At 67.4% G+C, this 56,600-nt stretch carries 53 protein-coding genes; 30 read left to right on the top strand and 23 right to left on the bottom strand.

Going from position 1 to position 56,600, the window contains the following annotated elements; translation table 11 throughout:
* Positions 1–20: 20 nt before the first annotated feature.
* A complete protein-coding gene (locus A6745_RS28890; protein ID WP_156513567.1) occupies positions 21–404 on the top strand; it encodes a hypothetical protein in 384 nt (127 codons plus the stop codon).
* Between the two features lie 41 nt (positions 405–445).
* Complete coding sequence (locus A6745_RS26940) at positions 446–1,042, top strand: hypothetical protein (RefSeq protein WP_156513566.1); 597 nt, start codon at positions 446–448, stop codon at positions 1,040–1,042.
* Between the two features lie 77 nt (positions 1,043–1,119).
* Here A6745_RS26940 and glnQ read toward each other — a convergent pair whose 3' ends face one another.
* The 3 genes from glnQ to glnH all read right to left on the bottom strand — a co-directional run bounded on the left by glnQ (position 1,120) and on the right by glnH (position 3,784).
* Positions 1,120–1,848 carry a glutamine ABC transporter ATP-binding protein GlnQ gene (gene glnQ / locus A6745_RS26935; protein ID WP_156513565.1) on the bottom strand — a complete coding sequence of 243 codons (729 nt, stop codon included), beginning with the start codon at positions 1,846–1,848 and terminating at the stop codon, positions 1,120–1,122.
* Between the two features lie 117 nt (positions 1,849–1,965).
* Positions 1,966–2,556: an ABC transporter permease subunit gene (locus tag A6745_RS26930; protein WP_082853349.1), complete on the bottom strand. Its 591-nt coding sequence runs from the start codon at positions 2,554–2,556 to the stop codon at positions 1,966–1,968.
* 475 nt (positions 2,557–3,031) lie between these two features.
* Positions 3,032–3,784 (bottom strand): glutamine ABC transporter substrate-binding protein GlnH, encoded by a 753-nt coding sequence (glnH, locus tag A6745_RS26925; RefSeq protein WP_066134460.1) that lies wholly within the window; start codon positions 3,782–3,784, stop codon positions 3,032–3,034.
* Between the two features lie 327 nt (positions 3,785–4,111).
* Between glnH and A6745_RS26920 the strand changes: the two genes are divergently transcribed.
* Positions 4,112–5,134, top strand: coding sequence for a C45 family autoproteolytic acyltransferase/hydolase (locus A6745_RS26920; RefSeq protein WP_066134457.1), 1,023 nt, complete (start codon positions 4,112–4,114; stop codon positions 5,132–5,134).
* Between the two features lie 12 nt (positions 5,135–5,146).
* Here the strand turns inward: A6745_RS26920 and A6745_RS26915 are convergent, their stop codons facing one another.
* Both A6745_RS26915 and A6745_RS26910 read right to left on the bottom strand, forming a co-directional pair.
* A complete protein-coding gene (locus tag A6745_RS26915) occupies positions 5,147–8,770 on the bottom strand; it encodes a hydantoinase B/oxoprolinase family protein (RefSeq protein WP_066134454.1) in 3,624 nt (1,207 codons plus the stop codon).
* Positions 8,771–8,876: 106 nt separating this feature from the next.
* Positions 8,877–9,389, bottom strand: coding sequence for a winged helix DNA-binding protein (locus A6745_RS26910; protein WP_066134451.1), 513 nt, complete (start codon positions 9,387–9,389; stop codon positions 8,877–8,879).
* Between the two features lie 129 nt (positions 9,390–9,518).
* Here A6745_RS26910 and A6745_RS26905 point away from each other — a divergent pair, with 129 nt between their 5' ends.
* The 5 genes from A6745_RS26905 to A6745_RS26885 all read left to right on the top strand — a co-directional run bounded on the left by A6745_RS26905 (position 9,519) and on the right by A6745_RS26885 (position 14,228).
* Positions 9,519–10,451, top strand: a complete 933-nt coding sequence (locus tag A6745_RS26905; protein WP_066134449.1) for a LysR family transcriptional regulator — start codon at positions 9,519–9,521, stop codon at positions 10,449–10,451.
* Between the two features lie 220 nt (positions 10,452–10,671).
* Positions 10,672–11,325 (top strand): hypothetical protein, encoded by a 654-nt coding sequence (locus A6745_RS26900; RefSeq protein WP_331000063.1) that lies wholly within the window; start codon positions 10,672–10,674, stop codon positions 11,323–11,325.
* Between the two features lie 130 nt (positions 11,326–11,455).
* Positions 11,456–12,430: a TRAP transporter substrate-binding protein gene (locus A6745_RS26895; RefSeq protein WP_066134442.1), complete on the top strand. Its 975-nt coding sequence runs from the start codon at positions 11,456–11,458 to the stop codon at positions 12,428–12,430.
* A gap of 6 nt (positions 12,431–12,436) precedes the next feature.
* A complete protein-coding gene (locus A6745_RS26890; protein ID WP_066134439.1) occupies positions 12,437–12,937 on the top strand; it encodes a TRAP transporter small permease in 501 nt (166 codons plus the stop codon).
* Positions 12,930–14,228, top strand: a complete 1,299-nt coding sequence (locus tag A6745_RS26885) for a TRAP transporter large permease (RefSeq protein WP_066134437.1) — start codon at positions 12,930–12,932, stop codon at positions 14,226–14,228. The genes A6745_RS26890 and A6745_RS26885 overlap by 8 nt, the downstream gene beginning before the upstream one ends.
* Positions 14,229–14,295: 67 nt before the next feature.
* On the opposite strand, the gene A6745_RS26880 is transcribed toward A6745_RS26885, so the two are convergent.
* The 10 genes from A6745_RS26880 to A6745_RS26835 all read right to left on the bottom strand — a co-directional run bounded on the left by A6745_RS26880 (position 14,296) and on the right by A6745_RS26835 (position 24,459).
* Complete coding sequence (locus tag A6745_RS26880) at positions 14,296–15,084, bottom strand: putative hydro-lyase (protein ID WP_066134433.1); 789 nt, start codon at positions 15,082–15,084, stop codon at positions 14,296–14,298.
* A 79-nt stretch (positions 15,085–15,163) separates the two neighbouring features.
* Positions 15,164–16,516, bottom strand: coding sequence for an amidase (locus A6745_RS26875; RefSeq protein ID WP_066134430.1), 1,353 nt, complete (start codon positions 16,514–16,516; stop codon positions 15,164–15,166).
* Between the two features lie 77 nt (positions 16,517–16,593).
* The gene (locus tag A6745_RS26870; RefSeq protein WP_066134427.1) at positions 16,594–17,280 is read right to left on the bottom strand and encodes a DUF2848 domain-containing protein; all 687 of its coding nucleotides are present in this window, start codon (positions 17,278–17,280) and stop codon (positions 16,594–16,596) included.
* A gap of 70 nt (positions 17,281–17,350) precedes the next feature.
* The gene (locus A6745_RS26865; RefSeq protein ID WP_066134424.1) at positions 17,351–18,634 is read right to left on the bottom strand and encodes a TRAP transporter large permease; all 1,284 of its coding nucleotides are present in this window, start codon (positions 18,632–18,634) and stop codon (positions 17,351–17,353) included.
* Entirely contained in the window at positions 18,631–19,251 is a 621-nt protein-coding gene (locus A6745_RS26860; protein WP_066134423.1) for a TRAP transporter small permease subunit, read from the bottom strand. Before A6745_RS26860 ends, A6745_RS26865 begins: the two co-directional genes overlap by 4 nt.
* Before the next feature lie 110 nt (positions 19,252–19,361).
* Complete coding sequence (locus tag A6745_RS26855; protein ID WP_066134422.1) at positions 19,362–20,408, bottom strand: TRAP transporter substrate-binding protein; 1,047 nt, start codon at positions 20,406–20,408, stop codon at positions 19,362–19,364.
* A 392-nt stretch (positions 20,409–20,800) separates the two neighbouring features.
* Positions 20,801–21,718 (bottom strand): LysR family transcriptional regulator, encoded by a 918-nt coding sequence (locus A6745_RS26850; RefSeq protein ID WP_066134419.1) that lies wholly within the window; start codon positions 21,716–21,718, stop codon positions 20,801–20,803.
* Between the two features lie 77 nt (positions 21,719–21,795).
* A complete protein-coding gene (locus A6745_RS26845; RefSeq protein ID WP_066134416.1) occupies positions 21,796–22,347 on the bottom strand; it encodes a helix-turn-helix domain-containing protein in 552 nt (183 codons plus the stop codon).
* Between the two features lie 142 nt (positions 22,348–22,489).
* On the bottom strand, positions 22,490–23,956 hold the full coding sequence (gene pdxR / locus A6745_RS26840) for a MocR-like pyridoxine biosynthesis transcription factor PdxR (RefSeq protein WP_066134898.1): 1,467 nt from the start codon (positions 23,954–23,956) through the stop codon (positions 22,490–22,492).
* A 53-nt stretch (positions 23,957–24,009) separates the two neighbouring features.
* Complete coding sequence (locus A6745_RS26835) at positions 24,010–24,459, bottom strand: hypothetical protein (RefSeq protein ID WP_156513564.1); 450 nt, start codon at positions 24,457–24,459, stop codon at positions 24,010–24,012.
* A gap of 19 nt (positions 24,460–24,478) precedes the next feature.
* Here A6745_RS26835 and A6745_RS26830 point away from each other — a divergent pair, with 19 nt between their 5' ends.
* From A6745_RS26830 to A6745_RS26815, 4 genes are all read left to right on the top strand, one after another.
* Positions 24,479–26,443, top strand: coding sequence for a hypothetical protein (locus A6745_RS26830; protein WP_066134408.1), 1,965 nt, complete (start codon positions 24,479–24,481; stop codon positions 26,441–26,443).
* On the top strand, positions 26,440–27,033 hold the full coding sequence (locus A6745_RS26825; RefSeq protein ID WP_082853319.1) for a phage tail protein: 594 nt from the start codon (positions 26,440–26,442) through the stop codon (positions 27,031–27,033). The genes A6745_RS26830 and A6745_RS26825 overlap by 4 nt, the downstream gene beginning before the upstream one ends.
* A 68-nt stretch (positions 27,034–27,101) precedes the next feature.
* On the top strand, positions 27,102–28,406 hold the full coding sequence (locus A6745_RS26820) for a flavin monoamine oxidase family protein (protein ID WP_066134405.1): 1,305 nt from the start codon (positions 27,102–27,104) through the stop codon (positions 28,404–28,406).
* Positions 28,407–28,506: 100 nt separating this feature from the next.
* Complete coding sequence (locus A6745_RS26815; RefSeq protein ID WP_066134404.1) at positions 28,507–29,493, top strand: chymotrypsin family serine protease; 987 nt, start codon at positions 28,507–28,509, stop codon at positions 29,491–29,493.
* Positions 29,494–29,569: 76 nt separating this feature from the next.
* Here A6745_RS26815 and A6745_RS26810 read toward each other — a convergent pair whose 3' ends face one another.
* Positions 29,570–30,493, bottom strand: a complete 924-nt coding sequence (locus A6745_RS26810) for a DUF808 domain-containing protein (RefSeq protein WP_066134401.1) — start codon at positions 30,491–30,493, stop codon at positions 29,570–29,572.
* 343 nt (positions 30,494–30,836) lie between these two features.
* On the opposite strand from A6745_RS26810, the gene A6745_RS26805 reads away from it, so the two are divergent.
* From A6745_RS26805 to A6745_RS26790, 4 genes are all read left to right on the top strand, one after another.
* Entirely contained in the window at positions 30,837–31,340 is a 504-nt protein-coding gene (locus tag A6745_RS26805) for a hypothetical protein (RefSeq protein WP_156513563.1), read from the top strand.
* Positions 31,341–31,585: 245 nt separating this feature from the next.
* Complete coding sequence (locus tag A6745_RS26800; RefSeq protein WP_066134395.1) at positions 31,586–32,551, top strand: Bug family tripartite tricarboxylate transporter substrate binding protein; 966 nt, start codon at positions 31,586–31,588, stop codon at positions 32,549–32,551.
* Positions 32,552–32,556: 5 nt separating this feature from the next.
* Positions 32,557–33,207 (top strand): glutathione S-transferase family protein, encoded by a 651-nt coding sequence (locus A6745_RS26795; protein ID WP_066134392.1) that lies wholly within the window; start codon positions 32,557–32,559, stop codon positions 33,205–33,207.
* Between the two features lie 23 nt (positions 33,208–33,230).
* A complete protein-coding gene (locus tag A6745_RS26790) occupies positions 33,231–34,013 on the top strand; it encodes an aldolase (protein ID WP_066134389.1) in 783 nt (260 codons plus the stop codon).
* Positions 34,014–34,073: 60 nt separating this feature from the next.
* Here A6745_RS26790 and A6745_RS26785 read toward each other — a convergent pair whose 3' ends face one another.
* Positions 34,074–34,712 (bottom strand): FMN-binding negative transcriptional regulator, encoded by a 639-nt coding sequence (locus A6745_RS26785; protein WP_066134386.1) that lies wholly within the window; start codon positions 34,710–34,712, stop codon positions 34,074–34,076.
* A 195-nt stretch (positions 34,713–34,907) separates the two neighbouring features.
* Between A6745_RS26785 and A6745_RS26780 the strand changes: the two genes are divergently transcribed.
* Positions 34,908–35,429 carry a DUF2059 domain-containing protein gene (locus tag A6745_RS26780; RefSeq protein ID WP_066134383.1) on the top strand — a complete coding sequence of 174 codons (522 nt, stop codon included), beginning with the start codon at positions 34,908–34,910 and terminating at the stop codon, positions 35,427–35,429.
* A 132-nt stretch (positions 35,430–35,561) separates the two neighbouring features.
* Positions 35,562–36,506: a DMT family transporter gene (locus A6745_RS26775; RefSeq protein WP_066134380.1), complete on the top strand. Its 945-nt coding sequence runs from the start codon at positions 35,562–35,564 to the stop codon at positions 36,504–36,506.
* A gap of 100 nt (positions 36,507–36,606) precedes the next feature.
* Here the strand turns inward: A6745_RS26775 and A6745_RS26770 are convergent, their stop codons facing one another.
* Entirely contained in the window at positions 36,607–37,278 is a 672-nt protein-coding gene (locus A6745_RS26770) for an ABC transporter ATP-binding protein (protein ID WP_066134377.1), read from the bottom strand.
* Here A6745_RS26770 and A6745_RS26765 point away from each other — a divergent pair.
* Complete coding sequence (locus A6745_RS26765) at positions 37,277–37,912, top strand: arylesterase (RefSeq protein WP_066134374.1); 636 nt, start codon at positions 37,277–37,279, stop codon at positions 37,910–37,912. The genes A6745_RS26770 and A6745_RS26765 overlap by 2 nt on opposite strands.
* A gap of 77 nt (positions 37,913–37,989) precedes the next feature.
* Here the strand turns inward: A6745_RS26765 and A6745_RS26760 are convergent, their stop codons facing one another.
* The gene (locus A6745_RS26760) at positions 37,990–39,954 is read right to left on the bottom strand and encodes a SurA N-terminal domain-containing protein (RefSeq protein WP_066134371.1); all 1,965 of its coding nucleotides are present in this window, start codon (positions 39,952–39,954) and stop codon (positions 37,990–37,992) included.
* Between the two features lie 284 nt (positions 39,955–40,238).
* On the opposite strand from A6745_RS26760, the gene ugpQ reads away from it, so the two are divergent.
* The 5 genes from ugpQ to A6745_RS26735 all read left to right on the top strand — a co-directional run bounded on the left by ugpQ (position 40,239) and on the right by A6745_RS26735 (position 46,591).
* Positions 40,239–40,985 (top strand): glycerophosphodiester phosphodiesterase, encoded by a 747-nt coding sequence (gene ugpQ, locus A6745_RS26755; protein WP_066134368.1) that lies wholly within the window; start codon positions 40,239–40,241, stop codon positions 40,983–40,985.
* A gap of 8 nt (positions 40,986–40,993) precedes the next feature.
* The gene (locus tag A6745_RS26750; protein WP_066134366.1) at positions 40,994–41,851 is read left to right on the top strand and encodes a 23S rRNA (adenine(2030)-N(6))-methyltransferase RlmJ; all 858 of its coding nucleotides are present in this window, start codon (positions 40,994–40,996) and stop codon (positions 41,849–41,851) included.
* A 298-nt stretch (positions 41,852–42,149) separates the two neighbouring features.
* Positions 42,150–43,481: an IS5 family transposase gene (locus tag A6745_RS26745; protein ID WP_066124824.1), complete on the top strand. Its 1,332-nt coding sequence runs from the start codon at positions 42,150–42,152 to the stop codon at positions 43,479–43,481.
* A 229-nt stretch (positions 43,482–43,710) separates the two neighbouring features.
* The gene (locus A6745_RS26740; RefSeq protein ID WP_156513562.1) at positions 43,711–45,696 is read left to right on the top strand and encodes a hypothetical protein; all 1,986 of its coding nucleotides are present in this window, start codon (positions 43,711–43,713) and stop codon (positions 45,694–45,696) included.
* Positions 45,697–45,718: 22 nt separating this feature from the next.
* The gene (locus A6745_RS26735; protein ID WP_156513561.1) at positions 45,719–46,591 is read left to right on the top strand and encodes a hypothetical protein; all 873 of its coding nucleotides are present in this window, start codon (positions 45,719–45,721) and stop codon (positions 46,589–46,591) included.
* Between the two features lie 97 nt (positions 46,592–46,688).
* Here the strand turns inward: A6745_RS26735 and A6745_RS26730 are convergent, their stop codons facing one another.
* The 3 genes from A6745_RS26730 to A6745_RS26720 all read right to left on the bottom strand — a co-directional run bounded on the left by A6745_RS26730 (position 46,689) and on the right by A6745_RS26720 (position 49,329).
* Positions 46,689–48,134, bottom strand: a complete 1,446-nt coding sequence (locus tag A6745_RS26730) for a dihydrolipoyl dehydrogenase (protein ID WP_066134357.1) — start codon at positions 48,132–48,134, stop codon at positions 46,689–46,691.
* Positions 48,135–48,207: 73 nt separating this feature from the next.
* The gene (locus tag A6745_RS26725; RefSeq protein WP_066134354.1) at positions 48,208–48,936 is read right to left on the bottom strand and encodes a glutathione peroxidase; all 729 of its coding nucleotides are present in this window, start codon (positions 48,934–48,936) and stop codon (positions 48,208–48,210) included.
* A gap of 195 nt (positions 48,937–49,131) precedes the next feature.
* Positions 49,132–49,329, bottom strand: a complete 198-nt coding sequence (locus A6745_RS26720; RefSeq protein ID WP_066134351.1) for a heavy-metal-associated domain-containing protein — start codon at positions 49,327–49,329, stop codon at positions 49,132–49,134.
* Between the two features lie 172 nt (positions 49,330–49,501).
* Here A6745_RS26720 and A6745_RS26715 point away from each other — a divergent pair, with 172 nt between their 5' ends.
* Together A6745_RS26715 and cueR are read left to right on the top strand one after the other, a co-directional pair.
* Positions 49,502–51,787: a heavy metal translocating P-type ATPase gene (locus A6745_RS26715; protein ID WP_066134350.1), complete on the top strand. Its 2,286-nt coding sequence runs from the start codon at positions 49,502–49,504 to the stop codon at positions 51,785–51,787.
* A 30-nt stretch (positions 51,788–51,817) separates the two neighbouring features.
* Positions 51,818–52,228 (top strand): Cu(I)-responsive transcriptional regulator, encoded by a 411-nt coding sequence (gene cueR / locus A6745_RS26710; protein ID WP_066134348.1) that lies wholly within the window; start codon positions 51,818–51,820, stop codon positions 52,226–52,228.
* A gap of 101 nt (positions 52,229–52,329) precedes the next feature.
* On the opposite strand, the gene A6745_RS26705 is transcribed toward cueR, so the two are convergent.
* Positions 52,330–53,112, bottom strand: a complete 783-nt coding sequence (locus tag A6745_RS26705; RefSeq protein ID WP_066134345.1) for a lytic transglycosylase domain-containing protein — start codon at positions 53,110–53,112, stop codon at positions 52,330–52,332.
* A 353-nt stretch (positions 53,113–53,465) separates the two neighbouring features.
* Between A6745_RS26705 and A6745_RS26700 the strand changes: the two genes are divergently transcribed.
* The 4 genes from A6745_RS26700 (at position 53,466) to A6745_RS26685 (ending at position 56,565) form a co-directional block, all read left to right on the top strand.
* On the top strand, positions 53,466–54,134 hold the full coding sequence (locus A6745_RS26700) for a response regulator transcription factor (RefSeq protein ID WP_066134342.1): 669 nt from the start codon (positions 53,466–53,468) through the stop codon (positions 54,132–54,134).
* 5 nt (positions 54,135–54,139) lie between these two features.
* Positions 54,140–55,678, top strand: a complete 1,539-nt coding sequence (locus tag A6745_RS26695; protein ID WP_066134339.1) for a sensor histidine kinase — start codon at positions 54,140–54,142, stop codon at positions 55,676–55,678.
* Positions 55,679–55,807: 129 nt separating this feature from the next.
* Positions 55,808–56,011 (top strand): Flp family type IVb pilin, encoded by a 204-nt coding sequence (locus A6745_RS26690; protein ID WP_066134336.1) that lies wholly within the window; start codon positions 55,808–55,810, stop codon positions 56,009–56,011.
* Between the two features lie 20 nt (positions 56,012–56,031).
* On the top strand, positions 56,032–56,565 hold the full coding sequence (locus A6745_RS26685; protein ID WP_066134333.1) for an A24 family peptidase: 534 nt from the start codon (positions 56,032–56,034) through the stop codon (positions 56,563–56,565).
* The last annotated feature ends 35 nt before the right edge of the window (positions 56,566–56,600 follow it).

Raw genomic sequence — 56,600 nt, 5'->3', positions numbered from 1 at the left:
CAGCACGGAACAAGGCGAGTATGATGACTACGGCAAAAAAAGCACCTGCGGCAAAGAAAGCCACAAGTGTTGGCGGGGCTGCCAAAAAAGCCACGGCGAAGGCCGCGCAACCGGCGCGCAAGGTGACCAGACCTGCGCCCCAAACCTCACCGGGCAAGAGCCAGGTCGTCACTGTCATCCCCGCTTCCACGAAATGGGGCAAGACGACCGTTACCGTGTCTGCCAACGGAGTGCTCAAAGCGACGACCACTTCGGCATCGGGGCGAGAAACCACCTTTGATCTTTCTCGACGCAAGCTGGTAGACAAGTACCCTGATATCAAACCTCGCCCGGCACCAAAAAGCGTTTTGAAGCTCGACGAGGAAACGCGCCGGTCGCTGCTGGCATCCATGCTGCTGAAGTAATGGTCATCCCAGCGAAAAAGCCCGCGGACTATGAGTACCGCGTGTTTCTCAATTGCCCGTTCGACGACGATTTCAAACCGCTTTTCGACGCGATCATTTTTACGATCCAGGATCTCGGCTTCCAAGCCCGACATGCCTTGATCGACAACGCCTCGGCATTGCGCGTCGAGCGCATTGCCAGCGAGATCGCGACCTGCAAGTACTCATTGCATGACATGAGTCGTGTGCAATTGGGAGCCAACCACCTTCCCCGCTTCAATATGCCGTTCGAGGCTGGCATCGCCTATGCGGTTTACGCCATGAACCCATACAAGCGCGATCACCACATAGGCATACTGGACGAGGTGCCGTATCAGCACAACGCCAGCATCAGCGACCTGGCTGGGCTGGACCCAAAGATTCACCATAACGATCGCGATAAGGCCATCAGTTGCGTTCGCGACTTCCTACGCAAGAAATCCGCCAACGCGTCGCTCCCTGGCGCGGCTCATGTCACTCAGCGCTACCTGGCTTTTGAAGGCGTGCTGGCCAAGGCCGCCAAGGCGCAAAAAGTTGAGTTGAGCGAACTTCGCTCATGGGACTATGCCAATGACCTCCAGGCAACGATGGCAGACTGGATACGTCAGAACCCATCGTAAGACATCGCAGTCACAGCGTTCGCAGAAACGAGGGACTCGCCGCGACAGTGCAGTGTCCCTCGCCTGAATGCCCGTATCTACGCCACGTGCTGCAGGAAATCCTTCAGCCGCTGGCTGGGCGGATTGGCCAGCAGTTCCGCGGGCGGGCCATCGTGCGCGATCTTGCCGCCGTCGATGAAGATCAGGCGGCTGCCCACCTTGCGGGCGAATTCCATCTCGTGCGTGACCACCACCATGGTCATGCCCTCTTCCGCCAGGTCGCGCATCACCTTCAGCACTTCGTGGCGCAGTTCGGGGTCCAGCGCCGAGGTGGGCTCGTCGAACAGCATCAGCTTGGGGCGGATGGCCAGGGCGCGGGCGATGGCCACGCGCTGCTGCTGGCCGCCCGACAGTTCGGACGGATAGTGTTCCATGCGCTCGGCCAGGCCCACCTTGCCCAGCAGTTCCTCGGCCAGCTTGCGGGCCTCGTCCCGGCCGGCGCCGCGTGTGTGGATCGGGCCGAACATCACGTTGTCCAGCGCCGTCATCTGCGGGAACAGGTTGAACTGCTGGAACACCATGCCGGCCTCGCGGCGGATGTCGCGCACCTGTTGCGACGAGCCGTGCACGCTCAGGCCGTCGACCAGGAGATCGCCTTCCTGGATGGTCTCCAGCACGTTGATGCAGCGCAGGAACGTGGACTTGCCGGAGCCCGACGGCCCGACGACAACCACCACCTCGCCCGCGTTGATGTCCAGCGTGATGCCGTTCAGGACGGTGGTTTCGCCGAAGCGCTTGATGACGTTGCGGAATTCGACCATGCTCATTCGATACCCTCCTGCCGCTGATCGGTGATGAAGGCCGGCGTGGCGAACCCCGCGCCGGCCAGCCGCTGTGCGCGGTCCTTCTCGCGCTTCATGGCGCTTGACTCGCAAGACGGTTACTCATAGGATGCGCATCCTCTTCTCCAGCAGGCGCAGGCTGAGCGCGATCAGCCCGGTCAGCGCCAGATACACGATGGCCACCGCCGACCAGATTTCCAGCGCGCGGAAGTTGCTGGCCATGATCTCCTGGCCCTGGCGGGTCAGTTCGGCCACGCCGATCACGATGAACAGCGACGAATCCTTCAGGCTGATGATGCACTGGTTGCCCAGCGGCGGAATCATGCGGCGGAACGCCACCGGACCGATGATGTGCAGCAGGATCTTGTGGAACGGCAGGCCCATCGCCTGGCCCGCTTCGCGCAGGCCCTTGTGCACGGACTGCAGCGCCCCGCGCACGATCTCGGCGATATAGGCACCCGAGTTGATGATGAGCGTGGCGATGGCAGCCGGCACGGCCTCGACGCGGATGTCGGCCACGATGGGCAGCGCGAAATAGATGAACATCACCTGCACCACGATCGGCGTGCCGCGCACCACGGCCACGTAGATCGACGCCACGTCGGCCGCCAGCATGCCCAGTTGCGCGCCCAGCGCGGCCAGGCCGCCACGGCGCAAGGCGGGCGCCAGCATCAGCGCCATCACCGCCAGCATCACGATCCAGTAGCCCAACTGGACCGGCAGCGCGTAGCGCGCGATGACGATGAAATACGCCAGCACGGCCACGATGAAAACCCACGGCAGCGCGGTGACGCGCAGGCCAAGGCTCGACATGGAATCGGGCACGGCGGCGCGCCCATAGGTCTTGGCCACGCCCGCCAGCACACCCAGCAGAAAGCCGCCCACCAGGCCGGCCAGGGTGATCTTGACGGTCATCAGCGTGCCGTCGACCAGATTGGGCAGCGCGTCCCAGATGACAGACCAGTCGAAGTCCACGGTTGCTCCCCATAGATGCCGCGTGCGTCAGGCGCGCGGCCCTGCCCTCGTCCGGGCAGCAGTTGTCGCGCAACGCCGCGGCAAAGAAAACCAGGGCGCCTCCGCGGGCGGCGCCCCCATCGATACCCTTCCGCTGATACGCCGGGACGCGTCACGCGCCCCGCGCATGGGCGGGCTCAACCCTTATGGGGTGTCAGGGCTGCTTGCCGAACCACTTGGTGTACAGCGCGTCGTACTGGCCGTTGGACTTCAGCGTGGCCAGGGCCTTGTTCACCTTGGGCACCAGGTCGCTGCCCTTGGGGAAGGCGATGCCGTAGAAGTCGCCGCTCTTGACCAGGCCCGCCACCTTCACGCGGCCCTTGCCGGCGGTATTGGCGTAGTACTGGACGTTGGGCGTGTCGTGCACGGCGGCGTCGACGCGGCCGGTGGCCAGCTCGAGGTAGGCGTTGTCGATGTTGGGGAACAGCTTGAGCTTGGCGTCGGGCACCTGGCTTTTCATGAAGTCGACCGTGGCGGTGCCGGTCTTCACGGCCACCGTCTTGCCCGACAGGTCCTTGGCCTGCTTGACCGTGTCGTCCTTGGCGTTGACCAGGATGGCCAGGCCGCTTTCGTAATAGGGATCGGAGAAGTCCACGACCTTCTTGCGGTCGTCGCGGATGGTGATGCCGGCCAGGGCCGCGTCGATGTTCTTGGTCTGCAGGCCGGGAATGATGCCGTTGAAATCCATGGGCTGCAGCTTGTACTTCAGGTTCAGCTCTTTGGCGATGGCGGCCCACAGCTCGATGTCGAAGCCGGTGTAGACGTTGCCCTGCTTGAACTCGAACGGCACGAAGGCGGTGTCGGTGGCGACGATCAGTTCACGGTCTTGGGCCGAGGCGACGGGCGCCACGGCATACAGCGCGACGGTCATGCCCGCCAGGACGGCGGCGAATTTTGTTTTGATCATGGAGTTGCTCCCTCTGGGTCAGGATCTGGTTCAGATACATGCACGCAACGGCTGGCCCTGTTTTTTGGTAGTGGCCCGGAGCACGGCGTCCAGGGTGCGGACGCCGGCTTGGGCCATCTTAGCAATGTGTCCCCGGCTACGCCACCTCGGTTATTTTTTGTCTCGTGGCTGGCTACAGGCTGACAGCGTATATTGCCAATAGGGCGGCAACGGCATTTGCCGCGGTGCGGTGCGGTCACGATAAAAAAAGGCGGGCGAGTCGCCCCCCCTCCCCTCGGCTGCGATCCGCCCCCCCCTCCTACAATCGTCGGAACCCTGGAGGCCGCCATGTGGTTCAAACCGGCAAGCATTTCCGGCGCGCGTCGGCGCGTCGGCGTGGAACTGGGCAGGCTGGGCCGTGCGAGGTTCGGCTCGCTCCTCGACCAAAGCCCGCTATGGGCGGCGTTGCGGCCCTGGAGAGGCCACGCGTATCTGGACGAACTGGCGGGCCATGCGCAGCGCGCGCTGCCCGCCGTCTGGGAAGAATTCGAGGGCATGGCCGAGGGCCTGCGCGTGCCCTTTCCCGACCTGCTGCTATGGCAAAGCCGCGGCGACCTGCTGCATCCCGCCGCGGATGGCTGCACGTCCATCGCCTGGCGAGGCCGCGACGGCGCGTGCTGGATGGGCCACAACGAAGACGGCGATCCCTATCTGTACCGCCGCTGCGCGCTGGTAGACGTGCGGCCCGACGACGCGCCGGGCTACGTGGCCTTCGCCTACCCCGGCTCGCTGCCGGGCCACGCCTTCGGCGCCAACCGTGCCGGGCTGGCCCAGACCATCAATAACGTGCGGATGAAGACGCGGCGCCCGGGCGTGCCGCGCATCTTCCTGGCGCGCGCGGTGCTGGACTGCGCCACGCTGGACGAGGCCCTGGCATTGCTGAATGCGCACCCGCGCGCGGGCGGCTTCCATCACCTGCTGGGCTCGGCCGCCGACGGCAGGCTGGTGAGCGTGGAATGCGTGCCGGGCGCATGCTCGATGGCGCCGATCGAACGCGGCGCGGGACATGCCAACCATCTGCTGCATCCGGGCACATCCACCATCCCGCAGGTGATCACCGACTCGTCGCGCGCCCGGCAGCAGCGCGTCGAAAACCTGATGGATCAATGGGATGCCGACAGCGGCCCGGACAACGTGGTGGGCGCGCTGCTGGACAACGCCGGGGACCTGCCCATCCTGCGGATGGACAAGCACGATCCCGACGCAGAGAACACGATGGCGACGGCCTTGTTCGAACTGCGCGATGGCGGTGTCACGCTACGGGTGTACGACCGTGCGCCGAAGCCACTGGCCGAGATCAGGATCGTCTAGGACGATCCGGCCTCAAGCCGGCCCGTAGCCCCCGCCCCCCGGCGTCTCGACCACGAACACATCCCCCGCCTGCAACTGGGCGCTGTCCTGCGGGCCCAGTTCCTGCACGGAGCCATCGGCCCGCTCGATGTAGTTGCGCCCCATCCGCGCCGCGCCGCCGCCGGCCAGGCCGAACGGCGCGTACTTGCGGTTGTTCGACAGGATCGCCGCCGTCATCCCCTCCAGGAAACGCACGCGCCGCACGCCGCCGTCGCCGCCCGGCCAGCGTCCCGCGCCACCCGAGCCATGGCGGATCTCGTAAGACTCCAGGCGCACCGGGAAGCGCAGCTCCAGCACCTCGGGGTCGGTCAGGCGCGAGTTCGTCATGTGCGCCTGCACGACCGACGTTCCCGGGAACCCCTCATCGTCCGGCCCCGTGGCGTCGATACGCAGCGGCCCCGCGCCCGTGCCGCCCGAGATGGTCTCGTAGTACTGGTGCCGCTCGTTGCCGAAGGTGAAGTTGTTCATCGTGCCCTGGCTGGCGGCCAGCACGCCCAGCGCGCCGTACAGCGCGTTGACCACGCACATCGAGGTCTCGACGTTGCCCGCCACCACCGAGGCCGGCGGCCGGGGCCGCAGCATCGAGCCCTCCGGCACGATGATCTCGATGGGCTTCAGGCAGCCCGCGTTCATGGGGATCTCGTCGTCCACCAGCGTGCGGAACACGTACAGCACCGCCGCCACCGAGATGGCCCCCGGCGCGTTGAAGTTGTTGTCCAGCTGGGGCGACGTGCCCGTGAAGTCCACCACCGCGCTGCGCGCCTCGCGGTCCACCGTCACCGCCACGCGCACCACGGCGCCGTTGTCCAGCGGATACTCGTAGCGGCCGTCCTTCAGCACCGAGATCACGCGCCGCACGGCCTCTTCGGCATTGGCCTGCACGTGGCCCATGTAGGCACGCACCACGTCCAGCCCGAAATGGTCGCACATGCGCAGCAGCTCCTGCACGCCCTTCTCGTTGGCGGCGATCTGCGCATGCATGTCGGCGATGTTCTGGTCCGGATTGCGAGCGGGCCACTTGCCCGAGCCCAGGATGTCGCGGACCGCCGCCTCGCGGAACTCGCCGCCGCGCACGATCTGGAAGTTGGTGAACAGCACCCCTTCCTCGTCCACCGTGCGCGAATCGGGCGGCATCGAGCCCGGCGTGGTGCCGCCGATGTCCGAATGGTGCCCGCGCGACCCCACGTAGAAGAGGATCTCGCGGCCGGCGCGGTCGAACACCGGCGTGATCACCGTGATGTCGGGCAGGTGCGTGCCGCCGTTGTACGGATCGTTGACCACATACGCGTCGCCCGGCTGCATGCGGCCCGCGTTGGCGTTCATCACGGTCTTGATGGATTCGCCCATCGAACCCAGGTGCACCGGCATGTGCGGCGCATTCGCGATCAGGTTGCCCTGGTCGTCGAAGATGGCGCACGAGAAGTCCAGGCGTTCCTTGATGGTGACCGAGTACGCCGTGTTCTGCAGGCGGTAGCCCATCTGCTCGGCGATCGACATGAACAGGTTGTTGAACACCTCCAGCATGACCGGATCGGCATCGGTGCCGATGGCGCGGCGCTGGGGCCGGGCCTCGACGCGGCGCAGCACCAGGTGATCCAGCGGCGTCACCTCGGCCTGCCAGCCAGCTTCCACCACGGTGGTCTGGTTGGGCTCGGAGATGATGGCCGGACCGGCCATCACGTCGCCCGGAACCAGGTCTTCGCGCACGTACAGGGGCGTGTCGCGCCAGGCCCCGCCGCTGTACATGCCGACCGAGCGGCGGGCCGCCAGCGGTTCGGCGCGCGCGCGGACCACGGGCGCCTCGGCGGCGGTGTCGCCGCCGCCGCTGGCCTCGACCGACACCGTGTCCACCACCAGGTCGCGGCCCGGCATCAGGAACGAATAACGCTGGCGATAGGCCGCCTCGAAGGCCGCGCGCGCCTCGTCGATCGTGCCGTAGGCCACTTCCAGCGCCGTGTCGGTGCCCCGGTACTTCAGGTGCAGGCGGCGCTGCACGGTGATGGCCTCGGCCGGCACGTGCTGGCGGCGCAGTTCGCCCTCCACCTCGCCGGCCAGGCTGTCCAGCAGCGCGGACAGCTCGTCCATCACGGCGGGCGACAGCACCTTCTCCACCGTCTTCTGGCGCATTTCGGTCTGGTCGGCCAGGCCCATGCCATAGGCCGACAGCACGCCGCCCAGCGGATGCGCATACACGGTGCTCATGCCCAATGCGTCGGCCACCAGGCAGGCATGCTGCCCGCCCGCGCCGCCGAACACCGTCAGCGCATAGCCGGTCACGTCATGGCCGCGCTGCACCGAGATGCGCTTGATGGCCTCGGCCATGTTGCCCACGGCGATCTCGAGGAAACCCTCGGCCAGTTGCTCCGGCGTCATCTCGCGGCCCGTGGCCTGGCGCACGTCCGCCGCCATGGCGGCAAAACGCTCGGCGGCGGCCTCGCGGTCCAGCGGCTGGTCGGCGCGCGGGCCGAACACGCGGGGGAAGAAGTCGGGCTGGATCTTGCCCAGCAACACGTTGCAGTCCGTCACGGCCAGCGGGCCGCCGCGCCGGTAGCATGCCGGCCCCGGGTTGGCGCCGGCCGAATCCGGCCCCACGCGCAGGCGCGCGCCATCGAAGTGCAGGATCGACCCGCCGCCCGCCGCCACGGTATGGATGCTCATCATGGGCGCGCGCATGCGCACGCCGGCGACTCGGGTCTCGAACTCGCGCTCGAATTCGCCGGCATAGTGCGACACGTCGGTGGACGTGCCGCCCATGTCGAAGCCGATGACACGGTGAAAGCCCGCCAGTTCGCTGGTGCGCACCATGCCGACGATGCCGCCCGCCGGCCCCGACAGGATGGCGTCCTTGCCGCGGAATCGATGCGCGTCGGTCAGGCCGCCGCTGGACTGCATGAACATCAGGCGGATGCCGGGCAGCTCGCCCGCCACCTGGTCCACGTAGCGCTTCAGGATGGGCGACAGATAGGCGTCGACCACCGTGGTGTCGCCACGCGACACGTACTTGATCAGCGGGCTGACCTCATGCGACACCGACACCTGGGTGAAGCCGATGGCGCGCGCCAGTTCGGCCGCGCGTTGCTCGTGCGCCGGTTGCAGCCACGCGTGCATCAGCACGATGGCCACGGCGCGCAGGCCGCTGTCATGGGCGGCTTGCAGGCCTTCGCGCAGCGCGGCCTCGTCCAGCGGACGCACCACGCCGCCGGCCGCGTCCAGGCGCTCATCGGCCTCGACCACGGATTCGTACAGCATCTCGGGCAGCACGACGTTGCGGTCGAACAGGCGCGGGCGGTTCTGGTACGCAATGCGCAAGGCGTCGCGGAAACCGCGCGTGGCCACCAGCAGCGTACGTTCGCCCTTGCGCTCCAGCAGCGCGTTGGTGGCCACCGTGGTGCCCATCTTCACGCATTCGACCTGATCGGCCGGCACGGGCTCGCCCGGCGCCAGGCCCAGCAGCTTGCGGATGCCGGCCACCGCCGCGTCGCGGTATTGCTCGGGGTTCTCGGACAGCATCTTGGCGGTGGTCGTGCCGCCATCGGGACGGCGCGCCACGATGTCCGTGAACGTGCCGCCACGGTCGACCCAGAATTGCCACTTCATATCGGTTCAAATCCTTGAAAACGGCCAGGTGGCCGGACAGAAATCACGATGCGCCCCCGCCGCGCCATGGCGCGGCGGCGCGGTACGCACGGCAGTTGAGAAAAGCCTAAAGCGAGGTCGCCGCGCGCGCCGCCTGGTCGTACAGGCCCGACAGCGCTCGCAGCGTATGCGCCAGATGGCGCGAGAATTCCAGCCCGCCCGCCGGGCCCGTCTCCAGGCCGTCGATCAGGCACTGCTCGCGCACCTCGACATAGCGCTCGATGTGGCGGACGCCTTCGGGGGTGACGCTGTAGAACACTTCCTTGCCATTGCGCTCGCCGCGCACCACGCCCTGCCGTTCGAGCTTCTTGAGGGCATAGCTGACGATGTGCGTGTCCTCGACATTGAGCGTGAAGCAGATGTCGGCCAGCTTCTTGGCCCGCTGGCGGTGATGGACGTGGTGCAGCACCATGATGTCGGTGGCCGTCAGGTCCGGCAGGCCCGCGGCCGCCATGCAGCGCACCATCCAGCGGTCGAACGCATGGCTGGCGATCATCAGGCCGAACTCGACCTCGGACAGGTCCGGCGCGCGTGGACTGACCAGATGGGCGGACGACGCGATCAAGGGAACATTGGACATGACGGCAATGGCGAGTTTTTGTGGACGAAATACTAATAATTTATCTATATTTCATCAACAAAAACTCAGCCTGAAATGACGGGCGGCGCGCTAGGGCTTTCCCTAGGCCGCGCAGACAAGGGGTAAACCATGAACATACGTTTCCTCGAAACGTTCCTCTGGGCGGCGCGCCTGCGCAGCTTCAAGGCGGCAGCCGGCAAGCTCAACCTGACGCAGGCCGCCATCTCGGGCCGCATCGCCGCGCTGGAAAGCGATCTGGGCGAGCAATTGTTCGAGCGGGGCAGCCGCGATACGCGGCTGACCGCGGCGGGCCGCACGCTGCTGGACTATGCCCAGCACATGCTCGAAACCGACCAGTCGATGCGGCAGGCGCTGAAGGGGCCGCCCGTGCTGCGCGGCGTGGTCCGGCTGGGCGTGGTCGAATCCATCGTGCATACGTGGTTCACGCCATTCATCAGCAGGCTGTACGAGGCGCATCCCGAACTGGACGTCGAGATGACCGCGGCCTCGACACGGCGGCTGCAGGATCTTCTCAAGCAGGGCAACGTGGATGCCGCGCTGCAGACCGACCCCGTGGTGGCCGAGGACGTGCGCAACCGCGACCTCGGCACCCTGCGCATGGGCTGGATCTGCAGTCCCCGCCTGGGCGTGTCGAAACAGGCGCCAGCGGCCGAACTGGCGCGCCACCAGCTCATCACTTTCCCCCGCCACTCGCAGCCCCACCTGCAACTGCTGGACGTGCTGGCGCACGCGGGCGTGCGTCCGGGCCGCATTCATTTCGTCTCTTCCATCGCCGCCTCCACGCAGTTCATCGAGGCCGGATTGGGCATCGCCGCGCTGCCGGTGGCCGCCGTGCAGGCAGGCATCGACAGCGGGAAATACGTATGCGTGCAATCGCCCGACACGCTGCCCGACATGCGCCTGGTGGCCAGTTGGCGGCCCGATCCGGTGTCGGGCCTGGCCGAGGCCGTGGTGCGGCTGGCATTGGACGAAGCGCGCGGCTACGCGGCGCAGTGCGCCGATGCCGGGCCGCCCCTGGACAGCGGCGTGCTGGCCCTGTAGGCCTGCCCCAGGGGCTTCGGGGTTTTCCCCTGGCACTGCGTGGGCGAAGCCGCTTTCGAACCGCGGATTGCGAGGGGCGCCGGCAAGATAAGTTTTTCTTAATCCGCCGGACCACAATAAACCGTTTGAGCGCCGCGCCGCCGGCGGCCAGAATCACCGTCATCAGCCCTTCTTTCAAGGAACCTGCGTGACCGCACCGATCCGAACCGATCGCGGCGCCATGGGCGAACTGTTCATCTGGACAGACGTCGACCCGGCGCACGACACCGATTTCAACCGCTGGTACGACCGCGAACACATGGCGGAACGCGCGGCCATCCCGGGCTTCGCATGGTCGCGCCGCTACCGCGCGGCCTCCGGACCGCGCCCCTATCTCGCGCTGTACCGCACGGCGTCGCTCGGCGTATTCGAAAGCGCGGCCTACCAGCGGGCCTTCGGCCAGCAGACCGAATGGTCGTTGACGAACTTCGGCCGCATGCGCGACACGCTACGCCGCGTCATGGCGGTATCGCCGCTGGCCGGCGCGGGCATGGGCAGCGCGCTCGGCCTGCTGCCGCTGGGCAGTATCGATGCCGCGGGCAAGGCCGCGGCGCTGGCCGATGGCGCCCTGCGCATCGACGGCGTGCTGGCCTTGCGCGTGCTGACGCCGGATCCCGCGCTGTCCACCCCGCTGCCTTCGGAAGACCGCGCCACGCGCGTGCTGGAACCGGTGCTGCTGGTGGACGCGACGTCGCAGGCGGCCGCCGGCGAAGCGCTGCGCATGCTCGCGCAACGGCTGGACGTCGCGGCATCGCGGGCCTGCGTGTTCCAGCTGCTCTGGGACCTGCATGCGGACGAACTGCACCCTGCCGCGGCTGTCGCGCCACAGCCCTAGTGATTACCCGTAAACCCAGTGTCCATGCGGTTCCGCGCGGCATGCGCACCGTAGAATTGCTGGGCTTTCGCGGCCCAGGCTGCTCGTGGCCGCGATCCTGAATCCTTCACTGCTCATCAAGGAATTCCCCATGTACAAGCGAGTCTCCCTACTGGCCGGCGCCGCCGCGCTGGTGTTCGGCACGGCTGCCAGCGCGCAGACCAAATGGGACCTGCCCAGCGCCTATCCCGCCAACAACTTCCACGTGGAAAACCTGGCCACGTTCGTGAAGGATGTCGACGCGCTGTCGGGCGGCAAGCTCAAGATCACGCTGCACAGCAACGCCTCGCTGTACAAGGCGCCTGAAATCAAGCGTGCCGTGCAGGGCAACCAGGCCCAGGCCGGCGAGATCCTGCTGAGCAACTTCGCCAACGAAGATCCGGTGTACGAACTGGACGGCCTGCCTTTCCTGGCCTCGGGCTACAAGGCCGCGTACAAGCTGTACCAGGCCCAGAAGCCCTACCTCGAAAAGAAGCTGGAATCGCAGGGCATGATGCTGCTGTACGCCGTGGCCTGGCCGCCCCAGGGCATCTTCGCCAACAAGGACCTGCGCCAGATCAAGGACATGGCCGGCCTGAAGTGGCGCGCCTACAGCCCCGTCACCGCCAAGATCGCCGAACTGGTCAGCGCGCAGCCCGTCACCGTGCAGCAGGCGGAACTGTCGCAGGCCATGGCCACCGGCGTCATCGATTCGTACATGTCGTCGGGCTCCACGGGCTACGACACGAAGACCTTCGAGTACATCAAGAAGTTCTACGACACCCAGGCCTGGCTGCCCAAGAACGCCATCATCGTGAACAAGCGCGCCTACGATGCGCTGGACCCGGCCACGCAGGACGCCCTGAAAAAAGCCGCCGCGCAGGCCGAGGAACGCGGCTGGAAGTCTTCCGAAGAGAAGAACACCTGGTACCTCGAGCAGCTTTCGAAGAACGGCATGGAAATCGTCAAGCCCACGCCCGAACTGCGTGAAGGCCTGGGCGCCATCGGCAAGCGCATGCTCGACGACTGGCTGAAGAAGGCCGGCCCCGACGGCCAGGCGATGATCGACGCCTACCGCAAGCCGTAATCCACGATGCGCCGTTTTCTCGACAACCTGTACGGCGCGGCCGGCCTGCTGGCCGGCCTGTGCACCGTGGGCGTATTGATCTCGGTGCTGGCGGGCATCGCTTCCCGCCAGCTCGCGATCAACTTGCCCGGCACGGATGCCTACGCCGGATACTTCATGGCCGCCGCCGGCTTCCTGGCCCTGGCCAGCACGTTCAAGCACGGCGAGCACATCCGCGTCACGCTGCTGCTGAATTCGCTGGCGCCGGCCGGCAGCCGCCGCCTGGACATCTTCGCGCTGGCCGTGGCGACCCTGCTGGCCGCCGCCTTCGCGTACTACAGCGTCAAGCTCGCCCACGATTCCTGGCTGTACCACGACATTTCCACCGGCAACGACGCCACGCCGCTATGGATTCCCCAGATCACCATGGCCGTCGGCGCCTTCCTGTTCCTGGTCGCCATCGCCGATGAACTGGTCCGCCGCATGAAGGGCCAGGCCGCACCTACCGCGCAGCAAACCCATGAATGAAATCCTAGTCATCACCCTGCTGGTCGTCTCGATCTTCGCGCTGCTGGGCTGCGGAGTCTGGGTCGGCCTCACGCTGGCGGGCACCGCATGGATCGGCATGGAGATCTTCTCCAGCCGCCCGGCCGGCGACGCCATGGCCGTGACGATCTGGGGCGCCTCCTCCAGCTGGACGCTGACGGCCCTGCCGCTGTTCCTCTGGATGGGCGAAATCCTGTTCCGCACGCGGCTGTCCGAAGACCTGTTCAAGGGCCTGGCCCCCTGGCTCAACCGCCTGCCCGGCCGGCTGCTGCACACCAACGTCATCGGCTGCGCCATCTTCGCCGCCGTGTCCGGGTCGTCCGCCGCGACCTGCGCGACGGTCGGCAAGATGACCATCCCCGAACTGACGCGGCGCGGCTACCCGCAGGACAAGATCCTGGGCACGCTGTCGGGCGCGGGCACGCTGGGCCTGCTGATCCCGCCGTCGATCATCATGATCGTCTACGGGGTCGCCGCCGACGTCTCCATCTCCCGGCTCTTCATCGCCGGCATTCTGCCGGGCGCGCTGCTGGGCCTGTTCTTCATGGGCTACATCGCGGTATGGGCCCTGCGCAACCCCAAGGCCGTGCCCGAGGCCGACGCCGGCATGACGTTCGCGCAGAAGCTGCATCAGTCCCGCCATCTGATCCCGGTCGTGCTGCTGATCACCGCCGTGCTCGGCTCGATCTATACCGGCTTCGCCACCGCCACCGAAGCCGCCGCCGTCGGCGTGGTCGGCGCCCTGGTGCTGTCGGGCCTGCAACGCTCGCTGACCCGCGCCAGTTTCATGCAATCGCTGCTGGGCGCCACGCGGCTGTACTGCATGATCGCGCTCATCCTGGCCGGCGCGCAGTTCCTGACGCTGGCCATGGGCTACATCGGCCTGCCGCGCGCCCTGGCCGAGTGGATCGGCAGCCTGGGCCTGAGCCAGTTCGGACTGGTCATCGCGCTGATGGTGTTCTTCATGGTGCTGGGCTGCTTCCTCGATGGCATCTCGATCGTGGTGCTGACCATGGGCGTGCTGCTGCCCACGGTACAGGCGGCCGGCATCGACCTCATCTGGTTCGGCATCTTCATCGTGCTGGTGGTCGAGATGGCGCAGATCACGCCGCCCGTGGGGTTCAACCTGTTCGTGCTGTCCGGCATGACGGGCCGCGAACTGCCCTACATCGCGCGGGTGTCCATGCCCATGTTCTTCCTGATGATCCTGGCCGTGCTGCTGTTGTACTTCTTGCCCGGCATCGCCACCTGGCTGCCGAAGCAAATGATGTAGCGCGCATGGCGCGCGCTGCCCGCAACGCCCGTTGCCCGCGCATCGGGCGTTGTCTTTTCGGCAGCCGCTACAGCACCGCCATGCGGCTGTTCAGCAGATCGGTCACCAGCATGTGGCCCGGTGCATGGGTGATGCAGAACTCCGGCTTCACCGCCGCCACCACCGACTGCGGCGTCACGCCGCAAGCCCAGAACACAGGGAGCTCGCCGTCTCGGATCCGCACGGCATCGCCGTAGTCCGGGCGGTCGATGTCGGCGATGCCGATCAGCGCCGGATCGCCCAGGTGCACGGGCGCGCCGTGCACGGCCGGGAAGCGGGAGGTGACCTGCACCGCGCGGATGGCGTCCGCGGCCTTCAGCGGACGCATGGACACCACCAGCGGGCCATTGAACGGCCCCGCGGGGTTCGTCGGAATATTGGTGCGGTACATCGGCACGTTGCAGCCCTGCTCGATGTGACGCACGGGCAGGCCGTCCTGCAGCATCGCTTCCTCGAACGAGAACGAGCAGCCGATCAGGAACGACACCAGGTCGTCGCGCCACACGTCGCGCACGTCGGTCGGCTCGCTGACCAGTTCGCCATTGCGCCACACCCGGTAGCGCGGAATGTCGGTGCGGATGTCGATGTCATGGCCCAACGCCGGCAGGGCCGGGCTACCAGGCTCGGACATGGCCAGCAAGGGACACGGCTTGGGATTGCGTTGGCAGAAATGCAGGAAGTCCGCCGCCAGCGCGCGCGGCAGGATCGCCAGGTTGGCCTGCACGTGGCCGGGCGCCAGATTGGCGGTGGGGCCCGTCAGCGCGCCGCTGCGGGCGTCCAGCCGTGCCCGATGGGCGGAATCGACGCGTTGCGTCATGGGATACCTCTTGGTCTACAGATAAGTCGCAGACCGGCGGGCGCCTCGCGCAGCCCGCCAGGCGCCCGGCCAGCCGGTTTCAGTGCGTCGCCAGCAGGTCTTCCACGGCCATGCCGATGGACAGGATGCGGCGGTCGGCGCCGTTGGCGCCGGCGATCATCAAGCCGACGGGTGCGCTGCCCTCTTCCTGGCAAGGCACCGACAGGGCGCAGCCGTCCAGGAAGTTGATCAGCGTGGGATTGCGCAGGATCAGCAGATTGGTGCTGCCGTACAGCGCGTCGGACTCGACCAGCTCGGACAGCACCGGCGCCACCACCGGCACGGTGGGCAGCACCAGCGCGTCGTAGCCGGCGATACGGCGCCGCACCGAGGCGATCCAGGCCTGGCGCGCGGCCATCAACTCGATCCAGTCAGCGGCCGTGATCTCCTGGCCACGGCGGATGCGCGACACCACGCGGGGGTCGTACCGGTCCGCCGCGCGGCCGATCAGTTCGCGGTGCCAGGCCCAGGCCTCGGCGGCGGTGAAGCCGCCCTTGGCGTTGATCTGCGCCAACTGTGCGAACTCGGGCATCTCGATGTCGTCGACCTGCGCGCCCGCCGCCGACAGCTTGGCCAAGGTGGCGGAAAACGTCTTCGACACGTGCTCGTCCATGCCATCCAGCGCCAGCGTGGTCGGCACGGCGATGCGCAGGCCATGCAGCTCGGCCGGCTCGGGCATGGTGGGGTTGACGTCACCCGCCAGCACGGCATCGACCGCCGCGCAGCAGCGCACGGTCGGCGCCAGCGGGCCAATGGAGTCGAGCTGTGCCGACAGCGGCAGCACGCCCTCCATCGGCACGCGCTGCGCGCTGGGCTTGAAACCGGTCAGGCCGCACAGCGCGGCCGGAATGCGCACCGAGCCGCCCGTGTCCGAGCCGATGGCGGCGATGGCCATGCCGTCGGCCACCGACACGGCGGCGCCCGAGGACGAACCGCCGGGAATGCGGCCGGTGGCGCGGTCCCAAGGGTTGAGCGGCGTGCCGTAGTGCGGATTGATGCCCAGGCCCGAGTAAGCGAACTCGGTCATGTTGGTGCGGCCCGTCAGCACCGCGCCCGCGGCCAGCAGGCGCCGCACCACCACCGAATGGGCGGCGGCGGGCGCGGCGTCGCGCAGGGCCACGGAACCGGCCGGCGTGGCCTCGCCGGCCACGTCGAACAGGTCCTTGATGGAGATGGGCAGGCCATCGAGGACGGAGCGCGACAGGCCCGCCTCGCGCGTCAGGTCGGAAGCGCGGGCCAGCGCGCGTGCGCGTTCGGTGTAAAGCTTGGTATAGACGCGGGCGCCCTCGCCCGACGGGTCCGCCGCACGCGCGATGGCGGCTTCGGTCAGTTCCAGCGACGAGGTACGGCCCTGTTGCAGGGCCTGGGCTTGTTCATGCAGGGAGATGGACATGATGGAAGGCTGACGCCAGGCAAAGGTAGGAAGAGAAACGGCCGCCGAAGCGGCCGCCGCGATCGGGCGATCCCGGATCAGGCGATTTCGGGCAAGACCTCGACATCATAACGATGCCTGATCGTACGGCCCAGGCGCGGATCGTGCAGTTCCATGATGAAGGTGGTCGACGGGCGGATGCCGCCGATGGCGCCCACGGTGCCGCAGGTCATGCCGGTGCCGTCCGGCAGGGACTTGCCGCCCTGCGTGTAGCCTTCGATCAGTTCCAGCGGCGTGCGCAGCGAGGACAGCGGGCCCTCTTGATACAGCAATTCCACGCCGTTCTCGACGATGCGCGAACGCAGCACCAGTTCGTCCCAGTGGCCGGCCACGTCGGCATGGCGCCAGGCCTGGCGCGCCACCGGCTTGACGCACAGCTGCTTGGACAGCGCCACGCTGTGCGCCTCCAGCTTGCGGTCGGTGTGGTCCGACGCGATGCTGACGTGCAGTTCGCCGTCCAGCATGAACACGAAGGGCTCGACCTCGCCCGACGACTCGCCGCCCACGGCCTGCACGCGCTCGTCCTGCGTCACCTGGTTGAAGGCCACGCGGTAGTAAAGCGGCACGCTGCTGGGACGCGGCACGCCGATGGCGGCCAGCTCCTCGATGTGATGCTCGATGGCGGCGCGGTCGCGGCCGGCCCAGCCCGCCACCACCAGGTTGCGGATGTCCACTTCGGCGTGACGCGTCGTGCCGTTGCTCTCGATCTGGAATACGGTCTTCATGGGAATCAGGGTCCTACACAAGGGAATCTGTAATGGCCGGCCTCGCCCGGAAGCCGGCACGAGGAGGGAATCAGCTGAACACCCGCGGCAGCCACAGCGCCAGGTCGGGGAACAGCGCCAGCAGCAGCAGCATCACGAACATGGCGGCGACGAACGGCAGGCTGCCATTGATCACGGCGCCCATCGAGCCGCTCTTGCGCAGGCTCTGCACCACGAACAGGTTCAGGCCCACCGGCGGCGTGATCAGCGCGGCCTCCACCAGGATGATGATGAGAATGCCCAGCCAGATCGGGTCGTAGCCCAGGCCGATCATGATGGGCGCCACGATGGGGATGGTCGTGATCATCATGGACAGCGTCTCCATGAAGCAGCCCAGCACCAGGTAGAACACCACGATGATCAGCAGCATCCAGGCGGGCGACAGGCCCAGGCCGCGGATGGACTGCGTCAGCGCGTCCGTCAGGCCGGTGGCCGACATGACGAAGTTCAGGAAGCTGGCGGCGATCACGATCAGCATGATCATGGCGGTCGAGCGCATGGTGCCTTCCACCGCCTCGCGCAGCATTTTCAGCGACAGCCTGCCGAAGCACGCGGCCAGGATCAGCGCGCCCAGCACGCCCAGCGCGGCCGCCTCGGTGGGCGTGGCCAGGCCGGCGTAGATGGAACCCACCACCAGCAGGAAGATGCCCAATGGCGGCGCCAGGTGCACCAGGCTGGCCAGGCGTTCGCCCCACGAGGCCCGGATCTTCTGGCCGCCCCAAGACGGGCGCAGCACGCAGGCCCCGATCACCGTCAGCATGAACAGGCCGGCCATCAGGAAACCGGGGATGATGCCGGCCAGATACAGCTTGGGCACCGACGAGTTGGTCAGCACGCCGTAGATCACCAGGTTGATCGAAGGCGGGATCAGGATGCCCAGCGTGCCGCCGGCGGCCAGGCTGCCCAGGAACAGCGGCTCGTTGTAGCCGTACTTCCTGATCTGGGGAATGGACACCGTGCCCACCGTGGCGGCCGTGGCCACGCTGGAACCGGAGGTCGCCGAGAACAGCGTGGACGCGCCGATGTTGGCGTGCATCAGGCCGCCGGGCAACCAGGACAGCCACAGCGCCATGGCGCTGTACATCTTCTCGGCGAAGCCCGAACGCAGCAGCACCTCGCCCAGCAGGATGAACAGCGGAATGGCGACCAGCAGGAATTCGTTGTTGGTGCTCCAGGACAGCTCGCCGATGGCGCGCGTCAGCGGCAGCATCGAATACAGCGGATCCAGGATCAGGCCGAGCACGCCGAGCGCGGCGCCCACGGGGATGGAAATGCCGATCAGGACCAGCAGAAGGGTCAATGCGGTGGCGATCATGCGGCGTCTCCCTTGACCATGCGCTCGCCGGCGGCGGCTTCTTCTTCGGCTTCTTCCTTGGTCGAACGCACGCCGCAGATGGCCTTGACCAGCTCGACGTCGCCCGTGACCAGCGCGGCCGAGGCGCGCACCAGCATCAGCGCCACCGTGATGCACATCCAGGCCAGGCCCACCAGCCACAGCGCCTGCGGAATCCACAGCGGCGTGGCCAGCGGCGTATTGGCCGCGGATTTCTGCACCCACGAGGCCTCGACCACGTCGAAGGCATAGCGGGTCAGGACCACCATGAACACGCCCAATGCGACCAGCGCGATCCAGTCCACCAGCGCGGACAGGCGCACGGGCAGGTATTGATAGAGCACGTCCACGCGCACGTTGGCGCGCTGCAGCGTGGCGAAGGCCAGCGCCCACGAGGTGCTGATGGCGAAGGCGTAGCTGGAAAGCTCGTCGGCGCCACCGGTGGTGAAGCCGAACAACTTGCGCGCCAGCACTTCGAAGGAAATCAGCAGCACGCTGGCGAGGGTGAGCGCGCCGCCCGCCCAGACCGCCACGCGCGAGCACGTTTCCGCGCGGCGCAGCAAGGCGCCAAGCGCCTGGAAATGTTCGGTACGAGTCATGATGGAACCCTGTGGCCGGCAGGGCGCCGCGATGTCGCGCGGGCGCCCGTGCCGGCGTATTGCATGAGGCCGGAAGGCTCCGGCCGCTTACGCCAGCCCCTGGGGGCCGGTTACTTCTTGGCGACCAGGCCCAGCTGCTTGCCGATGGTGGCGTTGAAGTCGCTCACGCATTGGGCCGAGCAGCGGGCGGCCCACTTCGGCAGCACTTGCTCTTCGGTGACCTTCTTCAGCAGGGCGCGGTCGGCGTCCGACGGCTGCACCAGCGTCATCTTGCCCTTGACCGGGAACGGGCAGGCGGCGGCGCCGGTGTTGCAGTCGAAACCTTCCTGCGTCTGGCGCGCGGCGGCGTCCCAGATGTCGGACACGAGCTTGGTGATGTTGTCCTGCAGGAACGTGCGCACCTTGGGATCGAGCTTGTCCCAGGCCTTCTGGTTGACGGCGTGGATCTGCTGGTTCCAGTTGATGGGCAGCGCCACCAGGTGCGTCGACACTTCGTACCACTTGGCCGAGTAGCCCGACAGCGAGCCGGTGATGGCGCAGTCGACCACCTTGTTCTGCAAGGCCGGGACGACTTCGCCGAAGGCCATGGTCACGCTGGTGCCGCCCAACGCCTCGACGAACTCGGCCTGGGTGCGGCTGCTGGTGCGCACCTTCTTGCCCTTCATGTCGGCAAGGCTGCTGATGGGGGCGTTGCAGAACAGCACCTGGGCCGGATAGGTCGAGATGCCCAGCAGCTTCACGTTGGCGCCTTCGCCGTAGGTCTTGGAGTAGATGGGCGTGAAGGCCTCGGTCACCTGGCGCGCGGTCTTGATGTCCGGGGCCAGGCCGGCCAGGTCGATGGCTTCGTTGATGGGGTTGTCGCTGGCGAAGTACGACAGCGTGGCGGTGCCGAACTCGACCACGCCCTGCGACATCAGGCGCAGCAGTTCCGGCCCCTTCAGGCCCATTTCGTTGAAGCCCTTGATCTGGGCCGTCACCTGGCCCTTGGACAGTTCCGGAATGGTCTTGGTCCAGAACGGCACTTCGTAGTCCTGGTAGGCCGTCAGGTTGCTCAGGCCGCCCACCACCTTCAGTTCGGTCTTGGGCAGTTCCTGCGCGTGGGCGGTACCGGTCAGCGCGGCGGCGGCGATGGCGGCGTAGGCAAGCGACTTCATCATGGAGAGAGCTCCTGGCATGGGCGGGATTTCGTCGTGCGCCGGGCCCCGTCACCCTTGGCGGCACGCTTGGGAAAACGCCACGGGCAAGCGGCCGGGCAGCACGGCCCGCGCCGCGCATGCGTCCTTTCCCCGTGTGTGGTTATAAGTAAATCTCGATGTTGCGCATTGCAACGCAGGGGGCTGCGGAGCGTCCAATCGTTAGTTGGGATGAGGGGGTATAAATTTCTCTTAACCCTCGATTCAGCGGCCCTGCGAAAAACCGGAAAACCCAATCCCGACAAGGACTTGCGATCAATCGTCCGGCGCAGCCCGAGCGCGGAAGAACGCCTCGCCATGCCTGGCGGCAAGGGTAAGTCCCTATCGTTGCGCCACCGGAAAGCGTGGCGAGGCGCTCAGGTTCCGGACCGGGGCGAGCGTGCCCGTTCGTGCTCGGCCGCGATGCGCTGCGCCAGCCGGGCGATGGCCCGCGCGGCGTGGCTGTCGGGCCCTTCGACCCAGGTGGCCGTGAAGGCCAGGTCGGGCAACGGCTCGGCCTGCACGTGCAGCAGGCGCAGTTCCCCGCGGGCCAGTTCCTTGTCCAGGAACACCGGCGCGATGACGCTGGTGCCGATGCAGTCCATCGTCATCCGCACCACCATCGACAGCGAGGCGCTGCCATACATGCGCGGCGCGGCCACGCCAGCGCGCATCAGCATGTCCTGCACGGCGCGGTAGGGACTGCTGCTGGACGGATACGTGATGACCGGCAGTTGGCCGATGCGCTCCATCGTCAGGGGCTCGGGCCCCAGATCCAGCCGGGGGCTGGCCACCCAGGCCAGCGGATACGTGCACAGCGGCAGGTTCTCGACCCGCGCCTCGCGAACGGGTCCCATGAGGAACGCCAGATCGATCTGCCGCGCCAGCAGCTGCGCGCGCAGCACGTGGGTCGTGTCCACCTCGATCTGCAGCACCAGCGCGGGATATGCGGTATGCACGTGCTCGATCAAGGCGGGCAGCCAGGTCTGCACGATGGTCTCGGCCACGCCCATGCGCACCGTGCCGCTCATCACGTTCTGCTCGCGCGCCGCCTGCATCATGTCGGCGCGCATCTGCAGCATGCGTTCGGCGTGGGACAGCAGTTCCTGGCCCTTGCCGGTGAGCGTGACGCCGCGCGCATCGCGCTCGAACAGGCGCACGCCCAGATCGCCTTCCAGCGAAGCGATACGTTGCGAGATGGCGGGCTGGGTGGTGTTGAGCTTCTCCGAGGCCGCGCGGAAACTACCCAGGTTGGCCACCCAGAAGAAGGTCTCGATGTGACGCAGGTCTATCAATTGAGGGAGGATCCGGAAAAGGCTGACGGCATTGTAGGCCGAGGCATCCCGGCCCAACGGGGCTCGGCGCCCGTGGCTTACAGGGACAGCGGATCGCGGCTGGTCACCACGATCAGCGCGCGGCCCTCCTCGCGGCCCACGGACACCAGTTTGTGCGGCATCGACGAATTGAACTGCACGCAATCGCCCTCTTCCAGCACCTCCTTGCGCGAACCGATGGTCAGTTCCAGCTTGCCCGCCAGCACGTACAGCAGTTCCTCGCCATCGTGGTGGCTCAGCACGCGCTTCTTCGTGCGGCCGCCGTTGAACTGGCCGGGACGGATGACGAAGGCCCGCATCATGCGGTTGCCGTCGGCGCCCGCCACCAGCGACAGATACTCGCGGGCCTCTTCGGGATCGGCATCCCTGGCGCGGAAGAACGACGCCTGCGGCTCCTGCTCGGTCTTGCCGAACAGGCGGTCCACGTTCACGCCCAGCGCGTGCGACAGCTTGAAGGCGGTCTCGATGGAAGGCGTGGAGATGCCCCGCTCGACCTTGGACAGGTAGCTGCGGCTCAGGCCGCAGGCCTGGGCCAGTTGCTCCAGCGTCAGGCCTGCCTGGACACGCAGTAATTTCAGCTTCAATGCCACGTCATAACCCTTGGATGAATCTTCTTTTCCGGCCGCTGGCCGGCATGCCGCCTGCGTAACCGAGCGATTGTAGACATTGCGGCGGCCGCACTGGCGACAGACCCGGCGCTTTCTGCTGATCGAGCAGGCACGCCGGCCGCTTTCAGGCCGGCCGGGCGGGGCGCGCCAGCCACCGCACCGCCTGGGCCAACTGGCGCACGCCGGTTTCGATGCTGGCCGCATCCAGGCTGGCGTAGCCCAGGATCAGCCCGGCGCAGGGACGCCGGCCGGGATGCGCCGTATCCGCGTACAGCGGCGAGATGGGCCGCACGCCAACGCCCCGCGCCTTCGCCTGCTCGACCAGCGCGGGCTCGTCCGCACGGGCCACCTGCGCGAACCAGGCCACCACATGCAGGCCCGAGGCCGAGCCCTGCACCTCGACCCCGTCGCCGACGTGCCGCTGCAAGGCTTCCAACAGGGCCTGGCGGCGCTGCCCGTTCTCGCGGCGGCACCTGCGCACGTGGCGCTCGTACGAGCCATCCTCGATCAATGCCGCCAGCGCACGCTGCTCGACGCTGGGCGCATGGCGGTCGATCAGGCGCTTGGCCTCGCGGAATACGTGCACCAGCGCGGGAGGCAGCACCATGTAGCCCAGGCGCATCTGCGGAGACAGCGTCTTGGAGAACGTGCCCACGTAGATGACCCGGCCGGCGCCGTCCACCGATTGCAGGGCGTCCACGGGCCGCTGGCCATAGCGGAACTCGCCGTCGTAATCGTCCTCGATCACCCAGGCCCCTGCCCTGCCGGCCCAGTCCAGCAGCTCGCGGCGCCGGCCGATGGGCATCACGCCGCCCAGCGGAAACTGATGCGAGGGCGTGACGTACACCAGCCTGCCTTGCAGACCGGCCAAGGCTGGCGTGTTCAAGCCCTGCTCGTCCACCGGGCAGCCGTGGATGCGCGCGCCCACGGCTTCGAAGATGCGGCGCGCCATGATGTAGCAAGGCTCTTCGATCACCACGTCGTCGCCCGCATCCAGCAGCACCCGGGCGCACAGGTCCAGCGCCTGCTGCGAGCCATGCACGACCAGGATCTGCTCGGCCCGGCAGCGCATGCCTCGGGCGCGCAGCAGGTACCCCTGCAAGGCCTCGCGCAGGGCCAGTTCGCCCTCGGGTTCTTCGTAGTACAGGCGGGGCTGGCGCTGCACGATCACGCGGTTGTAGGCGCGGCGCCAGGCGAGCGTGGGAAAGTCGTCGAACGCGACGGCGCCGTACAGGAAGTCGATGGAACGCTTCGCGTGATCCCGCCGCGCGGAGTGTCCGGTGAACGCCGCCACCCGGTTGCCGAAGGCGGAAAGCGGGGCCGCCCGCGTGGGCGAGGCGGCCTCGCGCGCAGGGCGATTGCCGCGTTCCGCCCGCGCCGCCACGCCCGGGGCGACCCGCGCCCTGGTGCCGGCCGAGGTCTCCAGGTAGCCCTCGGCGGCGAGCTGCTCGTAAACGGCGGTGATCGTGGTCCGCGACACGCCCAGTTCTTCGGCCAGCCCCCGCGTGGACGGCAACTGCGTGCCCGCCGCCCTCTCGCCACGGACGATCTGGCTGCGCAAGGATTCGTAGAGGGTCCGGCTGGCGCGCATGGCGTGAAATCCCGGCAAGACTGGCCCTGAGGAAATATCCCAATTGGGATATTTCATTGTGCCACATGCATTGCATAGGGCGTCCCTTCGAAGGGAAAACGCCGCAGATGGCCGTCGACGCGCGCCTGGCTTCCCGTCGAGGCGGCAAGCGCCCGCGCGACCCGCTGGTGATTGTCACGGCAGCGCTCCGCCGGCATCGACTCGTAGGCGACCTCGCGGATGAGCGCATGGCGGAATGCATAAGAGACGCCGCCCAGCCGATGCCTCGCATGGAGGATTCCCGCCTCGATCAGGCGGCGCATGTGCTCCTCGAGCACCGTGGCGCCATGCGGGGACGCGGCGGCAAGCAGTGGCGCATCCACTTCGAGTCCGATCGTCGCGACGAGCTGCGCGGTATCACCCGCGCCATCGACGCGGCATAAAGACCGTTCCAGCATGTCGCGCAGACTGCCCGGCAGCGGATGATCCCCGGACGACGCGAGCCCCTCCAGGCTCGACGCCACGCCCACGCTGCCCGACGCCGTGGCGGCCGCGCCGCTGTCGGGCGGCGCCCCTGCGGCCACAACGCAGCCTCCCTTCCAAGAGCCGGCGCCGGCCGCCGCGCCGACCGCCCGGCAGGCCGTCACCGGGCAGTGGTCGCTGCTGGGCGTCGGCGAAGTCGAGGTCGCGCGCCAGACCCTGACCGGCTACGCGCCGGGAGAACTCGCCGAGATCGTGAACCTGATGCCCCGGCAGTGGCAGGAACGGCACGAGCGCAGCGTGCAGGCCAGCGAACGGCAGGCCAGCCGCGACGAGGAACACAGCCGCAGCGATGACCAGGCGAGCCACAGCGACGCGGCGAACGAGCTGGCGGACACGCTGAAGGAATCGATGTACACCGAAGGGCTCGTGCGCAACCTGAGCAACGTGACGCCGAGCTACGGCAATCTGAATCTGCTGCTGACCGGCTCGGCCGCCGAGGGCGCGGGCAAACTGAAGTTCGACAGCGACAACGTGGCGCGGCTCGTGCAGCGCATGTCCGAACAGGCGGCGCAGAAGGTTGCCGACCGCGTGAACGCGCAGCGGCGCGATGTGTGGCGCCAGTGGCGCGAGCGCCGCGAATCGCAGTGCATCGACAACCGCGGGGGCGAGCGCCTGGTCGGCGTCTACCGCTGGGTCGACAGGCTGCTGCGCGTATCCCTCAAGCCGCGTGGCCGGCATCTGGTGTTGGCCGTACAGTTGCAGTCGCCCGCCAGCGCCTGGATCGCCGAGGTGCTCGCCCAAGGGCCGTTACCGCTGGTGAAGCCCGCGCCGCTTGCCGCCTTCGGCACCGCCGACGGCCAGGGCTATGCGCTGGTCACGCCCACCAACTATCAGAGCTGGGGCGCCCAGTACGGCCTGACCGACCTGCCCGCGCCGCCCGCCCAGCAGATCGCGATCTCCGCGCAGATCACCCGCGTGACGATCGCCGACCGGTCGCTGCTGCGCGTCCCCGAGGGCTATGCAGTCGCTTCGGGCAGCGCGACGCTGGCCATGGCCAGCACCACGCATGGCCTGGTCGCCAGCGTCGGGGGCACCTCGCTCAACGGACCGGCCATCAGCGCGCCCGCCGGACTGTCCGTGACGGTGCCGGCGGGCTCCGCCACGAGCGTCAGCGACCCTGCGCTCGCGCCGCCTTCCGCGTCCGCTTCCTGGCTGAGCGCAACGTCCTTCACGGGCGCCGACGCGGTCATCGGCCTGACAGGCGCCATACCCATCACCGTCATGAGCGACGCCCCGCTGTTCGGGCTCAGTGTCGAACTGATCTGCCAGCGGGTGACGCTGACCGATCCCGCGACCAACAGCGTGGTGGATCCGTTGCTGGTCCAGTGGCAGATGCAGGTCTACAACCGGTTGCTGCACGCATGGCAGGACCAGTTGCGCGCGTATGACGCCGATGTGGCTGCCCGCATCTCGGCAGCCAGCGCGGCGCAGACGGCGGCGATCCAGCGCGGCGTGCTGCAAGCCCAATGCCTGGCGCTGCTGAGCGCCACCAGTGCGACGAACGATCCGCAGGCGCTGACCGGTTTTTTCGACTGGACCTGCATGAGCTGGCATTACGACTCGCCGTTGGCGGGAACCGGCCCGCGGCAGACCGATGCGCAGGCCGCCCCCGTCATGACCGAGCCCGCCTCGGCGCGCCTGTTCCGCCGCTTTCTCGACGCGGATCTCGCCTGGGTGCTGATTCCGCTGCGCGTCCAGACCCAGGACGCGGCGCTCTTCGCGCTGCAGTGGCAAGCGCGCTGGCCTGCCCCGCCGGTGCGGCGCGTCGATGGCGCCGCCGACGTGCCCGTCGCGCAATCGACGGTCATCGCCCTCGAGGAACAGCGCGGCGACGAGGCCACGCCCGGCGAGCCGCGCCACGCGTGGACGCTGCGCGTGCCCCTGCCCCTCATCTATCTGCAGCGCGGCGATGCACTGCCGCGATTCGGCTCGCACGCGCCGTCCGCATCCAGGGAGAAACCATGACACCCGCCTGGTTGGCTGGATCCAGCCTGGCCCTCTGCGGCCCGCCTGGCTGGCCGGTCGGCATCGTGATCCCCTATGCCGGCCCGCTGGCGGCCACCGACACGGGCGCCGCCATCGACATCGACCAGATCCGCGCCGGGCTGAGCCGCCATGGCTGGCTCTATTGCGACGGCAGTGCCTATTCAAAGCAGGCGTACTGGGAACTGTACGGCGTGATCGGCACCCGTTTCGGCAGCAACGGCGACACCTTCAATGTCCCCGACCTGCGCGGGCGCTTCGTGCGCGGCGTCGACGGCGGCGCGGGCAACGATCCCGATGCGGGCTCGCGCTCCGCGAAGCCGGACAGCGGCGCGACGGGCGACACGGTGGGTTCGTGGCAGGCCGATGCGTTCCAGGGCCACGAGCACTTCTACATCTCGACGATGGAGAGCCCGGAAACGGCCGAACCGCCCGGCGCTCCGGTGCTGGTCCCGAACCCCGAGCAGCCGACCACGGGCATCACGACCGACGACACGCACGGCACGCCACGCATCGCGTCCGAGACGCGCGCGGTCAACCTGGCGCTGAACTATCTGATCCGTTACCGCTGAACCGGCGGCCTGCCCGCGGGCCGCCGCCCGCGCCAGCACCGCTCCCTACCCCTGAAAGGAGTGTTCCCATGAAAGTTGCAATCGTTGGCGGCGGTGTCGCGGGCATCGCGGCCGCCTATACGCTGCTCCAGGACGAACGCGTGAGCGCCGTCCACCTGCTCGAGGCCACCGGCCGCTACGGGGGGCGGGCCTGCACCGACACCACGTCGATTCCCGGCTTTGCCTTCGACAAGGGGGCACAGTACATCCAGGACCCCACGCGCAATCCGCTGACCGGCATCGCCGAGCGACTGGGCTTCGAAACGGTCGAGGAAGATGCCGACTACCGGTTGCGTGTCGAGACCGAAGACGGCTGGCAGACGCTGCCGACCGGCGAGCCCGCGGTGCAGGAGGTCGTCGACGGCATCCAGTTGTCGTTCGATGCAAACAGCCGGCAACCCAACCTGATTGTCGCGGGCAAACCGCGCAGGACCGATGACGTGGAACTGTTCGGCCACGCGACCTCGCCTTATGGCCCGTTCACCGAATCGGCGGAGACCTGGCAGTACATCGCCGCGGATCGCGCGCGCGAAGCGCCAGGCGACGGCAAGCCCAACCTGTTCGTGAAGAAGGGCATCGGCAGCCTGGTCGCGGCATGGGGCCAGCAACTGCGGCCAACCTTCGGCAGTGCGTATTCCGAGCACTTCGGCGCGGTCGTGTCCAGGATCGTCCACGACGACGAACGGGTCACCCTCACGTACGGCGGCAACAGCCTGACCGTGGACGCCTGCATCATCACCGTGCCGGTGTCGGTGCTTGGCAATGACCGCATCGCCTTCGAGCCGGCGCTGCCGCAGGGGCACCGCGACGCGCTGAAAGTGCTGCGCCTGGGTTCGTACAAGAAGCTGGCGCTGCGCCTGCGCACATCGCCCGACGACATCGTGCCCGGCACCAACTATTACCTGGCCGAAGACAGTCCGCCAGGCGTCTGGCAATGCTACCGCCTGCCGCACGCGGACGACGTCCTGGTCGCGCATGCAGCGGGCAATTTCGCCGAGGCGCTCGATCAGTTCGCCGACAGCCGGGTGTTCGACATGTTCAAGGCCCGGGTGCAGACCGCATTCGACGGCGTGTTCTTCACGAACGGCCGGGCGATCACCAACTGGAGCCACGACCCCGCCGCGGGCGGGGCTTACTCGTACAGCGCCTTCATCGGGGGAGGCCCCGAAGACCCGATGGCATTACGGGCCCGCCGCGCGCTGGCTGCCCCCGTCAAGCGGCTTCGCTTTGCGGGCGAGGCCACCGACACGGCATGCTACGGCACGCTGCAGGCCGCCTATTTCTCGGGTGAGGAAGCCGCGCTGGACCTGCTGCGGGATGGCGGCGCGGCGTAAGCCCCGCCGCCCTCGATCCCCACGGCATCCGCCGCGCGCGGACCCGATCGCATCATCGGCGCGAGCCGGTGATGCGGCCATCTACCAAGGGAGCCATACAATGCCTCGCATCGCCAACGCAACGAACCATCCGGCGTTCAACGCCATCCTGCAGCGCGCCCATGAACGCATCACCAGCCTGATGACGGGCACGGGAGCACGCCTGCCGGTCACGCTTTGCCATATCGACGCCGAACGGGGCCAGGTCGCCGTCGGCATCGAGACGGCGGCAGCCCTTGCACACGTGCGCCGTCCTCTCGAAGCGCTGGCGGGCGGTGCGCCGCTGCGGCTTTTCCCTTGCCCGCCCGCCATGCGCCATGCCGGAAAGCAAGACCACAACCCGCCGCTGCGGGGCGGCCTGCAACTACGCAGCCCCGAGCAGAACAGCGTGGGCACGCTCTGTCTTGCCGCGACGCGCGGTGATCGAGCGGGATTCGTCACCTGCGGGCACGTGGCGGTTCGGGCCGACACCCGTCTCTATCAACCGCGGAATAGCAATGCGCACGACTGGCTCGCCGGGACCGTGGTGGCGGTCAGCGACTACCAGGACCGCGCCAGCAGCGACAGCGCATTCGTCGCCTCCGCGACCGACATCAGGAAACACGCAATCTGGAAATCGAGCAGCGCCGATTACACCGTCGATGGCATCTACGACTCGCCGGCCGCGGGCATTGCCGTCGCCATGCAGGGAGCGTCGACCAAGACGAAGTTGCGCGACGGCGTCATCTGCGCGAAGAATGTGACGGTCACGTTTGAAGACCGCGGGGTGCTGACCGGTCAACTCCTGGCAAATTACCTCAGCGCCGAGGGCGATAGCGGCGCCCCCGTGTTCCACGTGGCCGGCGAAACATCGGTGTTCCTGGTCGGACTGAACGTGGGCGTGACGGCGCCCGAGCATGCGGATCCCCGGCCGGACCCGCATGAATGGCCCCCGTGCAAGGGCTTCTATGCCGTGGTCAGCCCGTGGATGAACGTCGAACGCGATCTGGACCTCAGCCTGGGATTGCCGAGGATCACGCCCGCTGGCCAGGATGCGGGCGGGTGTTGACGGGAGCCCGCCGGGCGCAAGCGGCCAGACCGGCATGCCAACGGCGCCGTACGGGCGCCGGCATCGCCGCCAGCACTCACGCCCTGCCCGCCTCGCCCCGGCCGATCATCTTCTTGATCAACGTGACGGCGCCCACGATGACGCCACCGGCCACGATGCCGACGATCGCCCCGGCCAGGGTATTGACCAGCCCCTGCACCAGGCCATTCGACCCGCTGGCCGCCACCATCGCCTCGACGGCATGCGCCAGCGCGGGCACGCCGTGCACCAGGATCGAGCCGCCGACCATGAACATGGCGGCCGTGCCGACCACGGACAGTGTCCTCATCAGATAAGGCGCGGCCGAGACGATGCCCCGGCCCATGCCCTGGGCGAATGCCGATCTGCGCTGGCTGAGCGCCAGCCCCCAGTCGTCCAGCCGCACGATGCCGGCCACCAGGGCATACACCCCCACGGTCACCAGCAATGCCACGCCCGCCAGCGTCAACGCCTGCGTCATCAACGTCGCGCCCGCCACCGCGCCCAGCGCGATGGCGATGATTTCGGCGGACAGGATGAAGTCGGTGCGCACCGCGCCCTTGATCTTGGCCTTCTCGAAGGCCACCACGTCCACGTTCGGGTCCTGCAAGGCCCGCTTCCGCTCGGCGTGCTTGCCTTCACCGGCATGCAGCACCTTGTGCATCACCTTCTCGAAGCCTTCGTAGCACAGGAAAGCGCCGCCCAGCATCAGCAGCGGCGTCACCAGCCAGGGCGCGAAGGCGCTGATCAGCAAGGCGGCCGGCACCAGGATCACCTTGTTCAGCAGCGATCCCTTGGCCACCGCCCAGACCACCGCCAGTTCGCGATTGACGGGCACGCCCGTGACCTGCTGCGCGTTCAGCGCCAGGTCGTCGCCCAGCACGCCGGCCGACTTCTTCAGCGCGACCTTGCTCATCGCCGCCACGTCGTCCAGCAACATGGCGATGTCGTCGAACACCGCGAAAAAGCTACTGCCCGCCATTTTTAAGCCTATTGAAAGCCGAGAATGGCGGCAGTGTATCCGCGGGATGTGACGGACTCTGTAAGGGTGCGTATCGGGTGATCCGGGCCAGATACAACCGCGCGGTCATTCCCGGATATGCCCGATCGCCTTGGAGAACGGCGCCATGGACCAAGCTCGGGGAAAACAGATTCTCGCAGCCATGCCGGGCTTCGCGCCCGATCCGCGCGCGGCCGACACACATCGTCAAGTTCCGGCTGGGCCTGGCGTGCTAAGTTGGCCCCCGTTCGCGCCCTGCGCGCAGTGCGCGAACGACGCCCTCCATCTGTCCTTACTTATCATGCAAACGAACCCGGATCGTCTCTTGAAACACGCAGGGAAGACAGGGAAGGCCAGCCTGTCCGTGCTGGCGTTGGGCCTCGCCGTGGCCTGTTTCTCCACTGCCCCGGTCGCCGCGGACCAGGCATCCGCGGGCAATACGGTCTTGCAACCGGTTCAGAAAACCGAGATCAAGGACCAGACCGCCTACGAGCGCCTGCTGCACAACAGCGGCATCAGCCTGCAGTGGCTATGGACCGATACGCGCGGCCGGTTGAAGGCCGTGGACGACCACGACGTGATCCGCCTCGAAGGCGGCCAGAGGAATGCTGCCGGCCAGTTGGAACTCAAGGGCGAAGTGGTGTCGATCTCGGCCGACCGCTTCACCTTTCGCGGCACCATCCTGATCCTGGACGCCCCGGACGAGGGCCGCCGTTGCGAACGCACTGGCGATTACGAATTCCGTGCCACCGGCAAGCGCAAGTACTGGCGGCTGCAGCAGATGGAAGTGTGCGGCGGGCTGACCGATTACGTCGACATCTACTACTGAGCGTCGCCCCGCAAGACAGGGCAGCCGCCCAAGCCAATGATTGCATTGCCGCGCGCCGGGGAACATCAGCACGCGCGGCGTGAGCCGCCACGCCAGGCCCCGCTTGCCCTTGCACCGACCGCGGTCACTCGGACTGCTCCGGCCCGTTTCAGGGTTTCCCCGCTTTGATGACTCCTAGTGTTCTATAGGACACTTTGTGTCATAGAATGGCGACAGGCGCCGTTCAAGAACCCACAGGGGAAATCATGTTCAGGAAATCAGCAGCGGCATTCGGCGTGGCGGCGGCATTGGTGGCGACGGGCGCGCAGGCCGCGTTCCCGGAGAAACCGATCCGCCTGATCGTGCCTTTCGGCGCGGGCGGCATCACCGACATCGTGGCGCGCCACGTGGGCCAGGCCTGGTCGCAGTCATTGGGCGGCAACGTCATCGTCGAGAACCGTCCCGGCGCGGGGGGCGTGATCGCGGCGCAGGCCGGCGCCACCGCCGCGCCCGACGGCTACACCGTGTTCATGGGCACGGTGGGCACGCAGGTGGTCAATCCGCTGATCATGCCCAAGCCCGGCTACGATCCGCAGCGCGCCTTCCGCCCGATCGGCCTGGTGTCGGCGGCGCCCTACGTGCTGGCGGCGCGGTCCTCGCTGGGCGTCAAGACCTATGCGCAACTGGTGGACTATGCCCGCGCCAACCCCGGCAAACTGAACTTCGGATCGGCCGGCAATGCCAGTTCGCCTCACCTGGGGCTGGAACTGCTGAAGTTGCGCGAGTCGCTGGACATCCTGCACATCCCGTTCAAGAGCGGCGGCGAAGCCGTGAACGCCGCCGTGGGCGGCCAGGTGGACCTGGTGATGGACGCCGTGCCCGTGGTCATGCCGCACGTGCAAAGCGGCAAGCTCAATGCATTGATGCTGGCTTCGAGCACGCCGGTGCAAGGCGCCGAGCAGGTACCGACCACGCAGCAACTGGGCAAGCCCGACCTGAACATCGCCTCGTGGGCCGCCTTCTACGTGCCCGCCGGCACGCCGGATGCGGTGGTGGGCAAGCTGAATGAGGCCCTGAAGCAGGCCCTGTCTTCGCACGAACTGCGCAGCCGCGTCGCCGCGCAAGGCATCCAGCTGTATTCCGGCGAACTGGCCGAGCACGACGCCTTCCTGGCTGGCGAGCGCAAGCGCTGGGCCGAGATCGTCAAGCGCGCCAACATCACCCTGAACTGAACGCCATGGCCACCGACACCCCGCACCCCTTGAAAGGCCAGGACCTGCTGCTGGTCGACACGCTGCGCTCGGGCAATGCCTGGAAGATCCGCCTGGCCTGCGGCTGGATGGGCCTGGACGTGCGCCGCCGCTCGCTGGACATCCTGCAGGGCGACCTGGCGCAGCCCGAGTTCCTGCGCCTCAACCCCATCGGCCAGGTGCCCGTGCTGCAGACCGCGGACGGCGACTGGCTGGCCGAGTCCATCGCCATCCTCTGGTATCTGGGGCGCGGCACGCCCTGGCTGCCCGAGGACACGCGGACGCAGTCGCGCGTGCTGATGTGGCTGAGCTTCGAGCAGACCCAGCACATGCACGCCTACGCCCAGCCGCGCCTGCTGGTGCACCTGCGCCGCACCGCCCGGGTCGACGACCCGGCCATCGTGGCGTGGCGCGAGATCGGCTACCGCGCCGCGGCGGTCATGGAGCAGCATCTGGCCGCGCAGCCCTATTTCGCCGGCGGCGCGCCCACCATCGCCGACATCGCCCTGTATCCCTACACGGCCATGGCGGCACTGGGCGGCTACGACCTGTCCGGCTATCCCGCCATCCAGCAATGGCTGGGCCGCATGCGAAGCCTGCCGGGCTACGTGCCCTTGCAGGACGGCGATCCGGATTAACCTTTACCTTCAGGAGACGATCTATGACCGATACGATGACCTTGTCCAAGGACCAGCTGGTCAAGCAGGCCCAGCGGGACATGGAACAGAAACTGGCCGGCGGCAGCTGGTCGCTGCGCGAGAAACTGGCGCTGACCTGCCGCATTCTTTACGACGGCGGCCACGATTCCGGCCTGGCCGGCCAGATCACCGCGCGCACCGGCGAACCGGGCACGTTCTACACGCAGCAGCTGGGCATGGGGTTCGACGAAATCACGGCCTCGAACCTGCTGAAGGTGGACGAGCACCTGAACGTGCTGGAAGGCGAGCGCATGGCCAATCCCGCCAACCGCTTCCATTCGTGGATCTACCGCGCCCGGCCCGACGTGCAGTGCATCATCCACACGCATCCGCTGCACGCGGCCGCACTGTCCATGCTGGAGGTGCCCCTGGAGATCAGCCACATGGACAACTGCGTGCTGTACGGCGACGTGGCCTTCCTGAAGGACTGGCCCGGCGTGCCCGTGGGCAACGAGGAAGGCGAGATCATCAGCGCCGCCCTGCAGGACAAGCGCGCCATCCTGCTGGCGCATCACGGCATGCTGGTCGCCACCGAAAGCATCGAGATGTCCTGCCAGATGGCGCTGCAGTTCGAACGCGCCGCCCGCATGCAGCTGCTGGCGATGTCGGCCGGCGCCATCCGGCCCATTCCGCCGGAACTGGGCAAGGAGGCGCACGACTGGATCCTCACGCCCAAGCGCAGCGAAGTGGGCTTTGCCTACAACGCCCGCAAGGCGCTGCGCAACCACCCGGACGTGCTGGGCTGATCTTCGCGTTCGAGGCCGAACACGCGCGGCCGGACCCGGGATGGCCCGCCGGGCGCGGGATCACGGCGTCTTCTCGGCCGCGCAGGCCAGCATGGCGCCGCCGAGATCGGAATAACCCCGCGCCATCACCGCGGCCCCGGCCGACTCCAGGTCGCGCAGCGACTTGTTCTGGCTGAGCTTGCTCTTGCCCACCAGTTGCGTCACATCGACCTGGATGCCGACGATCGCCTTCAACATGCCGTCGATGAACTCGGGCGCGCTATCGGTCATTTTCCAGGGCCTGGGCTGCCCGGCCTCATGCACCCGGGTCAGGCGCGCCACCACGCCGCGCACGAAACGCTCGTCGTCCAGCACGGTGAGGCGGCCATGCGCATGCACCACCCGGTAATTCCACGTGGGCACCTGCTTGTGCGCCTCGTGCTTGCTGGGATACCAGTTGGGCGAGATGTACGCATCGCCGGCGCGGAACACCACCAGCACCTCGCCGCCATCGGCCACGTCCTGCCAGACGGGGTTGTTGCGCGCCACGTGCGCGTGCAACGTCGCCTGGCCCGAGCCGGCCACATCCAGCAGGAACGGGATGTGATTGGCATCCAGGCCATTGGCGCCATGGGTGACGAGCATGCCCAGCGGATAGGCGCGGATCAGCTCGTGCAGCGTGGCGGCGTCGGAGACGGAAAAGTGCTGCGGTACGTACATGCCTGGCTCCTGGAAAAATCGCCACCCCGCCATGCCGGCCCACCGTGAATGGGGCGGACGCGGTGCGGGAAAACGGGATGCCGGAATCATGCGCCGTAACTGGACGTATATGAACATCCAGTTATTGCTGTTTTTTCCGGGCCACTTTTATGGGATGCTTCCGATACCCTGCACATGCCATCATCGGGAATCACCATGCGCGCCAAACTCGCCTGCCTAGCCCTGGGCCTGATGCCCGTCCTGTCTTACGCCGCGCAAGCCAGCGACGCCTCCGTCAGAAAACTGATGGAAGTGACGCAGGTGCAGGCCCAGGCGAACCAGATCGTGCAGCAGATGAGCGCCTCGATCAACGCCAACCTGCAGCAACGCCTGGCCCAGCAGACCCTGACCGCCGACCAGCGCAAGCAGACGCAGAAGATCCTGAGCGACTTCTCGCAGCAACTGACGGCGCTGGTCGCCCAGGAAGTGACCGGCCCGGCCTACATGCAGGACGTGGCCAATGTGTACCGCGAGACGTTCACGCAAGCCGAGATCGACAGCCTGATCGCGTTCTACCAGACGCCCACCGGCAGGCTGGTGATCGAGAAAATGCCCGTGGTGTCGCAGAAGACCGCCGCGCTGACCATGCAGCGCCTGCCCCAACTGCAGCAGAAGGCCCAGGTACTGGCGCAACAGACCGCGCAGAAACTGCAAGCCGCGGTGCCCACCCTGAAATAAGCTCGGCGTTATCCGCGCGGGATGGACCTGCGCGTGGCCAGCCGCCAACAGGTCCTGTCCGGCACAGGCGTATCATGACGCCCTGCCGGCCGCCGCATGCAGCCGGTCCGACACGATAACGAGGAGACCTGCATGCCCGGGGCCCAGCCCGCCCCGGCCGCGTCACGCGCGGCCGTTCCCATTACCCGTCCCATGACCGGCATCTCGCTGCTGGTGCTGTCCCTGTTCACGCTGTCCTGCCTGGACGGCAGCGGCAAATGGCTCATGGCCGCGGGCGTGCCGCTGCTGATCCTCTCCTGGGTCCGCTATGCCATGCACCTGGTATTGGTGCTGGCGCTGCTGGTGCCACGCCGTGGCTGGAGGGTGGTGCGCTCGGTGTCCCCCCGGGACCAGATGATGCGCGGCGGCGCCATGCTGTGCGCCACGCTGATGTTCTTCAACACGCTGCACTACATCCCGCAGGCCGAGGCCACGGCGATCGGCTTCCTGGCCCCGCTGATCGTGCTGGCCAGCGCCCCGTGGCTGCTGAACGAGCCGCCCAGGCTGTCGCGCTGGGTGGCGGCGGGCATCGCCTTCATGGGCGTGCTGATCGTGATCCGCCCCGGCGGCGGGCTGCCGCTGGCGGGCGTCATCTCCGGCCTGCTGACGGCCTGCTGCTTCGCGGCCCAGTACATCTGCACGCGCCGCGTGGCGCGCGACGACCCCTATACCTCGCTGGTCTGGAGCGGCGGCGTGGGCACGGTGGTGCTGACCTTCGCCATGCCCATCGCCCTGCCGCCCGCCCTGCCCGCCCTGCAGGCGCTGGACCTCTGGACCTGGCTGGCGCTGCTGTCCACCGGCCTGACCGGCGCGCTGGGCCATCTGCTGCAGATCGGCGCTTATCGCAATGCGCCGGCCTCCATCCTGGCGCCCTTCACCTACCTGCAGATCATCAGCGCCACCACGGTGGGCTGGCTGATGTGGGGGCATTTTCCCGATTCGCTGACGTGGGTGGGGATCGCGGTGATCTGCTCGAGCGGCATGGGGATCGGCGCGCTGGAGTGGCGGCGCGCACGGCGGACAGCCCTGCCGCGCTGAAGCGGCACCCGGCCCTTACGAAAGTTGACGCAGCCGGCGCCGTGCCGGCTGCGTCAACCGGCCGGGCGGCAGCCCGCCGCCCCGGGCCGTGCTCGATGCTTCAGGCCACCAGACGCCCGGCCGACAGCACCAGTTGCCGCCCGCAACGCGCCGCCAGTTGCGGATCATGGGTGACCAGCACCAGCGTGGCGCCCTGCTCGCGGTGCAGCTCGAACATCAGGTCGATGACCGTCTCGCCGGTGGCGGCGTCCAGGCTGCCGGTGGGCTCGTCCGCGAACAGCAGTTCAGGACGCACCACGAAGGCCCGCGCCAGCGACACGCGCTGCTGCTCGCCGCCCGACAGGGTGCGTGGGTAGTGATGCAGGCGGTTGCCCAGCCCGACGCGTTCCAGCATCGCCTGGGCCGGCTCGCGCGCCGGCTGGCCCGCCAGTTCGAGCGGCAGCATCACGTTTTCCAGCGCCGTCAGGTTGGGCAGCAACTGGAACGACTGGAACACGAAGCCCACGTGATTGGCGCGCAGCCGCGCGCGCGCGTCCTCGTCCAGGGAGAACAGGTCTTGTCCGGCCAGCCTGACGCTGCCCGTGGAGGGAACATCCAGGCCAGCCAGCAGTCCCAACAAGGTGGACTTGCCCGACCCCGAGCTGCCCGTGATGGCCACGGCGCTGCCGTTTGCCACGCTAAATTCGATACCATCCAGTATCGACAGCTCGCCGCCGGCATCGGCCACGCGCTTGCCCAGCCCCTTCACCTCGATCGAATTGATGCTATTCATGCGCCTACTCTTCCGTGTGTTCCTGGCGGCCGCCGCGGCCGCTCTGTTTTCCACCGCCCAGGCTCAGACCAGTCAGCCTGCATCGGGTTCCCGCAACGTATTGGTCGTGGGCGACAGCCTGTCGGCCGAATACGGCATCACGCGCGGCACCGGCTGGGTCCCGCTGCTGTCCCGCCGGTTAGCCGAACAATACCCGAATTACCGTGTCGTCAATGCCAGCATCAGCGGCGACACCACCAGCGGCGGCGTCACGCGCCTGCCCGCCCTGCTCGAGCAGCACGCCCCGGCGGTGGTGGTGCTGGAACTCGGCTCCAACGACGCGCTGCGCGGCCTGTCGCTGGACATGACCGAGAAGAACCTGCGCACCATGGCCCAGGCCGCCTCCAAGGCCGGCGCCAAGGTGCTGGTGGTCGGCATGCGTATTCCGCCGAACTACGGCCGTGAATACACCGAACGCTTCATGCAGGTCTTCGCCACGGTTTCCAAGGAAGAATCCGCGCCGCTGGTGCCCTTCCTGATGGACGGCATCGCCGCCGACCGCACCATGTTCCAGGCCGACGGCATCCATCCCAACGAACAGGCCCAGCCCAAGCTGCTGGACAACGTCTGGCCCAAGCTGCAGCCGATGCTGTAGGCCAGGCTCCACCAGGAAAAAAGGCCGAAACGCTGATGGCGTTTCGGCCTTTTTCATTCAGTCGGCGCCGAAGACGATCAACCCGCTTCGTTCACCGGCGCGTTCATCAGCGTCTCGGCGCCAGGCAGCACCTTGACGTCGTATTGCTGGCGCAGCACCTTGATGACGGCTTCCTGCTCGGCGGCGCCCCAGGCCTCGCCCAGTTGGCTGGCCAGCATGGCGCGCTGGTCCGCGGTGAACGCCGTGCCGGCCCCCACGCTGTTCAGGCGCACCACGGTGTAGTCATTGCCCATGGCCACGCCGGCATAGCCGGGCTTGGCCTCGGTGGCGGGCGGCATGCCCATGATGGTTTCGAGCAGGGGCCTCGGCGTCTGGCCCGGATCCTGGCGCGAGACCGTGACCGGCTGGCCGAAGCCTTCCGGCGCCGTGGCTTGCGCCGGACCGTCGCGCAGGCCCTTCAGGGCTGCCTCGCCGGCCTCGCGGGCGGCCTTGGCCGCGCGTTCGGCCACCAGGCGGTCGTGGATGCTGGCCTTGACGTCGGCCAGGGCCGGCACGTGGGCCGGCTTGATCTCTTGCACACGCACGGCAATCATCGTGTCGGGAGCCAGTTCGATGACGCCCGAATTGGCCTTGTCACGCAGCACTTCCGAGGAGAACAGGGCCTGGCGCACGCGCGGATTGTCCAGCATCTGGGCATCCGGGCTGGCCGACGCCGCGCCGGCGCCAGCCTGGGCGGCGGGCAGCAGGCCGTTGCGGGTGATGCCCGAAGCCGTGCGCAGCTTCACGCCCAGCGCATCGGCCGCGGGTTGCAGGCTGTCGCGCTGGTCGTACACCAGCTTGGTCAGGCTGGTGGCCATGTCGGAAAAGCGGGCCGAGGCCATCTGCTTGCGGATCTCGGCCGCGACCTGATCCTTGACCTCGGCCAGCGGGCGCACCGTGCCGGCCTGGAAGTCGGTGACCTTCAGGATGTGGAAGCCCGCGGGCGATTCGACCACGCCGGAGACCTGGTCCTTGGACAGCGACGCGACGGCCTGCTGCAGGCTGGCGGGCACGACCCAACCCAGGTCGCCGCCCTGGGCGGCGGAACCGGCGTCCTGGGAATCCTTGCGGGCCAGGTCGGCGAAGCCGGCCGGATTGGCGGCGGCCTGCTTGGCGATGGCCTCGGCCTGCTCGCGGGCCTTCTTGCGATCGGCCTCGGACGTGCCCGCAGGCACCTGGATCAGGATGTGGCTGACGCGGCGGCGCTCGGGCTGGCCATAGCGCGACTGGTTCTGCTTGTAGTAGCTTTCGATGTCGGCGTCGGAGACCTTCACGCCCTGCGTGGCGGCCGACTCGTCCAGCACCAGGTACTGGGCCTGCACCTGCTCGGGCACTTCCAGCTGCTGCTTGTTGGCGTCATACCAGGCCTGGATGTCCTGGTCGGACACCTGGACCTTGCCACGGAAGTCCGCGGCGGCGAACGTACGCATCTGCACGACGCGCTGCTGCACGAAGGCCGACTCGATGCCGTCGATGACCGACGTGGGCAGGCGCGCCGACGCGGTGACGGGCTGCAGCACGCGGGACACGGCCAGGTCGCGGCGCAGGCCGGCCTCGAAGGTGGTCGGCGTCAGGCCCTGGCCGGCCAGCACCTGGCGATAGCGCTCGGGCGAGAAACGGCCGTTGTCCTGCACCTGGGGTATGGCGGCGATGGTGTTGCGCAGCGTGCCGTCGGACACCGAGAAACGGTTGTCGGCGGCCACCTGGGCCAGCAGGCGCTGATCGATCAACTGGTCCAGCAGTTCGCGGCGCATGGCCGGCGTGTCGACCAGCATGGGATCGAAACGCGAACCCATGCGCTGGCGCATCTGCTCGAGCTGGTTGCGGTGCGCGGCGTCGAACTCGGCGCGCGACACTTCCTGCTTGCCCACGTCGGCCAGCTCGGGCTCGCGGTTGATGAAGCTATCGTAGCTTGACACGCCGACGAGCAGGAAGGACGGAACGATCAGCAGCAGCAGGATGAACTGCATCCAGCGACGATGAGTGCGAATAAACTCGAACATGGAATCCCTGTTGCCACGCCCGGCATGCGTTGGCACGCCGGGGCTTCAGAAAGCGCATAAAAAAGGGCGATCGATTCGCCCTTGCTAGGTGGCCGGAGTTTACCACCACAACGCGCCGCGCAAGGGCTGGCCCTCACATGCAAAATCGACCCCGCCATACCGGCATTTCGGCCATCGCAATGCAACATGCCGTGCCACATCCCCTAAGGCGCGCTGTTATGCTTACAGGTTCCGCGGCGCTCCTGTGCGCCCTTTGTCCGCGCGCCTTTGCCCGCCCCGCCCCCATGACCGCCACGTTCGACTGGCCCTACCCGACCCACATCGCCCATCGCGGCGGCGGCCGCCTGGCCCCCGAAAATACGCTGGCCGCCCTGCGCATGGGCCGGCGGCATGGCTACCGCATGGCCGAATTCGACGTGAAACTGAGCCGCGACGGGGTCGCCGTGCTGCTGCACGACGACGACCTGGACCGCACCTCCAACGGCCACGGCCCGGCCAGGCTGCGCGACTACGCCGAGCTGGCGCAGTTGGACGCCGGCAGTTGGCACAGCCCGGAATTCGCGGGCGAGCCCATTCCCGCTTTCGGCGCCATCGCGCGCCAGGCCCTGGCCAACGGCATCGCCTGCAACGTCGAAATCAAGCCCTGCCCCGGCCGCGACGCCGAGACCGGGCGCGCGGTGGCGCTGCTGGCCCGCCAGTTCTGGCAAGGCGCGTCCGTGCCGCCCCTGATGTCCTCGTTCTCGGAAGCGGCGCTGGCCGCCGCGCATGAGGCCGCCCCCGAGCTGCCGCGCGCCCTGCTGGTGTCGACCATTCCCGAGGACTGGGCCGCGCGCCTGCGCAAGCATGATTGCGTGGCCCTGAACATCAACCAGAAAGACGCCACCCCCGAACGGGTACGGGCCGTGCACGACGCGGGCTACCGCCTGTGCGCCTGGACCGTCAACGACCCCGCCCGCGCGCAATTGCTGCTGGACTGGGGCGTCGACGCCATTTTCACCGACGAGCTGGCCGCCATCCGGCCGGCCGCCTAGGACACGCTTTGTTCAGCTACCGACACGCCTTCCACGCAGGCAACCACGCCGACGTGCTCAAGCACGCCATCCTGATCCACACGCTGGACTACCTGAACCGCAAGGACGCCCCCTATTGGGTGGTGGACACCCATGCGGGCGCGGGCCTGTACCAGTTGGACGGCGACTGGTCGGCCAAGAACGCCGAACACGCCGAGGGCGTGGCCCGCCTGTGGGACCGCACCGGCCTGCCGCCCATCCTGGCCGAATACGTGGCCCGCGTGCGTGGCTACAACTCGGACGGCCGCCTGCGCTATTACCCCGGCTCGCCCTGGCTGACGCTGGACGCCATGCGCGACCGCGACCGCATGCGCATGTTCGAGCAGCACCCCACCGAAATCGACGTGCTGATGCGCAACCTGGAACACCGCGCCAGCCCGTCGCTGCGCCAGGTCACCGTGTTCGGCACCGATGGTTTCGAGGGCGTGAAGGCGCTGCTGCCGCCGCCCACGCGCCGCGGCATGGTGCTGATCGACCCGTCTTACGAAGACAAGCGCGACTATCGCCGCACCTTGCTTACCGTGAAGGAGTGCCTCAAGCGCTTCGCCACGGGCACGTACATGGTCTGGTATCCGCTGGTGCAGCGGGTCGAGGCGGGGGAACTGGCGCGGCAACTGCAGCATCTGCAGGTCAAGAGCTGGCTGCATGCCACGCTGACGGTGAAGAAGCCGGCGGCCGATGGGTTCGGCCTGCACGGCAGCGGCATGTTCCTGGTGAACCCGCCGTGGACGCTGCATGCGGCGCTGAAGGAAGCCATGCCGTTCCTGGCGAAGGAATTCGCGCAGGATGAACGGGCGGGGTTTACGTTGGATCAGTTCGAGGGTTGAAGGGCTGTCCGCGCGTCGAATAATAATAGCTCCATCGAAACCGAGGCCTTGGCCTCGGTTTTTTTTACGCGGAAAAATGCAATATGAAAATCGGCCCGAGGCATCCGGATATCAAGCCGATACCGCCGGTCTTCGTCTTCATGGATGAGCCGGCCGGTTTCCTCACATAGTCAAGTCGGCCCTGAACAATCCTGCGGAGCCTTATTTCATAGGGCTTTCCAAGCAGGATAGGTGGTGAGGAATTGCAGGATTGGAGATAATAGAAGCCCGTTTTCCTGCAAATTTATCCGAGGTTTAGATGGGCCCGAAGACGCCAGCAGCCCGGAGCGGCGATCTGTTCCGCCATCCATTGCGCGAACAGATCAACCTGAAGCATCCGATCGTGCAATTGGCCGATCTGATGGACTGGCAGCGCATAGAGGCCGTGTGCGCATCGGGTTTCACCTCGGGCCGAGGCCGCCCCGCCACGTCGCCGAGGTTGATCGCCGGGCTGCTGTACCTGCAACACGCGTTCGATCTGTCGGACGAGGCCGTGGTGTGGGGCTGGGTGGAGAACCCGTACTGGCAGGTATTCACCGGCGAGACCTATTTGCAGACCGAGCCGCCGATCGACGCGTCGAGTTTGACGCGCTGGCGCACTCGTCTGGGCGAGGCGGGAGTGGAGGAGTTGCTGGCTGCGACCGTGGCGGCAGCCAAAGGCGGCGGACTGCTGCGCGCGGCCAGCTTCAAGACGGTGATCGTGGATACGACGGTGGCTCCCAAGGCGATCTCGCATCCGACCGATTCGCGATTGCTCGAGCGCAGTCGCGCGCACCTGGTCAAGGCGGCGACCGAACACGGATTGAAGCTGCGGCAGAACTACAACCGCGAGGCGCCGAGGCTGGCCGTGCAGATAGGTCGGTATGCGCACGCCCGGCAGTTCAAGCGGATGAACAAGTCGCTGCGTACATTGCGCTCGCGCGTGGGGCGGGTCTGGCGTGACATCGACCGGCAGATGGATCGGGTGCAGGTGACGGCGCGCGCCTCGCTGCAAGACTTGATGGTACGGACCAAACGTATCCTGGATCAGCGCCCGAAGGACAAGAACAAGTTGTACGCGCTGCATGCGCCCGAGGTCGAATGCATCAGCAAGGGCAAGGCCAGGACGCCCTACGAGTTTGGGGTGAAGGTGTCGATCTCCACGACGCTCAAGGAAGGGTTCGTGGTGGGCGCGCGCTCGATGCCGGGCAATCCGTACGACGGGCACACGCTGGCCGAGGCGCTGGAGCAGGCGGGGATCATTGCCGAAAGCCCGATCACCACGGCGGTCGTGGATCGCGGTTACCGCGGGGTCGAAGTGCCGGGTGTGCAGATCCTACGCTCAGGCCAGCGGCGCGGCCTGACTCGCGGCCTGAAAGCGATGATCAAGCGCCGCAGCGCCATCGAGCCGACCATCGGACACATGAAGGCTGACGGCAAGCTGGGGCGGAACTGGCTCAAGGGCGCGCTGGGCGATGCGATGCATGCCGTGCTGTGTGGCGCGGGCCACAACATCCGCCTGCTGCTGCGCCGGCTGCGGCTTTTTTACGCCCTGCTCCTGGCACTATGGATGGACTGCTTTACCGCGATGACAGTGACTGTGCCGAGATAACCAGGGCGTCACATTGCTTGGTCGACCCAGAACCTGATTGTTCAGGGCCGACTAGTCAAATATCGGCAACCACCTTGCGAAACGTGGTTTTATTTGGAAACCACTCGTATAATTCGTTCGCATCGCTATGCCACAATTCTTTTGAACTGGCGCACTGCTCCGTATTCCGGAATGCCGCCACCAGGATTGCTCGTCGTCACGTTGGATACTGCCCTATCGGGTGCGACGCATGGAAAAAAACGGGGAGTGGAATACCAACCGATTGTCCCGGCGCATGGCGACGGGCGCCCTTTCGCTCGCCATGCTGGGGATGGGCGCGACAGTCGCCCCGGCGGCGGCGCAATCCCCCTATGTGCTCGTATACGTCAATCCCGACAAAGTAACGGGCGACATCCGGCAGAAACTGCTCGACGCTTCCCTGCAGACCGGGAGCATCGCCAACACCACCACGGTCAGACCCAACGAGGGATTGAACAATGTCGTGTCGCGCGAATACGGCTATGCCGACACATCCAGGGATCGCGATACCCAGCAGGATCTGGTCGAGGCGGTGAAGCGCCTGAATGATCTGGACACGGATCGTGTGTTCGCCGGCCAGCAGTTGAAGCTGCCCGCCTTCTTCCGCAAGGCTTCCGCGAACACCGGTGGCCGGCCGCTTATTCAGATACTGGATCAGATCGACGGCGCGGCGCTGGTCGCCACACCGGCGGCCGCGGCCCGTGTGTCGCAACAGCGGGATGGACTGCGGAATTACACGCTGACGCCGCAAAGCGAAACATCGGCCTACCGGATTCGTGCGGCGACACAGGGCTATGCCCTGAGAGTCGCCGTCGACGACCTGCGCGGCATGGGGGCCGGCCCCTCCACCTATGGCAATGCCTTCCATCTGGGCCCCGCCGAGGGCGACATCGAAGTCGAGGTGCAGCAGACAATCCCGGCAACGCCTACGCAGGGCGCCCCAGACACGAACGACGCCGCGCGGCTGCCCGCGGACACCGTGGCGCGTGCGCTGGGGCAGCCTGGAAAACTCTACCTGATGGATTTCTTCGCTGCGCCGGGCTCATCGGACTGCGCCCATGGCGATCTCGTGCGCGACAGGGCGGAACAGATACTGGACGCAATGGGAGCAGGCGCGCTCAAGAGCAGGATCGAGACCGTCAACCTGGACTTCTACGCCAATCGCTCCGCGAACGAGACATTGATCGCCGACTGGATACAGGCCACTTTCGACGGCCAAACCAGGCAACAGTATCTCGATACCCTTGCCGTCTTGAAACGCCAGCCCAGCCCCAAGGCTTCCGCCGGGGACACCCGCAAGCACGTGCTGCCAGCGCTGTTCCTTCAGGCGCAGTACGGCCGCCTGGTCAAGCTGACCGACACGTTGGTGGTGTCCAGTTCATACAGCACGACGTCACAGACCTCGGTGTTTCCCCGCGACATGCTTTTCCTGCCCCCCTCCGTCAGCCTCGTGTCGGCGGTCCTCAATAGCGGGGAGATCGAAAGCAGTCTCTATCGGAACAGCGAGCCGCTTCAAACATTCCGCACCTCCGAAACCAGGCTGGGCGCCATCCTGGTCGGCGCCAAAAGCGAACAGGGTTTCGCCCAAGGCATGACATCGGCCGAGGCGACGGGCATCACCACCGTCGACTATGGAAGAGTCGTCGGCGCTTACGGGACGTGCAAGGGAAAGGCTGATTTCGGCACGAGTTTTGCAGCGCCAGCCATCGCCGCTCGCCTGCTCGTCGCCCGCCTGCTGTGGGCGGCGGAGGGATCGACGGTCAACGCCGTTCAGGCGTGGCAGCGCCTGGTGATGGCGGGCAAGATCGAAGCACCGCTGGTGGGGAAATACCGCTCCGCGGGCACGCCGGACATGACGCGGCTGCTGCAGCCGCCCGGCGGCGCCATTTACTCGCACGATGGCCGCAAGCGCGACATCACCCAGTATGCAGGCAAGGCCTATCTGACGGTGCGGCAGGGGGAGCAACCCCCGCAGCCACTGATGTTCGGCCGGTCGAATCATGGCTCGCCGGTATTCCTTGCCCTGCAGCCGAAGAAAGACAGGACGTATGTCCTGCTCCAGTCTCCGCTGCGCTGGGCAGCGTATGCAAACGGCGAGGTGTCGGATTTCTGCCTCTGCAGGAGCGGAGAGAAAGAAGAGCGATTGCGCTCCAGCGATATCCTCAACAACATTAGCGAGATCATGTTCTATGAATAGATTCCGTGCATTGATGGCTGGCGTGATCATCCTTCCCGCGATGTTGGCGGGATGCTCCTCCCCCAGCGAAATACTGGCCAAGCGCATCCAGGAATCCCTTGGCGATGACTTCCAGCAGTATCAGGTGCTGTCGTATCCGACGAACAATTTTGGCGTCGCGACATCCTACCGGTTCGATGGATCGGCCAGCTATAAAGTCACGGATGCCGATTTCATATGCGCCACCTGGAAATGCGTGGGCGTGGAAATGTCGAGCGCCCAGCCCAAGGATTTCGATGGACTGATGCGCGTGAGGGCCAACAGGGTCGAATACGCCGAGATCGGCGTGGGCGGCGAGATCAACCTCAAGTCCGACGAATCGTCCAACTATGGGCTGGAGGTGCTGCTTCCCAAGATCAGCGGCGTGCTGAACCTGGGAATTGCGCTGGACAGCAAGAATGTGACCAGCGTGGACATGAAGCTGGGACCCGCAATCAAGCGCATGCTCAGCAAGCCCGCCTTCGACGCTTATCTGCGCAAATCCTCGAACTCACCCACCCATCAGCGCCTGCAATCGCTGTATAGCCAGGGCGCCCTCGCGGTCGTCGTCGGCGATGTCGTCATTCAATCGATCGAGGCCCGTGTGACGACCCTCTCCGAGGTCGCGGCGAAGATAGACGCCCAGCTCGGCGGGTTGCCGAGCAAGGTGTTCTCCGACGCCAGCACCAGCTTCCAGGTCCAGAAGTCGGGCACGGCCACCTATACCGTGAAGACGGTCGAACCCGTGATCGCGTTGCGCCTGTTGAAGAAACAGCCGGGCGCGCAGGAGTTGAGCGACGGGCAATGGAGCGCCTGGCTGACGGGCGGCGGAGCGAGCGATCCGACGCTGCCCGAAAGTACCCAAGGCAAGAACTAGGCAGGCGCGGCGGTCTCGACCCGCCGCGCCTGCCCTGCCGCGCCGCGCGCTGGCGTTATCCTGGCGTAAACAACCACCACCACCGCCGCGGCGGCGCCTACACGCGTGCCGCCGACACCGCTTCCTGCGCCTGCGCCCTGGCCGCCGATTGCGCCTGGGCCAGTTTCGCCTGCGCATCGCGCAGCGCGGTGCGCAGGCCCTCTTCCACCACGGGGTGGTAGAACGGCATCTCCAGCATGCGCGCCACGGTCAGCTCCTGCTGCACGGCCCAGGCCAACAGGTGGCCGATGTGCTCGGCGCTCGGCCCGACCATCTCGGCGCCCAGGAAGCGGCCGCTTTCGATGTCGGCATACACGCGCAGCATGCCGCGGTTCTTCAGCATGACGCGCGAGCGGCCCTGGTCGCCGAAATCGACCTCGCCCACGACGAAACCGCCCTGCTCCAACCGGGCGTGCGGCGTGCCGACCAGCGCGATCTGCGGATCGGAGAACACCACGCCCAGCGGCGCCCGGCGCGCGCCCGCCCGCACCGAAGGAAACCGCGCGGCGTTGTCGCCCGCGATGCGGCCTTCGTCGGCGGCCTCGTGCAGAAGGGGCGCGTCGGCATTCGCGTCGCCCGCGATGAAGATGGGCGAACTGCCGGCCTGCAGCGTATGGCGGTCATAGACCGGCACGCCCCGGCCGTCCAGCGCCAGCGAGGTGTTCTGCAGATCCAGCGTATCGACGTTGGGCTTGCGGCCGGTGGCGGCCAGCACGTAGTCGAAACGCTCGGTGCGCTCGGTGTTGTCCAGCGCCAGGTAGCGGACCTCGACCTCGTCGCCGATGCGCACGATCTCCAGCACACGCGCATCCGGATCCAGGTAGAACTCTTCCTGGAAGATCTTGCGGGCGCGCTGGCGCACGGCGGGATCGCTGATGCCGCCCAGGCTGCCGCTGACGCCGAACACGCGCACCTGCACGCCCAGGCGGGACAGGGCCTGGCCCAGTTCCAGCCCGATCACGCCCGGCCCGAACACGGCCACGCGGCGCGGCAGGTCGTCCCAGGCGAACACGTCGTCGTTGACGACCAGGCGGTCGCCCAGGCCGCGCAGCGGACCGGCGATGGCGGGCGAGGAGCCGGAGGCGATGACGACGCTGCCGGCATGCACTTCGGTGTGGCCGTCGATACGCAGGATGCCGTCGGAAAAGAAACGGGCATGGCCGTGCAGCTTGTCTTCGGCCGGAATGCTTTCCACGCCGTCCAGGACGAAGCCCACGAAACGGTCGCGTTCGCGCTTGACGCGCGCCATCACCTCGGCGCCGTCCACGCGGATGGCGCCATCGACATGCACGCCGAACGGCGCGCCGTGCGCGGCCGCATGCGCGGCCTCGGCGGCGGCGATCAGCAGCTTGGACGGCATGCAGCCGACCCGTGCGCAGGTGGTGCCGTACACGCCGCCCTCGATCAGCAGCGCGCGCTTGCCCGCGGCGCGGGCGGCACGGTAGGCGGCCAGGCCGGCGGTGCCGGCGCCGATCACGGCCACATCGGTATGCAGAGTCTTCATTTTCTTCCCTCGCGATTCTTCAGGCGGCGCGCGATAGCGCGCGCCGCCGCGGTCATGCCCGATGCAAAGCCGATCAGCCCAGGTGAGCCTGCAACTGTTCCAGGCCGCCGATCAGCGTGCCGTTGATGAACACCTGCGGAGCGGTGCTCTTGCCCGACACGGCGCCGATGACGCGGCCGCGCACCTTGTGCTCCAGCGGGATCTCGACCGGGGCGAAGCCGCGCGATTCCAGCAGGGCCTTGGCCTCGATGCAGAACGGGCAACCCGGCTTGGAGAACACGACGACCTGGTCGGGCTTCTTGGCCTGCGGGGCAAGGTAGTTCAGCATGGTGTCGGCGTCCGACACTTCGAAGGGATCGCCGTCCTTCTCGGGTTCGATGAACATCTTCTCGACCACGCCGTCGCGCACCAGCATCGAATAGCGCCAGCTGCGCTTGCCGAAGCCCAGGTTGCGCTTGTCGACCAGCATGCCCATGCCGTCGGTGAAGTCGCCGTTGCCGTCGGGCAGCAGCGTGATGTTCTCGGATTCCTGATCCTTCGCCCATTCATTCATCACGAAGGTATCGTTGACGGACAGGCAGACGATGGTGTCCACGCCCGCGGCACGGAACGCCGGCGCCAGTTCGTTGTAGCGCGGCAGGTGCGAGGACGAGCAGGTGGGCGTGAAGGCGCCCGGCAGCGAGAAGACCACGACGGTCTTGCCTTTGAACAGCTCGTCGCTGGTCAGCGTCTTCCAGTCATTGCCCTGACGGACGGGGAAAGTGACGTCCGGAACGCGTTGGCCTTCGCGGGATTGCAGCATGTGGAGTTCTCCTGAGGGGTGGGTGCGGCGGGATGCGCACCGGCATGGAGAGAACTATAAATAACAACTATCAACATATCTAATTTAATTATTTTAATTGATTGATAGCCAATAGCTTTCGCAAACACATGACACATTGCATTTTGGCTATCCAGGAGGCGCCGAAAACCTGACGGCGCCCCTCCGATGCCCACATCATCCCTGCACGTCGTAGCCCGCCTCGCGAATGGCGGCGCGCACCGGCTCGGCCTGGGCCGCGCCTTCGATGCGTACCTGATGCGTGGCCAGATCGGTGTGCACCTGGGCGCCGGGCGCGACGGCCTGCACGGCCTGGGTGATGGTCTTGACGCAATGTCCGCAGGTCATGTCCGGGACGGTCAGTTCGATTGCCATTGCTGTTGCTCCTGGAGAAAAACACCATGTGGGGGGGCCTTTGCGACCCGATGCACAGGCAGTCTAAACCTTCCCATGATGGAAAGGTCAAGTCTACAATGGCCGCTTGACCTTCCCATCATGGGAAGGATGATAGTGAGCCTGTTCCCAACGACATCCGGACGGCATAGCCATGCGCGCAGCCACCTCCCCCTCCCTCATCCAGCTGGATCTTGCCGTTGAAGGCATGACGTGCGCGTCCTGCGTGAAGCGCGTCGAGCGCGTCCTGTCCGCCGTGCCCGGCGTGCAGAGCGCCAGCGTGAACCTGGCCACCGAGCGGGCTCAGGTGTCCTACGACCCGGACAGCGCCGCGCCCGATGCGATGGTCGCCGCCGTCGGCCGTGCCGGCTACGCCGCGCAGGTGATCGTGGCACAGGATGGCCATGCCGAGCGGCAGGCGCAGGCGCGCGACGCCGATGCGCGGCGGCTGGGCGTGGCGCTGGCCGTCGCCGTGGCGCTGACCCTGCCGGTATTCGTGATCGAGATGGGCGGTCATCTGGTGCCCGCCTGGCATCACTGGATGCATGCCACGCTGGGCCGGCAGAACAGCTGGCTGCTGCAGTTCGTGCTGACCACGGCCGTGCTGGCCTGGCCGGGACGACACTTCTTCACCCTCGGCCTGTCGGCCCTGTGGCGCCGCGCGCCAGAAATGAATTCGCTGGTGGCGCTGGGTGCGGGCGCGGCCTGGGGCTATTCCACGGTGGCGACGTTCGCGCCGCAATGGCTACCGGAAGGCGCGCGCGCCGTGTATTTCGAGGCGGCCGCGGTCATCGTCACGCTGATCCTGCTGGGCCGCATGCTGGAGGCACGCGCCAAGGGCCGCACGGGCGCCGCCATCCGCCGTCTGGCAGCGCTGCAACCGCGCAGCGCGCGCGTGTTGCGCGCAGGGCAACCGGTGGACGTGCCGGTCGACGAGGTGCGCGTGGGCGACCAGGTGCTGGTGCGGCCCGGTGAACAGATTCCGCTGGATGGCGAGATCGCGGAAGGCCGCTCGTACATCGACGAATCCATGCTGACCGGGGAGCCCGTGCCTGTCGAGAAAACCACGGGCGACACGGCGACGGGCGGCACGCTGAACACCTCGGGCAGCTTCACCCTGCGCGTGACGCACACCGGCGCCGACACGCAACTGGCGCGCATCATCCGCATGGTGGAAGACGCGCAGGGCGCGCGGCTGCCCGTGCAGGCGCTGGTGGACCGCATCACCGGCTGGTTCGTGCCCGCGGTGATGGCGGCCGCCCTGCTCACCTTCGCCGTGTGGCTGGTCTGGGGGCCAGAGCCCGCCTTGGCCAGCGCGCTGGTGCACGCGGTGGCGGTGCTGATCATCGCCTGCCCGTGCGCGATGGGATTGGCCACGCCGACCTCCATCATGGTGGGCACCGGCCGCGCGGCCGACCTGGGCGTGCTGTTCCGCCATGGAGATGCCTTGCAGACGCTGCGCGGCGTGGACGTGGTGGCCTTCGACAAGACGGGCACGCTGACGCTGGGCAAGCCGGCGCTGGCCGCGCTGCGGTTGGCGCCCGATGCGCCGGTGGCGTCGGAAGACGAACTGCTGCGCCTGCTGGCCTCGGTGCAGGCGCGCTCCGAGCATCCGATCGCGCAGGCCGTCGTGGCGGCGGCCCGCGAACGGCGTGTCGAATTGCTGGCCACGGAGGATTTCATCGCCGAATCCGGCGCGGGCGTGCGCGGCCGCGTGCAGGGCCGAAGCATCGCGACGGGCGCGGCGCGCCTTATGGCCGCGCAACAGGTGGATGTCTCGGTGTTCGGCCAGCAGGCGGCCGAATGGGGCCGCAAGGGCTGGACGCCGGTCTACGTGGCGATCGACGGCCGCGCCGCCGCCATGCTTGCGGTGGCCGATCCGATCAAGCCCACGGCGAAGCAAGCCATCGCGGCGCTGCACGCGCAGGAGCTGCGCACGGCCATGATCACGGGCGACAACCGCGAGACCGCGCAAGCGGTGGCGCGGGAGCTGGGCATCGACGACGTGCACGCCGAAGTGCTGCCGCAAGACAAGGTGCGCGCGGTGCAGGCCTTGGGACAGGATGGACGACGCGTGGCCTTCGTGGGTGACGGCATCAACGACGCCCCCGCCCTGGCCGCCGCCGACGTGGGCGTGGCCATCGGCACGGGCACCGACGTGGCCATCGAGGCGGCCTCGGTGGTGCTGATGGCCGGTGATCCCAACGGCGTGCCGACCGCCATCGCCATCAGCCGCGCCACGCTGGCCAACATCCGCCAGAACCTGTTCTGGGCATTCGCCTACAACGCCGCGCTGATTCCGCTGGCGGCCGGCGCGCTGTATCCCGCCTATGGCGTGGCGCTGTCGCCCATGCTGGCGGCGGGCGCGATGGCGCTGTCCAGCGTGTTCGTCGTGGGCAACGCGCTGCGCCTGAAGGCCTTCCGGCCAGCGGCGGCCTGATCTCCTTCACCGTTTCGGAACCTCGTCGCCATGAATATCGGACAAGCCTCGCAAGCCTCGGGCATCTCGGCCAAGATGATCCGCTACTACGAGACCATCGGCCTGATCGGCCCCGCGCAACGCACGGAATCGGGCTACCGCGTCTACAGCGACGCCAATCTGCACACGCTGCGCTTCGTGCGCCGCGCGCGCGGCCTGGGCTTCTCGGTAGAGCAGATGCACGAACTGCTGGCGCTGTGGCGCGACCGCAGCCGGGCCAGCGCCGACGTGAAACGCGTGGCGCTCGAACACGTGCGGGAACTGGAACGCAAGGCCGCCGAACTGCAGCAGATGGCGGACACGCTGAAGCACCTGGCCAGGCATTGCCATGGCGACAAGCGGCCGGACTGCCCGATCATCGATCAGCTCAGTGGCTTGGCGGGCAGCAAGGAGATGGGCTGAGGCGTGACGGGCAAAGCCCTTGCACCGCGACAGCCGCCCGGTGTGCCGTGACGCACGCGGGATAACGACACGCTTACCCGGCAGGCCTCCACGCGCGGTCGCTATCGCGCCGGGCTCACGCCTGCATCCGCCAGCGCCGGAGACGGCAACACGGCGAATCCTTTCTCGAAGCGCTGGATTTCCTGGGTGGCGCCCAGGTAGACCTGCACCTTCGCGCGCCCGCCGCGGCTCGCGCCACGCGCTGGCGCGGCGACCATCCTCTCCTCGGATGCCTCGCGAGACATCGCGGGTGCCGCGTCGCGCAGCCCGGGCGCCGCAGCCGCCGCCAGAGAAGAGGCGGCCGACGCAGGCGGCCCTCCCGTCATCTGCCGGTACGTGCCCATCACCCGCTCGACGTAGGTGTGCGTTTCCGCGTAGTTCGGAATGCGGTTGCCGGAACGCTGCACCGCGCCCTCCCCCGCGTTGTAGGCCGCCACCGCCAGCTCCACGTCCCCGCCGAACAGCTTGAGCAGGTCGCTGAGATAGCGGCTGCCGGCCTCGACGTTGCCGTGCAACTGGTGCATGTTGTCCTTCAGCGTGACCGCGTCCTCGCCGGTGATGCCATAGCGGCGCGCCGTATCGGGCATCAACTGCATGACACCGACGGCGCCCTTGGGCGAGACCGCCTGCGTGTCGAATCCCGACTCGGCCCGCGCCACAGCGTACAGCAAGGCATAATCCACGCCGTGCCGCGACGCGGCGCGCTCCAGCGCGCCCTTGACGTCCGCAGGAGGCTCGGTCAGACGCACGCCTGCCCCGGCCTTCAAGTCCTTGAACAGCAGGCGGTAGCTGTCATCCAGCGGCGTCGACGCAAACGAGGCCTGCCCCTGGGCGTCGAACGACACATAGACGTCGGCTGCCCTGGCACAGACGGCGGCGCAACATAGCGACAAGGCAATCAGGCATTGCCGCGGCAGCGGCGATCGAACGTGGCAAGGCATGCGGGAACCGGGCAATGGCGACGGCCGGCATGACTGCCGGCCTATTTTTCGCGGATTCGCCATTATTACGTAATGAAAACCATTTCTATTTGAGTTATCATTAAATCTGCTTAAGTTTGTCGCAGAAGAACGAGAGTGCGGATTAGGATCATGCTGTCAACACGGAACCCCATCAGGCGAATGGATGGATCCGCCTGTAGGCGCGCTCGCGCCACGCGCGGGTTTCCGGGCAACGCGACAGCTTGGTGAGGAAAAGCATGCGAATTCTGCTGATCGAGGATGACAGCAAGGTCAGCTATTGGCTGGTGAGCAAGTTCCAGTCCAGTGGCCACCACTGCGTTCCCGTCGAATCCGGCGAACAGGCGCTGCAAGCCCTGGATGGCGAGGCTTTCGACATCATCGTGCTGGATCGCATGCTGCCGGGCATGGACGGCATGGAAGTACTGCGCCGCCTGGCCGGCAAGCCGCATCCGCCGGTGATCATCCTGTCCGCCGTCGACCAGGCCTCGCAACGCGTGGAAGGCCTGCGCGCCGGCGCCCAGGACTACCTGGGCAAGCCCTTCGACTTTCCCGAACTGATGGTGCGCATGGAACTGCTGGTCCGCCGCAGCGAGGAGGCGCCGGGCAACGGCCCTCACCTGTGCGTGCATGACCTGCAGATCGACCTGATGCGGCGCAAGGTGATGCGGTCGGGCCGCCCGATCACGCTGACCGACAAGGAATTCCTGCTGCTGAGCACCCTGGCCGAACACGCGGGCCAGACGGTGCCGCGCGGCATGCTGCTGGAGAAGGTCTGGGGGCTGCAGTTCGATCCCCGCACCAACCTGATCGACGTGCACGTCTCGAAGCTGCGCTCGAAGATCGACAAGGATTTCACCCGCCCGCTGCTGCGGACCGTGCGGGCCATGGGCTACGTACTGGGTTGAGCGGCATGAGCTGGAGTATCGTCGCCGCCGGCTTGCGCAGGGGGTTCCTGCAGCCTGCCTCGTCGGGAACGTGGCGCGCATTCTGGCGTGGCGACCGCGCGCGCGTGGTCGCCATGGGAGCCAATGGCGAAATCGCGCCGCTGTACAACAGCCACTTCCGGCAGGCCTCGTGCGTGGCGTTCATCTTCCTGCTGGTGACGCTGGGCTCGATCGCCTGGGGCCAGAACCTGCTGGAGCAGGTGATGGTGCGCCACGTGAAGGACATGATCTCGGCGGAGATCCGCGCCCGGCAAGGCCTGGGCGACCGCGACGGCACGCAGCAACTGGCCCGCCAGTTGGGCCAGTCGGAGGCCACGCCCCGGCGCGAGCGCGCCGCCGCGGTGCAGGCGGCCGACGGCACGCTGATCTATGGCATGCCCGAACTGCTGTCGCCCGACATGTGCGCGCCCGGCGCGCACGCGTGCAGCGGCTGGCTGCGCGCCTCGCTGGACAGCGACCAGGGCATGCGCGAATGGCTGGGCTACGCCTACGCCCTGCCCCAGGGCGGCCGCTACGTGGTGGCCTACGACATCCTGCCCATGCTCAACCGCATCTATCCCGTGCCGCTGGTGGTGGGCCTGAGCGTATTCACCGCCCTGCTGATGAGCCTGGGCGTGGGCATGTACTCGAGCTTCGACGCCACCAAGCGCATCAACCGCATCCGGCAGGCCATGGCGCGTTTCGCGCGCGGCGAGACCGACTCTCGGGTGGGTGTGCTGGGCCGGCACGACGAGTTCGACCAATTGGGCAAGGACGTGAATACCGCCCTTGAGCGCATCGATTTCCTGATGGAGGAAGTCCGCAACGCCGCCAACCACATCGCCCACGAGCTGCGCACGCCGTTGACGCGCCTGCAACAGCGGCTGTCCAACGTGGCGGAGGCGGCGCAGGACAACACGGCCACCAGCGACGAGGTGGCGCTGGCCGAGGAGGAGATCCGGCACATCCAGTACCTGTTCCGCACGGTGATGCGCATCAGCGAGATCGAGACCGGCCGCTGCCATCATGAATCCACGCCCATCGACGCGCGCACCATGCTGGCGGACCTGAACGACTATTACGGCGTGCTGGCGGACGAAAGGCGCCTGACGATGAACCTGCGCATCGAGGAGCCGCTGCAACTGGTGGGCGACCGGCCGATGCTGTTCCAGGCCATGGTGAACCTGGTAGAGAACGCGATCAAATACGCGCCCGAAGGCAGCGCCATCACGCTGCTGGCCCGCGAACGCGCGGGCGCGGTCGAGCTGGGCGTGGCCGACGAAGGCCCCGGCATCGACACCAACCAGCGCGGCCAGGCGGTGCAGCGCTTCCGCCGCCTGGCGCGCGATCGCGCCATCGCCGGGCATGGCCTGGGCCTGCCCCTGGTGCAGGCTGTGGCGGGGCTGCACGGCGGCAGCCTGGTGCTGGCCGACAACGATCTGCCGCGTCTGCAAGAGGCGGACCCGCCCCGCACGCGCGGCCTGCTGGCCCTGCTGCGCCTGCCCCTGGCGCCCGCCGCGCATTGATCCTGAACGAGTCTTAATGATCCGAGTGTTGCCCCTCTCTATGCAAATGAGTCCTAATAACGTCTGTACGGTCGACGGCCTGTCCGACGGCCTGCGACACGCATAGACCCCTTTTTTCTGGATTATTCCGTGACTTCCCGAATCCGAGACTTCCTGCGCGACGAAAGCGGCGTGACCGCCATCGAATACGGCATCCTGGCCGCCGCCATGGCCGCGGCCGTCGGTGTCATCTTCGGTTCCGACGGCGCCTTCATCACCGCGCTGCGCAACAAGTTCGACGCCATCGCCTCCGACATCACCGAAGCCGGCACCGACACCAAGTCGGGCGGCTGAGCAAGGCCCGCGCGAGCACCATGGGTTCTTCGTTGCCTGTCTTCATCATCTTGCCGGCGCTGGCCTGGGTGGCCGTCTCCGACCTGCTCTACCGCCGTATCAGCAACCGCCTGGTGCTGACGCTGCTGGTTGCGTGGGTGGGCTATGCCGGCTGGACCCTGATGCAGGGCGCAGGCAACGACGCGCGCAACTGGCTTCTGACCGGGGTGCTGGCCGCGGCGGGCATCCTGGTGGCGGGCTACTTCCTGTTCACCATGCGGTGGATGGGCGCGGGCGACGCCAAACTGATGGCGGTGCTGGCGCTGTGGCTGGGCGACCAGACCTTCGTCTTCCTGATCGTGACCTCGCTGGCGGGCGGCGCACTGGCCCTGATGCTGCCGCTGCTGCGCATGGTCGAACGCACCCTGGGCTTCGGTTTGCTGCAGATCAACACATGGCTGTCCGCCATGGTGTTTCCGGTACCGCACGCCTTGCAGGAGCAGCCCGTGCAGGGCATTCCCTACGGGCTGGCCATCGCCTGCGGCGGCGCCTTCGCCCTGTGGGGCCATACCTAGCAAGCCTCATCGGCCGCCCCGCCGATCCGGCTGGC

Origin of the sequence: Bordetella ansorpii (assembly GCF_900078705.1) — a bacterium.
GTDB lineage: Bacteria > Pseudomonadota > Gammaproteobacteria > Burkholderiales > Burkholderiaceae_B > Bordetella > Bordetella ansorpii_A.
This window is presented reverse-complemented; position numbering and strand designations above follow the sequence as displayed.

What these genes read in the sequence shown, in the direction of transcription:
- A6745_RS28890 (WP_156513567.1), top strand. Translation starts at nt 21, where the DNA reads ATGATGACTACGGCAAAAAAAGCACCTGCGGCAAAGAAAGCCACAAGT.
- glnQ (WP_156513565.1), bottom strand. Translation starts at nt 1,848, where the DNA reads ATGAGCATGGTCGAATTCCGCAACGTCATCAAGCGCTTCGGCGAAACC.
- A6745_RS26930 (WP_082853349.1), bottom strand. Translation starts at nt 2,556, where the DNA reads ATGCTGGCGGTGATGGCGCTGATGCTGGCGCCCGCCTTGCGCCGTGGC.
- glnH (WP_066134460.1), bottom strand. Translation starts at nt 3,784, where the DNA reads ATGATCAAAACAAAATTCGCCGCCGTCCTGGCGGGCATGACCGTCGCG.
- A6745_RS26920 (WP_066134457.1), top strand. Translation starts at nt 4,112, where the DNA reads ATGTGGTTCAAACCGGCAAGCATTTCCGGCGCGCGTCGGCGCGTCGGC.
- A6745_RS26915 (WP_066134454.1), bottom strand. Translation starts at nt 8,770, where the DNA reads ATGAAGTGGCAATTCTGGGTCGACCGTGGCGGCACGTTCACGGACATC.
- A6745_RS26910 (WP_066134451.1), bottom strand. Translation starts at nt 9,389, where the DNA reads ATGTCCAATGTTCCCTTGATCGCGTCGTCCGCCCATCTGGTCAGTCCA.
- A6745_RS26905 (WP_066134449.1), top strand. Translation starts at nt 9,519, where the DNA reads ATGAACATACGTTTCCTCGAAACGTTCCTCTGGGCGGCGCGCCTGCGC.
- A6745_RS26900 (WP_331000063.1), top strand. Translation starts at nt 10,672, where the DNA reads ATGGGCGAACTGTTCATCTGGACAGACGTCGACCCGGCGCACGACACC.
- A6745_RS26895 (WP_066134442.1), top strand. Translation starts at nt 11,456, where the DNA reads ATGTACAAGCGAGTCTCCCTACTGGCCGGCGCCGCCGCGCTGGTGTTC.
- A6745_RS26890 (WP_066134439.1), top strand. Translation starts at nt 12,437, where the DNA reads ATGCGCCGTTTTCTCGACAACCTGTACGGCGCGGCCGGCCTGCTGGCC.
- A6745_RS26885 (WP_066134437.1), top strand. Translation starts at nt 12,930, where the DNA reads ATGAATGAAATCCTAGTCATCACCCTGCTGGTCGTCTCGATCTTCGCG.
- A6745_RS26880 (WP_066134433.1), bottom strand. Translation starts at nt 15,084, where the DNA reads ATGACGCAACGCGTCGATTCCGCCCATCGGGCACGGCTGGACGCCCGC.
- A6745_RS26875 (WP_066134430.1), bottom strand. Translation starts at nt 16,516, where the DNA reads ATGTCCATCTCCCTGCATGAACAAGCCCAGGCCCTGCAACAGGGCCGT.
- A6745_RS26870 (WP_066134427.1), bottom strand. Translation starts at nt 17,280, where the DNA reads ATGAAGACCGTATTCCAGATCGAGAGCAACGGCACGACGCGTCACGCC.
- A6745_RS26865 (WP_066134424.1), bottom strand. Translation starts at nt 18,634, where the DNA reads ATGATCGCCACCGCATTGACCCTTCTGCTGGTCCTGATCGGCATTTCC.
- A6745_RS26860 (WP_066134423.1), bottom strand. Translation starts at nt 19,251, where the DNA reads ATGACTCGTACCGAACATTTCCAGGCGCTTGGCGCCTTGCTGCGCCGC.
- A6745_RS26855 (WP_066134422.1), bottom strand. Translation starts at nt 20,408, where the DNA reads ATGATGAAGTCGCTTGCCTACGCCGCCATCGCCGCCGCCGCGCTGACC.
- pdxR (WP_066134898.1), bottom strand. Translation starts at nt 23,956, where the DNA reads ATGCGCGCCAGCCGGACCCTCTACGAATCCTTGCGCAGCCAGATCGTC.
- A6745_RS26825 (WP_082853319.1), top strand. Translation starts at nt 26,440, where the DNA reads ATGACACCCGCCTGGTTGGCTGGATCCAGCCTGGCCCTCTGCGGCCCG.
- A6745_RS26820 (WP_066134405.1), top strand. Translation starts at nt 27,102, where the DNA reads ATGAAAGTTGCAATCGTTGGCGGCGGTGTCGCGGGCATCGCGGCCGCC.
- A6745_RS26815 (WP_066134404.1), top strand. Translation starts at nt 28,507, where the DNA reads ATGCCTCGCATCGCCAACGCAACGAACCATCCGGCGTTCAACGCCATC.
- A6745_RS26810 (WP_066134401.1), bottom strand. Translation starts at nt 30,493, where the DNA reads ATGGCGGGCAGTAGCTTTTTCGCGGTGTTCGACGACATCGCCATGTTG.
- A6745_RS26800 (WP_066134395.1), top strand. Translation starts at nt 31,586, where the DNA reads ATGTTCAGGAAATCAGCAGCGGCATTCGGCGTGGCGGCGGCATTGGTG.
- A6745_RS26795 (WP_066134392.1), top strand. Translation starts at nt 32,557, where the DNA reads ATGGCCACCGACACCCCGCACCCCTTGAAAGGCCAGGACCTGCTGCTG.
- A6745_RS26790 (WP_066134389.1), top strand. Translation starts at nt 33,231, where the DNA reads ATGACCGATACGATGACCTTGTCCAAGGACCAGCTGGTCAAGCAGGCC.
- A6745_RS26785 (WP_066134386.1), bottom strand. Translation starts at nt 34,712, where the DNA reads ATGTACGTACCGCAGCACTTTTCCGTCTCCGACGCCGCCACGCTGCAC.
- A6745_RS26780 (WP_066134383.1), top strand. Translation starts at nt 34,908, where the DNA reads ATGCGCGCCAAACTCGCCTGCCTAGCCCTGGGCCTGATGCCCGTCCTG.
- A6745_RS26775 (WP_066134380.1), top strand. Translation starts at nt 35,562, where the DNA reads ATGCCCGGGGCCCAGCCCGCCCCGGCCGCGTCACGCGCGGCCGTTCCC.
- A6745_RS26765 (WP_066134374.1), top strand. Translation starts at nt 37,277, where the DNA reads ATGCGCCTACTCTTCCGTGTGTTCCTGGCGGCCGCCGCGGCCGCTCTG.
- A6745_RS26770 (WP_066134377.1), bottom strand. Translation starts at nt 37,278, where the DNA reads ATGAATAGCATCAATTCGATCGAGGTGAAGGGGCTGGGCAAGCGCGTG.
- A6745_RS26760 (WP_066134371.1), bottom strand. Translation starts at nt 39,954, where the DNA reads ATGTTCGAGTTTATTCGCACTCATCGTCGCTGGATGCAGTTCATCCTG.
- ugpQ (WP_066134368.1), top strand. Translation starts at nt 40,239, where the DNA reads ATGACCGCCACGTTCGACTGGCCCTACCCGACCCACATCGCCCATCGC.
- A6745_RS26745 (WP_066124824.1), top strand. Translation starts at nt 42,150, where the DNA reads ATGGGCCCGAAGACGCCAGCAGCCCGGAGCGGCGATCTGTTCCGCCAT.
- A6745_RS26740 (WP_156513562.1), top strand. Translation starts at nt 43,711, where the DNA reads ATGGAAAAAAACGGGGAGTGGAATACCAACCGATTGTCCCGGCGCATG.
- A6745_RS26730 (WP_066134357.1), bottom strand. Translation starts at nt 48,134, where the DNA reads ATGAAGACTCTGCATACCGATGTGGCCGTGATCGGCGCCGGCACCGCC.
- A6745_RS26725 (WP_066134354.1), bottom strand. Translation starts at nt 48,936, where the DNA reads ATGCTGCAATCCCGCGAAGGCCAACGCGTTCCGGACGTCACTTTCCCC.
- A6745_RS26720 (WP_066134351.1), bottom strand. Translation starts at nt 49,329, where the DNA reads ATGGCAATCGAACTGACCGTCCCGGACATGACCTGCGGACATTGCGTC.
- A6745_RS26715 (WP_066134350.1), top strand. Translation starts at nt 49,502, where the DNA reads ATGCGCGCAGCCACCTCCCCCTCCCTCATCCAGCTGGATCTTGCCGTT.
- cueR (WP_066134348.1), top strand. Translation starts at nt 51,818, where the DNA reads ATGAATATCGGACAAGCCTCGCAAGCCTCGGGCATCTCGGCCAAGATG.
- A6745_RS26700 (WP_066134342.1), top strand. Translation starts at nt 53,466, where the DNA reads ATGCGAATTCTGCTGATCGAGGATGACAGCAAGGTCAGCTATTGGCTG.
- A6745_RS26695 (WP_066134339.1), top strand. Translation starts at nt 54,140, where the DNA reads ATGAGCTGGAGTATCGTCGCCGCCGGCTTGCGCAGGGGGTTCCTGCAG.
- A6745_RS26685 (WP_066134333.1), top strand. Translation starts at nt 56,032, where the DNA reads ATGGGTTCTTCGTTGCCTGTCTTCATCATCTTGCCGGCGCTGGCCTGG.